Here is a 48,243-nt window from a genome sequence, read left to right as displayed (position 1 = left end):
GAGCGCGAAGCCGCCCGACGCATCAACGCCGAACGACTTCTCACTGCGTAGCCGTCCAGTTACCCGACAGTCTCTTACTCGGGCTCACAGCTGGTGGCCCAGGTTCCCTGGACTCTGTTCGTCACGGGCTGTCCGGCGCCGGTGACCGTGACGGCGCAGTCGATCGGTCTATCACCGTCGCGGACCACCTGGCCTCCACCATGACCCTGCTCTGGCCGTAGCTCGGCGGTGGGTAGCCCGGCTGCGGATGGCCGACCGTGGGGTGCTCCGGCGGCGGGGGTGGTGGCCAGGGGCCCGTCGCGGCCGGGTCGGCTGGTGGCGTCGGAGACGACTCGGGCGGCGGCGCGTCGGACATGGCTGCTCCGGGCGGGAGTGGGTAAGGGGTCGACGAGCCAGGGCAGCGCGCGCCGAGCCCGCCGGAAGACTGTCGTACGCGCTGGCCGTCCCGCAACCCCGGTGTGCCGGTGGCGCGGTGGGCGGGCTCGTGACACTCGTCCCGTTGCGGACCGCCAACCACCGATCGCTCAAATCCGGTGCTTGTTTAGCCGTCTTTCAAGCACCCATGATGAGCGAAACTGGGTTAGGCTGCGGGCCATGTGTGGAATCGTGGGATACGCGGGCGCGCGCCCGGCGCTGGGCATCGTGCTCGACGGGCTGCGGCGGCTGGAATACCGGGGCTACGACTCGGCGGGCGTCGCCATCGTCTGCGATGACCAACTGCTGACCGAGAAGAAGGCCGGCAAGCTCGCCAACCTGGAGAAGGTGCTCTCCGAGCGTGCCGCCGACGACCCGACCTCCTGCGCGGCCAGTCCGATCGGCATCGGTGACGGCACCACCGGCATCGGCCACACCCGGTGGGCCACCCACGGTGGGCCGACCGACCGTAACGCCCACCCGCACGTCGCCCCCGACGGCCGCGTCGCGGTGATCCACAACGGCATCATCGAGAACTTCGCCAGGCTCCGCGCCGAGCTGGAGGCCGACGGAGTCCGATTCACCAGCGACACCGACACCGAGTGCGCCGCGCACCTGCTCTCCGCCGCGCTGGCCGACCTGCGCGCCGCCGGCCAGCCGGACGGCCCGCAGCTGCTCGCCGCGGGCATGCGCGTGGTGTGCCAGCGGTTGGAGGGCGCGTTCACCCTGCTCGCGGTCGACGCCGCGGTGCCCGGCGCGGTGGTCGGGGCCCGGCGCAACTCGCCGCTGGTCGTCGGCCGGGGCGACGGCGAAAACTACCTGGCCAGCGACGTGGCCGCGTTCATCGAGCACACCCGCGAGGCGGTGGAACTGGGTCAGGACCAGATCGTCCTGATCACCGGTGACAGCATCGAGATCACCGACTTCGACGGTCAGCCCGCCAGCGGCAAGGACTTCCACATCGACTGGGACGCGTCGGCCGCCGAGAAGGGCGGTTACGACTGGTTCATGCTCAAGGAAATCGAGGAGCAGCCCCAGGCCATCGCCGACACCCTGCTCGGCCGGCTCACCGAGAGCGGCGAGATCGCCCTGGACGAGGTCCGCCTCAGCGACCAGGATCTGCGCGACGTCGACAAGATCTTCATCGTCGCCTGCGGCACCGCTTACCACGCCGGGCTGGTCGCCAAGTACGCCATCGAGCACTGGACCCGGATTCCGTGCGAGGTGGAGCTGGCCAGCGAGTTCCGCTACCGCGACCCGGTGCTCGACCGGTCCACGCTCATCGTGGTGATCTCGCAGTCCGGCGAGACGATGGACACCCTGATGGCCCTGCGCCACGCCAAGGAGCAGAAGGCCCGGGTGCTGGCGATCTGCAACACCAACGGCTCGACCATCCCCCGCGAGTCCGACGCCGTGCTCTACACCCACGGCGGGCCGGAGATCGCCGTCGCCTCCACCAAGGCATTCCTCACCCAGGTCGTCGCCTGCTACCTGATCGGCCTGCACCTGGCCCAGGTACGCGGCATCAAGTTCGCCGACGAGGTCGGCGCGGTCGTGGCCCAGCTCCAAGAGATGCCGGGCAAGCTGCGCGAGCTGCTGGACCGCATCGAGCCGGTCCGCGAGCTGGCCCGGGAGCTGAAGTCGGAGCCGACGGTGCTGTTCATCGGCCGGCACGTCGGCTACCCGGTGGCGCTCGAGGGCGCGCTGAAGCTCAAGGAGCTGGCGTACATGCACGCCGAGGGCTTCGCCGCCGGTGAGCTGAAGCACGGCCCGATCGCCCTGATCGACAAGGGCACCCCGGTGATCTGTGTGGTGCCCTCCCCGGTGGGCCGGGGCATGCTGCACGACAAGGTCGTCTCCAACATCCAGGAGGTCCGGGCGCGTGGCGCGCGGACCATCGTGATCGCGGAGGAGGGCGACGAGGCCGTCGTCCGGTACGCCGACCACCTGATCTACGTGCCGCGTACGCCCACCCTGCTGGCCCCGCTCGTCACCACGGTGCCGCTACAGGTGTTCGCCGCCGAGATCGCCGCAGCCCGGGGACACGACGTGGACCAGCCCCGCAACCTGGCCAAGTCGGTCACCGTCGAGTAGACGGCACCCACGACCGGAGCCCCCGGCGCGCCGCAACCGCGGTGGCCGGGGCTCCGTCGTCCGCACCCCGTCCCGTGACCGGGGCCGTCACCGGCCCAGCACGACGCGGGCCATCCCGTCCAGCGCCGGATTGTCCGGCTCCCAGTAGCCGGCGTGTCCGCCGCGCCCACTGCGGAACACCCGGCCGCCGAACCCGGCATCCGCCGGATCGTGGCCGAACCACAGCTCGTGGCCGGTCCGATCCGGCCAGCCCAGCACCGCGGCGAGCGGAGCGGCGCCGAGCAGGGCCGGGCGGACCAGCTCGTCCACCGGCCGGGCCAGGCGGATCACGTCGTCGGGGGCGCTGCTGGCCCATACCTGCCCGGCCGGGACGCCCAGCTCGTCGGCGCGCGCCACGCCCACCCCGGGCGAGCCGACGAACATCAGCGCGTCGGCCGCCAAACCGTGCTCCCGGGCGGCCATGCCCACCACCAGCGACCCATAGCTGTGCCCGAGCACCGTCTGCCGGGCTGGCGGGCCCTCGTGGGTGGCGCGCAGCCCCTCCTGGAAACGGTGCAGCGCCGGGCCGGCGTCCCGGGCCTGGCCGGCCGACGCGGCCTCGGTCAGGAAGTCCGGTGCGTCGTAGTCCAGCCACAGCACGGCCGCGCTGCGCTCACCCGGCACGAGCGCCGCGCAGCGCTCCAGGACCCGGGCCGCCCGACCCAGCTCGCCAGGGGCGTCGTTCAGCCCGGCGGTCATTCCCGGCACGTACGTCAGCACCCGCTCGGCGCGGTCGGGGTCGTCGAGCGCCACCACCACCCGCCCCTCACCGGTCGGATCCAGCCCCAGCAGGTACGCCCGCGGCGCCCCGCCGGCCAGTCGCTCGGTGAGCGCGTCCAGGCCGGCCAACCGCGCCGCCACCGCACGCAGCCGCACCGAATCGAGCGGCCCCGGCGGCACCCGGACCAGCAACCGCCGCCGCTCGGCCAGCAACTCCTCGCGCCGCGCGCCGAGCAGCAGGCGGTTGGCCTGGTCGCGGGCCGCCACCGGCACCCCGTCCAGACCACCGACCAGCGTGGCCTCGTGCCCGACCAGCCACCGCCGCTGGGCCGGAGTCAACCCGGACCACCAGGCGCGCACCACCGCTGGCGACGCACCGGCAGCCGGCCGGCCGGGTGGTGGCGGGGACGCCCAGCCGGTGCCGGCGGCGCGGGTCAGCTCGGCCAACCGGTCGGCGGTCGCCCGGTCCGCCGCGTCGGCCCGATCGAGCGCCGCGCGCAGAGCCGCCCCCACTCCCGCCACCGCGCTTCCGGCCGCAGCTCCCGCCCCCACGCCGGCGGCCGCCGCCCCTGCCGTCCCCGCCCCGGTCGTCGGTGACTCGCCGGGCCGGACGGCGGGTGCGGGTTTCGCCGGAGCGGCCCGCACACCACCGGCTCGGTCCACCACCAGGCCGGCCGCCTCGGCCCGGGTGACCGCCTCGGCGAGCTGGGCCTTCGCCACGCTGAGCTGCCGGGCCAGCTCGGCCAGCGCCTGGTCGGCCTCGATCAGCGCCGGCGCTACCGAGGTCAGTTCGTCGCGGAGACCGGCTAGCCGGGCGTCGGCCGCCGTGGCCGCCGCGCCGGACCAGCCACCCCGCAGCCGCCCGGCGGCCCCGGACAGCTCACCGGCGTACCGGTCGACCGGCACGGCCAACCCGGCCCAGGCCGCGCCGGCCGCCCGCCAAGCCGCCGGATCGGCGGCCCAGAGCTGCCGGTAGCCGACCCCGCTCACCGGGGCACGGTGGTGAAGCGATCGGCGGCCCGGTCGTCCACCGTCTCGTACGCCTCGGCCGCCGCACGGACCCCGCCGGCGGTCGCCGCCACGTCCGCGCCCAGCCGGCAGAACCAGGCGTGCCCGGCGGCCTCCAGCCCGGCCAGCGCCGCGGCCGACCGCCAGCCCGGCGCCGGCACCAGCAGCCCCGAGACCCGCGCCAGACCCCACGCCAACCGGTACGCCTCGTCGTCGAGCGCGCCGGCCACAGCGCGCAACTCCTGCGGCCGGACGGCGAACGGCTCCTCGGTCATGACCCCACCCCCGTGCTGGATCGGCATCGACGCGCTGAACGCTAGGCGGAGCCGGGTGGCCCCGGAGTGCCCTGTGGACGCACCGGCTGCGGTCGTACCCCGGTGTGTCCACAGGCGTTGCCCACGGCGGGCCCGACGGCTAATCTGCCGCCCTGACCGCCGGTAGGCTGATCTGGTGATCGTCGCTGTCGGCCTCGACGTCGTCCTGGTGGACCGGTTCACCCGGTCCTTGACGCGGACGCCGCTGCTCGCCGACCGGCTCTTCACCGCGGCGGAGCGGACCACCCGCTCCGGCGGTCCGCGCTCGCCGGAGTCGCTCGCCGCCCGCTTCGCCGCCAAGGAGGCCGTCGCCAAGGCGCTCGGCGCTCCGGTCGGCCTGCGGTGGCACGACTGCGAGATCGTGCCCGACGAGGGCGGGCGGCCCTGGCTGAGCGTCTCGGGGACCGTCGCGGCGGTGGCCGTCGAGCGTGGGATCAACCACTGGCACCTCTCGCTGTCACACGACGGCGGGATCGCGTCGGCGATGGTGGTCGCGGAACGGTGACCTCGGCCGGGTGGGACGTGCTGGCCAACCCGCGGAACGGATGGGACACGGTGACATGAGACCGGTGTGGCGGGTGGCCGACGTACGGGCGGCCGAGGCGGGGCTGATGGGCGCGCTGCCGGAGGGCACGCTGATGCAGCGGGCCGCCGCCGGGCTGGCCCGACGGGCCGCGCTGCTGCTCGCCGAGCGCGGCGGCGTGTACGGCGGTCGGGTGCTGCTGCTCGTCGGCTCCGGCGACAACGGCGGCGACGCGCTCTACGCCGGCGAGCGGCTGGCCCGCCGGGGCGTCGAGGTGTCCGCCCTGCTGCTCACCCCGGGACGGGCGCACGCCGCGGGGCTGGCCGCGTTGCGGGCCGCTGGTGGCCGGTTGGTCGACCGCCCCGCCGGTCCCGTCGACCTGGTCCTCGACGGCATCGTCGGTATCGGCGGCGCGGGTGGGTTGCGGGCGAACGCGGACGAGGTCGCCCAGCGCCTGGACGACCTGCGCGGGCGCGACAGCCAGCGGGCCACCGTCCTGGCCGTGGACGTGCCGAGCGGGGTGGCGGTGGACACCGGGCACGTGCCACTGTCCGCGTCCGGCCGGCCCACCGCGGTCCGCGCCGACGTGACGGTCGCCTTCGGCGCGCTCAAGCCCGCCCTGGTGGTCGGCCCGGCCGCCGCCCTGGCCGGACAGGTGGAGCTGGTCGACATCGGGCTGCGGCCCTGGCTGCGGGGCACCCCCGCGCTGCGGGTCACCGAGTGGTCCGACCTGGTGGGGTGGTGGCCGGAGCTGGGTGCCGCGTCGGAGAAGTACACCCGGGGTGTGGTGGGGGTGGCGACCGGTTCGGCGACCTACCCGGGCGCGGCGGTGCTCTCCGTCGGCGGGGCGCTCGCCGGGCCGACCGGGCTGGTCCGGTACGCCGGTGGGGCTCGTGCCGAGGTGCTGCGCCAGCACCCCTCGGTGATCGCCACGCCCCGGGCGGCCGACGCCGGCCGGGTGCAGGCGTGGGTGTGCGGCTCGGGGTTGGGCACCGGCGACGACGCGGCGGCCGAGTTGCGGGCCGTCCTGGCGACCTCGGTGCCGGTGGTGCTCGACGCGGACGCGCTGACCCTGCTGGTGGACGGCTCACTCGCCGACCGGCTGCGCGGCCGGGACGCCCCGATCGTCGTCACGCCGCACGACCGGGAGTTCACCCGGCTGTGCGGGGAGGAGCCCGGCGCCGACCGGGTCGGGTCCGCGCTGCGACTGGCCGCCTGGATGAACGCGGTCGTGCTGCTCAAGGGGGACCGCACGGTGATCGGCACGCCGGACGGCCGGGCATACGTCAACCCGACCGGCACCCCGGCGCTGGCCACCGGCGGCACCGGCGACGTGCTGGCCGGGCTGCTCGGCTCGCTGCTGGCGGCCGGGGTGCCCGCGGACCAGGCGGCCGCCGGGGCCGCGTACCTGCACGGGCTGGCCGGTCGGGAGGCTGCCCGCGGCGGCCCGGTGACTGCGCCCGACGTGGTGACCGCGCTGCGCCCGGTCATCGCCAGGCTGGGCTGATCGTCCCGTCCCGATCCGGTTGGTGCGCCGGGCCGAGCGTCACCGCCCACGGTGATCAGGCTGGAAAGTAGGCTGGGCGCATGTGGCAGGCCGAGGTACGTGTCGATCTTGACGCCATCCGCGAGAACGTGAGCCGACTGCGTGCCGGCACGACCGCCGAGCTGATGGCGGTGGTGAAGGCCGACGGGTACGGCCACGGCATGCTCCCGGCCGCCCGCGCGGCGCTGGACGCGGGGGCCGACTGGCTCGGCGTCTGCACCCTCGACGAGGCGCTCACGCTGCGCCGGAACGGGATCACCGCGCCGGTGCTGGCGTGGCTGCTCGCGCCCGGGCTGCCGCTGCACGAGGGGGTCGGCGCGGGGGTGGACCTCGCCGCCGCCAGCCTCTCACAGCTCGACGAGATGGTCGCGGCGAGTCAACGCGCCGGACGCCCCGCCCGGCTGCACCTGAAGATCGACACTGGGCTGTCCCGGGGCGGCGCCACCGTCGCCGACTGGCCGGCCCTGCTCGACGCCGCCGCGAAGGCCCAGGCCGACGGTCTGATCGAGGTGGTCGGCGTGTGGAGCCACTTCGTGTACGCCGACATGCCCGGCCACCCGACCACCGATCGACAGCTCGCCGTCTTCCACGAGGGGCTGGCCATGGTCGAACGGGCCGGGTTGCGTCCCCGCTGGCGGCACCTGGCCAACTCGGCCGCCACCCTGACCCGCCCCGACACGCACTTCGACCTGGTCCGCCCCGGGCTGGCCATCTACGGACTGTCCCCGGTGGCCGGCGAGACGTACGGGCTGCGGCCGGCGATGACCGCCCGGGCCCGGGTGATGCTCACCAAGCGGGTACCCGCCGGCACCGGCGTCTCCTACGGGCACACGTACACGACGTCGGTCGATGCGAATCTCGCCGTGGTGCCGCTCGGGTACGCCGACGGTGTGCCCCGGCACGCGTCCAACACCGGCCCGGTGCAGCTCGCCGGCGCGCGGCGCACGATCTCCGGACGCGTCTGCATGGACCAGTTCGTGCTCGACTGCGGCGACGACCGGGTGGCCGACGGCGACGTGGCGACCCTGTTCGGCAGCGGCGCCGACGGCGAGCCGACGGCCGACGACTGGGCCGAGGCGGTCGGCACGATCAACTACGAGATCGTCACCCGGTTCGGTGGCACGCGGGTGCCGCGCGTCTACGACGGTGAGCGCCCCTGATGGCGTACCGCATCCCGCGCCCGCGGACCGCGGCCGGCCGCGTCGCCGGCCTGGTCGGCGCTGCGGTCGGGGTGGCGGCGGCCGGTCTGGCCGCCGGCGTCGCGACCGAACGCACCCTGGTCCGCCGGCTGAAGACCGATCCGACCGACCGGTACGCGCAGGAGACGTTCGGCGAGCAGCGGTACGACGAGGCGTTCCGACTGGAACTGCCGGACGGCACCGATATCCACGTCGAGGTGGTCGAGCCGACACGCCCGGTGCCGGGGCGCCCGACGGTGGTGCTGGTGCACGGCTTCTGCCTGGACATGGGCACCTTCCACTTCCAGCGCAAGCTGCTCGCCGCACGCGGCGACTACCGGATCGTGGCGTACGACCAGCCCGGTCACGGCCGGTCCGGCCGGTTGGAGACCGGCGAGTACGATCTGGCCGTGCTCGGCCGGACCCTGCGTCAGGTGATCGACCGGGTCGCCCCGGAGGGGCCACTGGTGCTGGTCGGCCACTCGATGGGCGGCATGACCATCATGGCGTTCGCCGAGCTGTTCCCGGAGTTGTTCGGGGACCGGGTGGTGGGCACCGTGCTGATGGCCACGTCGGGCGGGCTCGTCGCGGAGACCAAGCTCGTGGCCCCGGCGCTGCTGGGCCGGGTTGGTGGCCCGGTGCTGTACATGGTCAGCAACGCCACGCGGTACGGCGGCCCGGTGATCGACAAGGCCCGCAAGTCGACGTCGAACGTGGCCTGGCTGCTGACCCGCAAGTACGGCTTCGGCACCCGCAAGCCCAGCCCTCGGCTCGTGTCCTACGTGGAGACCATGAACTCCCGGACCTCGGCCGACACGGTGACCCGCTACCTGCGGACCCTCGCCACGCACTCGCGCTTCCCGGCGCTGGCGGCGTTGGCGAACGCGCCGGTGCTGGTGGTCGTCGGCGACAAGGACATGATCACGCCGGTGACCCACTCCGAGGAGATCGTCCGGCGGCTGCCGCACGCCGAGTTCGTCAAGATCAAAGATAGTGGTCACGTGGTGATGTTGGAGCACGCCGACGAGGTCAATGCCGCGCTGGAGCGGTTCCTCGAATCACTGGAGAGCATGGAGGACCGGTGAGTTTCGTCGTCAAACTGCCGACCGTCGAGGACACTCGGGAGTTCGGCCGCCGGCTGGCCGGGCTGCTGCGGGCCGGCGACCTGGTGCTGTTGACGGGCCCGCTGGGCGCCGGCAAGACCGCGCTCACCCAGGGCGTCGGCGCCGGGCTCCACGTTCTCGGGGACGTCACCTCGCCGACGTTCGTGATCGCCCGCGTGCACCGGCCCGATCCGGCCCGGGGCGGCCGGGTGGCCCTGGTACACGCCGACGCGTACCGACTGGGCGCCGCGAGCGACCCGCGCGCCGAGATCGACGACCTGGACCTGGACGCCTCGGTGGAAGAGTCGGTGACCGTGGTGGAGTGGGGCGAGGGCCTGGTGGAGCAGTTGGTCGACGCGCACCTGCGGGTCCGCATCGACCGGCGCGATGACGACACCCGGGTCGTCGAGCTGGATCCGGTCGGCGGCGACTGGGCCCGGCGGCTGACTGAGCTGGATCCGGTCGGCGGCGACTGGGCCCGGCGGCTGACCGAGCTGGGTTAGGTCGGCGCGGCGCTGTCGGACCTGGTGCCTAGAGTGCGGGGGACCGACCCGCGCTGGAAGAGGTTTCTGATGCCCGACGATGCCCCCGCCCTGGATCTGCTGGCGCTGCTGCCGGAGCAGTGGCGTGCCGTGCTCACCCCGCACCTCGATCCGGCCCGCACGGCCGCGCTGGCTGAGTTCGTCGCCCGGGAGTACGCGACGCAGACCGTCTTCCCGCCGCTGGAGGATCTCTTCTCGGCGTACCGGCTCTGTCCGCCGGAGGCCACCCGGGTGCTGATCCTCGGTCAGGATCCCTACCATCGGGCCGGGCAGGCGCACGGGTTGAGCTTCAGCGTCCGCGAGGGTGTGTCGGTGCCTCCGTCGCTGCGCAACGTCTTCAAGGAGTTGGGCGAGGACGCGGGCGTGCCCAAGCCGCGCAGCGGCAACCTCGACGGCTGGGCCACGCAGGGCGTGCTGCTGCTCAACGCGGTGCTGACCGTGCGTCAGGCCACCCCCGGCTCGCACGCCAACTCGGGCTGGGAGGAGTTCACCGATGCCACCATCCGGGCGCTCGACGCTCTGCCGGACCGGGTGGTCTTCCTGCTCTGGGGCGGTTACGCCCGCAAGAAGGCGGGCCTGGTCACCAACCCGCGGCATGTCGTCCTGGAGGCCGGCCACCCGAGCCCGATGAACCCGCGCGGCTTCCTCGGCAGCCGCCCGTTCAGCGCGGCCAACAAGGCCCTCGCTGACGCCGGCCGGCCCACCATCGACTGGGAGCGCACCGCCGGCTGATCCCGGCCGCCCGCGTCGTCGGGGTCAGCCCTCGGCGGCGTGGTGCCGGGCCCGGTAGCGGCGCAGCAGGTCGGCGGCCCGTGGCTCGGTCAGCTCCAACTCGACCAGCGGCACCACCCGGTAGTCCCGCCCGCCGTGGCGCACCTCGATCGTCTCGGGCAGCTCGTCGCACATGGTCGCCCTGATCTCGCCGTACCGGGTCGACCAGCGGTGCTCGCCCGGCTCCTCCGGCTCCAACCACACCCCGCCGAACTCGCCCCACCGGGCATTCCACCGCTGGCCGTAGTTCGCCTCCAGCCAGGCGGTGAACCGCTTGGAGTCCTGCCAACGCAGGGCGATCTCGACGGCGTCGACCGGCACCGGCGCGCCCTGCAACAGCGCCGCCGTGCTGCCGGTCAGCACCTGCGGAAAGTCGGTGAGTCGGTCCAGCGTGTCAGCCAGTCCCAGCTCGTCGATGCGCTCGCCGATCGGCCGGGCGGCCAGTTCGTCGATGCGGGCGTCGAGGTGCGCATCCAGCGGCTCGACCCCGACCACCAACTGCACGTCCATCGCGGCGAACAGCCGCTCCAGCACCGGGATGCCCGGCGCACGCTCGCCGCGTTCGATCCTGGCCACAGCCGCCTGGCTGACCTCGGCGAGCCCGGCGAGCTGACGCTGGCTCAGCTCGCGCTGCTGGCGTTGTTGCCGCAACACGGTGCCGAGGAGGGTGACGAGGCGAGTCGATGGCATCCCGGCATGCTGGCCCAGATCGGGACGTTCGCGATAGCTCTGCGGCGGATTGACGACTCGCCGCCATTCGAGACGCGATCAGCTCGGTCGGGGACCCGTCGCTGAACGGCGGCGGTAGTGCTGCTGACGCTGATGCCTGTGAGTCATCTAGATGACTCACAGGCATCACGCTCATCAGGGTGGCGCCGTCGCCGTCGCCGATATCAATTCGCGGCCGTGCTGCTGCGGCCGTGCGCTCCGGCCGTGTTGGTTGGGCCGTGTTGGTCGGGCCGTGCGCTCCGGCCGTGTTGGTTGGGCCGTGTTGGTCGGGCCGTGTTGGTTGGGCCGTGCGCTCCGGCCGTGTTGCTCGATTCGGGCGAGCCCGAAGCTGCGGTCCGCCGGCAAATCGGGGCGGGGCGGGGCGGAGCGGGGCGAGGCGAGGCGTGGTGGGCGGGGGCGAGGCCTGGTGCGGGGCGGGGGCGGGGCGTGACGTGGGGGCGGTGGTGGGGCCGCTAGGCTGGCTAACCGTGCTCGTACTCGTGGTGGACAGCTCGACCCCCGCGGTGACCGCAGCGCTGGTGGAGGTCTCGGCGGACGGCGTCACGTCCCGGGCCCACCGGTGCACGGTCGATGCCCGCGCGCACGGTGAACTGCTCGCGCCGCAGGTCGACGCGGTCCTCGCCGACGCCGGCGCGCGCCCGCGTGACCTGGGCGCGATCGTCGCCGGGCTCGGCCCAGGACCGTTCACCGGGCTGCGGGTCGGCCTGGTCACTGCCGCCACGATGGGGCAGGTGCTCGGCGTCCCGACGTACGGCGTCTGTTCGCTCGATGGGATCGGCCACCCGGCGGCCGCCGGCGAGCCGGTGCTGGCCGCCAGCGACGCCCGCCGCAAGGAGCTGTACTGGGCCGTCTACGACGGCGCCGGTCAGCGGATCGTCGGGCCGGAGGTGTCGACGCCGGCGGTGGCCGCCGCCCGGGCCCGGGAGTTGGGCGCGACGGTCGCGGTCGGCGACGGAGCACACCGGTACGCCGAAGCTCTGGACCTGCCGGTCCGGGTCGAGCCGCGTTACCCGGAGGCCACCGTGCTGGCGCTGCTCGCCGCCGAACGAATCCGGGCGGGCGCGCCCGGCGAACGACTCATCCCGCTCTACCTGCGCCGTCCCGACGCCGTGGCGGCCACCGGCCGTAAACCGGTCCTCCCGTGACGCCGGTACGGTTGGAACGGTTCCGCTGGTGGCACGTCGAGGAGGCGATGCCGATCGAGGCGGACCTGTTCGGCGCCGGGCAGTGGTCGCCCGCCATGTTCTGGAACGAGCTGGCCAACGGGCACCACTATCGGATCGCGGCCGACACCGACGGGACGGTGCTCGGTTACGCGGGGCTCGCCGGCGCCCCGCCGGACGAGATGTGGGTGCAGGTCATCGCCGTCCGGCGGGACGTCCAGCGGAGCGGCATCGGTCGCCTCCTGTTGGAGGAGCTGCTCGCCGAGGCGGACCGTCGGGGCGCCCGCAGCACCCTGCTGGAGGTGGCCGTGGACAACGCCGCCGCCCAGCGGCTCTACGCGACGTACGGGTTCGAGCCGATCGGGGTGCGTCGCGGCTACTACCAACCGAGCAACACCGACGCGCTGGTCATGCGGCGCGACGCCGAGCCGACCGGGGACGGACCACACGACCATGGCTGACGAACCGCTGATCCTGGGCATCGAGACCTCGTGCGACGAGACCGGCGTCGGCATCGTACGCGGACACACCCTGCTGGCCGACGCGCTCGCGTCCAGCGTCGAGGAGCACGCCCGATTCGGGGGCGTGGTGCCCGAGGTGGCCAGCCGGGCCCACCTGGAGGCCATCGTGCCGACCATGCAGCGGGCGCTGACCGACGCCGGAGTCACCCTGGCCGACATCGACGCCATCGCGGTCACCTCCGGGCCCGGTCTGGCCGGCGCGCTGCTCGTCGGGGTCGCGGCCGCGAAGGGGTACGCGCTCGCCGCCGAGAAGCCGGTGTACGGCGTCAACCACCTCGCCGCGCACGTGGCGGTGGACACCCTGGAACACGGTCCGCTCCCGGAGCCCGCCATCGCGCTGCTGGTCTCCGGCGGGCACTCGTCCCTGCTGCGGGTCGACGACCTGGCCCGGGGTGTCACTCCGCTCGGCGCCACCATCGACGACGCGGCCGGCGAGGCGTTCGACAAGGTCGCCCGCCTGCTCGGGTTGCCGTTCCCCGGTGGCCCGCCGATCGACCGCGAGGCCCGTGCGGGTGACGCCGCCTCGATCGCCTTCCCGCGGGGCCTGACCGCCGCGAAGGACCTCGCCGCCCACCGGTACGACTTCTCGTTCTCCGGGTTGAAGACGGCGGTGGCCCGTTGGGTCGAGGCACGGCAGCGTGCCGGCGAGCCGGTGCCGGTCGCCGACGTGGCCGCGTCCTTCCAGGAGGCGGTCTGTGACGTGCTGACCAACAAGGCGATCGCCGCCTGCCGGGCCCAGGGGATCGAGACGCTGGTGATCGGCGGGGGAGTGGCGGCGAACTCCCGGCTGCGGGCGCTGGCCGAGGAGCGGGCCGAGAAGTACGGCATCCGGGTGCGGGTGCCGCGGCCGAAGCTGTGCACCGACAATGGGGCGATGGTGGCTGCGCTCGGATCGCACCTGGTCGCCGCCGGGGTCGCGCCGAGCCGGCTGGACCTGCCGGCCGACTCGGCGCTTCCGTTGACCACGGTCAGCGTGTGACGGGGACGCCGGAGATGATCGTGCGGATGTGGGAGGCGCGCGCCGAGGCGTACGGCGTCGCCGACCTGATCACCTGGGTGTGCGACACCGCCCTGCCCGAGCTGGAGCACGACCCGCTGCACGTGTCCAGCGAGGTCTTCTCGTCCACCGACCACCGTGTCGTGGTCATCTCCAAGTGGCGCAGCAACCCGCGTCCGCTGCCCGATCCGCCGGCCCTGCTGGTGGCCCGCGCCCCACACTCCTGGGACTTCACCCAGGTCGACCGCTGACGGGGGCCACCTCGACTGTTGGTCAGCTGCGGCGCAGCATCCGGTAGGTGGCGATCCCGCCGGTGCCGAGCGCGGCGAGGAAGACCAGCCAGACGACGGTGCTGCTCACTCCGACCTGCGGTCCCGCGTTCGCCCCGGCAGCGGCCAGTAGGCCGTCCTTGCCGGGGGCGGGCAGCGCGGCCGGCGGCAGTTCGGGCCACCGGACCAGGCCGGTGGACTCCAGCATCTGCATGTGGTGCATGACGAAGCCGTTGGCGTCCTCGCAGAGCTTGCGGACCGTCGCGTCGCGGGTGCTGGCCCGCACCGCGCCGATCACCGGGAAGATCTTGCCGTGGGCCACCCGGAGCCGGGTCACGAAGATCTGGTCGAACCGGGCACCGGAGGCCTTCTGCATCTCCGACAGCCAGCCCTTCTGCTCGGCCGTCGGCTCGGACGGAATTGTCGCGCCGAGTTTGTTGGCCGCCTCGACGACGAGCTCGTCGAGCTTCTGGTGCTCGCCGGCGATGTTGGCGCCGATCTCCCGTACCTTCGCCGACTGTCCCTTCTCGGCGGCCATCTGACCGGCCGGCATCTCCCACAACCCGGCCAACCGCACTCCGTTGAGGAGCGTCATGTCGGCGGCGTTGAGCTGCTGCCCCCCGGAGGGGGCGGCGATGGCCACGCCGGGCAGGACACCGACCCCCGCGACGATCGCGATGAGCAACATCGCCGCGCGGTGCATCCGGTTGCCCGGCCGGCGACGGGCCAATCTGAGCGGTGCCATGTCTGCGGTGCCTCCTCGGTCCGGACCGAACGCGTCTGGACCGGGCAGCCGCACCCTGCCGGCAGCCCGTCCGCCCACTGGTACGGACTGATCGTCTGATCAGTTCACCGGGGCGGGCCGTCGAAATGCGGGCCGGGCGTGTGGAGGGGCTGCACGTGCGACGCGGATCAGCGGGTGACGGCGAGGAAGCCGCCGAGCAGCAGCAGGGTGAGCGCGGCGACGGCGAAGAGGACCAGCAGCTCCCGGCGACCGTGCCCGATCGGGTCACCGCCTCCGGCCGCCGCGGCTGCGGGGTCGGGCAGTGCCGGCAGGTCCCGCGTCAGGGCGGCGAGGTCGCCGAGGGTACGGGAGGTCCACACCGCGCCGACCCGCTCGGAGAACTCGTCCAGGGTGAGGCGACCCGCCGTGGTGTGTCGGTGCAGCTCGGCGACCACCCGGTGGCGGTCGTCGTCGGAGGCGCGCAGCTGGACGTCCACACCGGACAGGGTACGCGGCTCAGCCCACGTCGAGGGGGTCGGCGAGGAGCCGTTCGAAGGCCAGTTCGGCGGCGCCGATCAGGGGCGCGTCCGCACCGAGTTGCGGGGTGCGCAGCCGGACGTGTTCCAGGCAGGCGCCGAGGGCGTTGGAGTTGAGCCGGCTGCGGATCTGGGCAGCGGCCGCGAGGTAGAGGTCGCGCATGGTGCCGCCGAAGATGACCATCTCGGGGTTGAAGACGTTGACCAGGTTGGCCACCCCGAAGCCGAGCCAGTCGCCGGCCTGGCGTACCGCCGTCTGGGCGTGGGCGTCCCCCCGATCGGCGGCGTCGAAGACGGCCAGCAGGGCGTCGCGTCCCCGCGCGTCGGACCGTCCGGCGGCGCGCAGCAGACCGTGCTCGCCGATCTCGGTCTCCCAGCAACCCCGGGCGCCACACTCGCAGGGCCTGCCGTCGCGGACCACCTTCATGTGGCCGACCTCGCCGCCGTACCCGCCGTGTCCGGTGAGCCGGCGCCCGCCGGCGATGATCCCCGCGCCGACACCGACGTCGCCGTACAGGTAGATGACGTTGTCACAGTCGGCCGCGACGCCCCTGGTGTGCTCGGCGAACGCCGCCACGTCCGCCACGTTGCCGACCGTGACCGGTACGTCGAGGCCCATCTCGGCGACGAGCGCCGCGCCGATCGGCTCGTCCACCCAGCCGGTGGTGGGGCCGAGCCGGACCAGGCCGTCCTCCCGACGGACCATGCCGCAGACGGCGACGCCGGTGCCGACGCAGATCGCGTCGCCGGGCACCGCCTGCTGCATCTCCTTGACCGCGCCGGCCAGCAGCGGCGCGGCCTCCGCGGCGACCAGACCGCGAGGCCGGTCCAGCTCCCGGCGGTCCAGCACCGCGCCGCCCAGGCCGACCCGGGCGGCGCGCAGCCGGTCCACCTCGACGGAGTACGCGTACGCGTACACCCGGGCCGACTCGGGCCGGACGACAATGGACGGTCGTCCGGCCCGGCCGGTCTCCTTCGGCGTTCCCTCGCTGACCAGCCCGACGCCGGCCAGGTCGGCGGTGAGCGCGCCGATGGTGCTCCGGTTCAGTCCCAGCGCGGTGGTGAGCTCGGCCCGGGTGGTCGCCCCGTGGACGTGCACGTGCCGCAGCAGGGCCCCGAGGTTCTGCCTCCGGACCTCCTCCTGGCTGGGTGCCGGGCGCATGCTGGTGCTACCTTCCGCGCGGTCAGCGGGTGCCGGTGGCTGCCGCGCGACGGCGGGAGAGCGCGTCGACGCTGGCGGCGAGGAGCAGCACGACGCCGGTGACCACGTACTTGACTCCCGCGCTGTACCCCATCAGGCCCATCCCGTTTTCGATGACCGCGACCACCGCGCCGCCGAGCACGGCGTCGAGGACGCGGCCCTTGCCGCCGAAGAGGCTCGTGCCGCCGATGACGGCCGCGCCGACCGCGTAGAGCAGTACGTTACTGCCCCCCGTGTTCGGGTCGACCGAGTTGGCCCGGCTGGCCGCCACGATGCCTCCGACGGCTGCCATCGACGAGCAGATCATGAAGACCGAGATCTGGATGCGGTCGACGCCGATGCCGGCCCGGCGGGCCGCCTCCCGGTTGCCGCCCACGGCGTAGATGTGCCGGCCGTAGCTGGTGCGTTGCAGCACGAAGGTCCAGACGACCAGCAGCACCGCGATGATCGGCACCACGATCGGCACGCCCTTGAGCGAGCTGATCAGGACGTTGCGGCTGCGCTCGAGGTTGAGGACGTACACGGCCGTGCCGAGGATGATGGCGAGCCCGGCGATCCGGAGCGCCACCACCGCGATCGGGTCGGTGATGAGGCCGCGGGCCACCCGGTTGCGGTGCCGCAGCAGTTGCACCGCCGCGTAGCCGACGACCGCGAGGATGGCGAACGTCCAGCCCAGGGCGGGGGTGAGGTTGCGGTTGGCGATGGCGACCAGCACGTTGTCGCGGACGGAGACGTTGGTGCCATCCTTGACGAGCAGTAGCACGATGCCCTGGAAGGCGAGGAAGCCGGCGAGGGTGACCACGAAGGACGGAATGCCGATCTTCGCGACGAGCAGACCGATGGTGGTGCCGATGACCAGACCGGTGGCGATCGCCGCGAGCACGGCGACCCACCAGGGGTAGCCGAGCACGGTGACCACGTTGGCCAGCACCGCCGCGCAGACGCCGCTGGCGAAGCCGGCGGAGAGGTCGATCTCGCCGAGCAGCAGCACGAAGACCAGACCCATCGCGATGAGCGTGACCGCGGCGCCCTGGGTGAAGAGGTTGGCGAAGTTGCCGGCCGACAGGAACGACGACGGCCGCATGACCGCGAACACGGTGCAGAGCACGATCAGGCCGAGTACGGCCGGCAGCGCGCCGACGTCGCCACCGCGTACCCGACTCAGGTAGTTGCGGGCGTGCCTCCCGACGGTCGGCGGCGGTGTGACGGCCGCCGGGCCGTCCTTGCGCACGGCGGTGGTGGTCATCGGGCGCCTCCTGAAATCGAGTCGGCCGGTTGCGGGCCGTCGCCGTTGCCGCCCGGGTCGGTGGCGCGGCCGAGCCCGCCCGAGCGCCCGGCGGTGATCAGCTCGACCACCTGGGCGTGAGTGATGTCGGTGGTCTTCACCTGGGCGACCATCTGGCCGAGGTACAGCGCGGCGATCCGGTCAGAGACGGCGAAGACGTCGTTCATGTTGTGCGAGATGAGCACCACGGCCAGGCCGTTGTCGGCGAGGCGGCGGACGAGTTCGAGCACCTGGGCGGTCTGCGCAACGCCGAGCGCCGCGGTCGGCTCGTCCAGGATGACCAGTTTACTGTTCCAGAGCACCGCCTTGGCGATGGCCACGGTCTGGCGCTGACCGCCGGAGAGGCTGGACACGTGCTGGCGCAGCGAGGTGACCGTTCGGATGGAGAGCCCGGCCAGTGTCTCGGCGGCGAGCTGTTCCATGGTCGGCTCGTCCAGGACGAGGCCGCTGCGCTTCTCCCGGCCGAGGAACATGTTCTGCACGATGTCCAGGTTGTCGCAGAGCGCCAGGTCCTGGTAGACGACCTCGATGCCGAGCGCGGCGGCGTCGCGGGGGCTGCCGATGTGCACCGGCTCGCCATTGAACAGGAACTCGCCGGCGTCGGTGGGGTGGATGCCGCTGATGCACTTCACCAGGGTCGACTTGCCGGCGCCGTTGTCGCCGACCAGCGCGGTCACTTCGCCCGGGTGGACGGTCAGGGCGACGTCGCGGAGCACCTGGACGGGACCGAAGCTCTTGTCGATCCCGCGGAGCTCCAGCAGGGGGGTCGCGGACACGGGGGTCTCCTTCTTAAGGGAGGGTCGGGGCCCGTCCGGCGGGCGCCGCCCGGCACGGGAGGGGTGCTCCCGTGCCGGGCGGCGGTGGTCGTCCCGGCGGGTACTGCGGCGTCGGTCAGCTGATGCCGGCGTCGGCGCAGGCCTTGGCGTACGCCGCGGTGCAGACCTCTTCCTTGGTCACGTAGCCGTCGGCGATGACGTCCTTGATGGTGTCCTTGTAGATGGCCTTCGGGGTGAGCAGCACCGAGGGGACGTCGCGGTTGCCCTCGGGGTCCTTCACCGTCTGGCCGGTGTCCTTCTTCTCGCCCTTGGCGAGCGCGATGGCGAGGTCGGAGGCGGCCTTCGCCTCTTCGCGGACGGCCTTGTAGACGGTCATGCACTGGTCACCGGCGAGGATGTTCTGCAGGCCCTCGGTGCTGGCGTCCTGGCCGGTCACCGGCACCTTGCCGTTGAGCTTGTTCTTCTTGAGGATCGAGATGGCGGCGTTGCCGAGGCCGTCGTTGGCGGCCAGCACGCCGTCGATCTTGCCGCTGGCCTTGGTGAGCTGCTGCTCGAAGATCGTCGCGGCCTGCGCGTTGTCCCACGCCGGCACCGAGTCCTCGGGGCCCTTGGTGTATTCCTTGGAGTCGAACTTCGGCTTGAGCACCGAGTCGTAGCCGGCCTTGAACAGGGTGGCGTTGTTGTCGGTGGGGGAGCCGTTCAGGTACGCCACGACGGGGTTCTTGGCGTTCTTCTCAGTCAGGCACTTGGACAGACCCTCGCCCTGGAGCTTGCCGACGGTCTCGTTGTCGAAGCTGACGTAGTACTGGGCGGAGCCGCCCAGGGTGAGCCGGTCGTAGTCGATGGTGGCGACGCCCTGCGACTTGGCCTTGTCGAGCACGGCCTTGCCGGTGCCGGAGTCCAGGTTGACGATCATCAGGGCGGTGACGCCGCTGGTGATCATCTGGTCGGCGATGGTCTGGAAGGCGGTCTTGTCGTTCTGGGCGTTCTGGATGTCGTACTTGACGCCGGCGGCCTTGAAGGCCTCCTCCAGGAACCGACGGTCCGCGGTCTCCCAGCGGGCCGAGGATTTGCTGTCCGGGAGGATCACGCCGATCTTCGGGGTCTTGGCGGAGCCGCCGGCGTCGGAGCCGGAGTCGTCGTCGCCGCACGCGGTCAAACCGCCGGTCGCGAGCAGGCCCACGGCGGCGATGGTGAGGATCCCCTTACGCATGTGCAGGGTCCTTTCGGAGGTGGGGGAGGTGTTGTTTTGTTGTGTCCGGCAACGTATTTCGCGTCACACCAGCACCACAAGACCGCGCAGGTCCCAAGTTTGTTGGAGGCGATAACAATTCAGCAACGCGACTGTTACTCCCCGGCCATCGCGCCGGGCGGTCGATGTAACGAAATGCGTCAGTGGCTCTGCAGCGGCGCGGTGCGGGCCTCGGTCGACGCCACCAGGTCCGCTGCCGCCAGTTCGAGTTGCAGGCCGCGCCGGCCCGTCGAGACGTAGCTGGTCGGCAGATCCAGCGCCGAGTCGGCGCCGTAGTTCGGGGCGTCCGGCGAGACCCGGTACGGGTGGGTGCGATGCGCGATCCCACGCTTGACCAGTAGCGCCGTCGCCGGCGTGCCCTGTCCCGCCACGTCGACGGCGCTAGTCGACCGGTCGGCCGATCAGCACGGTCGGGGCTCCGGCGACGCGGGTGAGCACCAGGCTCGCCGCCTGGTCGCCGGCCAACCGCAGATCCCGCCGTAGCTGCTCCGGGGTGAGTGCCGAGCCTCGTTTGAGGATCTCCACCCGGCCCACCCGGCGCTCGCGCAGCAACGCCCGCAGTCGCTTGAGCGAGAACGGCAGCACGTCGGTGATCTCGAGGCAGCGCGCGTACGGGGTGCGCGTCGGATGGTCGGCGTAGAGGTACGCGATGCTCGGATCGCCCAGGGTGGCGTCCAGTTCGGTGGCCAGCTCGGCGACGAGGTGCGCGCGGACCACCGCCGCGTCCGGGTCGTACAGGTAGCGGCGCGGCGACCCGACCGGTGCGTCGTCGGCGCCCGACCCGGTGAGCTGACGGCGGTCGTTCTCGACGCCCCGCTGGCGGTAGAGGGTGGCGCGGCGAGGCACCTCGGCGAGTTCGCCGCACCAGAGCGCGGCCTCGACCAGGTCGCCGTCCACGGAGACCCACTCCGCCTCCGCTCCCGCCGGGATGAGCGCGTGCTCCAGGCCCGGCGCGACCTTCACCACCGTGCGCGGCACCCGCTCGGCCAGCCCCGTCACGAAGTCCCACGGCGGCGAGTAGGCGCGCGGATCGAAAATCCGTCGACCGGTGCCGGTGGCGCGTCGGGCCGGGTCGCAGAAGACGCCATCCACCCGGGACACGTCGAACGCGGTCGCGTCGCCGCACTCGACCGTGAACAGGTCGGCCAGCCCGGCAGCGGCGGCGTTGGCAGCGGCCATTTCCGCGGTCACCGGGTCGGCCTCCACCCCGTACACCCGGATTCCGGCGCGGGCTGCGGCCAGGGCGTCGGCGCCGAGGCCGCACCCGAGGTCGGCCAGGGTCCGCACTCCGGCCGCGTGCAGCCGGGCGGCGCGACGGTCGGCGACCACCCGGCGCGTGGCCTGTTCCAGGCCGGGGCGGGTGAGGAACATCCCGGCGGCGGCCGGGCCGAATTTGCCCACCGCCCGGTGGCGCAGCTCGGCCTGGGTGAGTGCCGCCGCCGCCAGCGTGGGCGGCACCCCGGTCGCGCGCAGCGCCGACGCCGCGGTCAGTGGGTCGCCGCCGGCCAGTTCGGCCGCCGCCGCGAGGGCGGCCGACCCCTCGGGGGTACGCAGTGCCGAAAGCTGATCGAGATCCACCTGCTCATTCTCCCGGCCCAGGTGAAAATACCGCTGGCGGGGCGCGACGCGCTGGCACTCTCCTTGACGGAGTGCTAGCCACGGAATAACCTGCGATTAGCACTCTCACCCTGAGGGTGCCAGCTCCCGGGTCTCGTGACCCGGGCGCGCACGCCAGGCGGACCGGCACCCGCGACGACGGCCCCGCCCGGTGGCATGAGGCAGATTGACGCTGGTCAGCCCCGCTGGCCGGCAACGAAACCAGTACCCCAGGAGGGTATGCCCGTGACTACCGCGACCAAGGTTGCGATCAAGCCGCTCGAGGACCGCATCGTGGTCCAGGCGAACGAGGCTGAGACCACCACGGCGTCGGGCATCGTGATCCCCGACACCGCCAAGGAGAAGCCGCAGGAGGGCACCGTCCTCGCTGTCGGTCCGGGGCGCGTCGACGACAACGGCAACCGGGTTCCGGTTGACGTGCAGGTCGGCGACACCGTCCTCTACTCGAAGTACGGCGGCACCGAGGTCAAGTACGCCGGCGAGGAGTACCTGGTGCTCTCCGCCCGCGACGTCCTCGCGGTCATCGAGAAGTAAGCAACCGATCAGTGTCGCTGCCCCGGTCCGGCTCGCCGGGCCGGGGCAGTGGCGCTTCGAAGGGACATTCATGGCGAAGATCCTCAGCTTCTCGGACGACGCCCGACACCTGCTGGAGCACGGTGTCAACGCCCTCGCGGACGCGGTCAAGGTCACCCTCGGCCCGCGCGGGCGCAACGTCGTCCTGGACAAGAAATTCGGTGCGCCGACGATCACCAACGATGGCGTGACCATCGCCAAGGAGATCGAGCTCACCAACCCCTACGAGAACCTCGGCGCGCAGCTGGTCAAGGAGGTGGCGACCAAGACCAACGACGTCGCCGGCGACGGGACCACCACCGCGACCGTGCTGGCGCAGGCGATGGTCCGTGAGGGCCTGCGCAACGTGACCGCCGGGGCCAACCCGGCCGGCCTCAAGCGGGGCATCGACGCGGCGGCCGCCAAGGTCTCCGAGGCGCTGCTCGGCCGGGCCGTCGAGGTCACCGGCAAGGAGTCGATCGCGAACGTGGCGACGATCTCCGCGCAGGACGCCACCATCGGCGAGCTGATCGCCGAGGCGATGGAGCGGGTCGGCCGCGACGGTGTCATCACCGTCGAGGAGGGCTCGATGCTCACCACCGAGCTGGACGTGACCGAGGGTCTCCAGTTCGACAAGGGCTTCATCTCGCCGAACTTCGTCACCGACCTGGAGGGTCAGGAGTCCGTCCTGGAGGACGCGTACATCCTGGTCACCACCCAGAAGATCTCGGCGATCGAGGAGCTGCTGCCGCTGTTGGAGAAGGTCCTGCAGAACAGCAAGCCTCTGCTGATCATCGCCGAGGACGTGGACGGGCAGGCGCTCTCCACCCTGGTGGTCAACTCGCTGCGCAAGACCATCAAGGTCTGCGCGGTCAAGGCCCCGGGCTTCGGCGACCGGCGCAAGGCCATGCTCCAGGACATCGCGATCTCTACGGGCGCCGAGCTGGTCGCCCCGGAGCTGGGCTACAAGCTCGACCAGGTCGGCCTGGAGGTGCTCGGCACCGCCCGGCGCGTCGTGGTCGACAAGGAGAACACCACGATCGTCGACGGCGGCGGCCAGAAGACCGAGGTCGACGACCGGGTGGCCCAGATCCGCAAGGAGATCGAGGCCTCCGACTCCGACTGGGACCGGGAGAAGCTGGCCGAGCGGCTGGCCAAGCTCTCCGGCGGCATCGCCGTGATCAAGGTGGGTGCGGCGACCGAGGTCGAGATGAAGGAGCGCAAGCACCGCATCGAGGACGCCATCGCGGCGACCAAGGCCGCGGTCGAGGAGGGCACCGTGCCCGGCGGCGGCGCCGCCCTGGTGCAGATCCTCCCCGTGCTCGACGACGATCTGGGCTTCACCGGCGAGGAGAAGGTCGGCGTCTCGATCGTGCGCAAGGCGCTGGTCGAGCCGCTGCGCTGGATCGCGCAGAACGCCGGCCACGACGGCTACGTCGTGACCCAGAAGGTCGCCGGTATGCAGTGGGGCAACGGCCTCGACGCCGCCACCGGCGAGTACGGCGACCTGGTCAAGTCCGGCATCATCGACCCGGTCAAGGTGACCCGCAACGCCGTCACCAACGCCGCGTCGATCGCCGGCCTGCTGCTCACCACGGAGAGCCTCGTGGTGGAGAAGCCGGAGCAGCCCGAGCCGGCCGCCGCCGGTGGTGGGCACGGCCACGGCCACGGCCACGGCCACCAGCACGGCCCGGGCTTCTGACCCGGTAGCGACACCCGTCCCGGGGCACACCGTCGTACGGCGGTGTGCCCCGGTTCGTCTGCGCGATCATTACCAACCACTGACGTCGTTGGCGACCTGCCCTGATGATCGCGCACACTGGGCCGATGAGCACCACGTCACGGCGGTACGCCGCGCTGGCCGGAGTCACCGCCGCCACCGTCGCGATCGGCATCGCGGAGCCGGTGGCGGTGCTGACCGGCCCCCGGTCGGCGCCACTGGTCGCGGTCGGCGGGGTGGTCGTCGACGCCGTCCCCGAGCCGCTCAAGCAGTTCGCCATCGACGTCTTCGGCACCGCCGACAAGGTCGCCCTGCTGACCGGAACGGCCCTGCTGCTGGGCGCGTTCGCCGCGCTGCTCGGAATGTTGGCGGTCCGCCGGCTGGCCCTGGGCATGGCCGGTATCGCCGCCTTCGGCGTCGTCGGCGTGGCCGCCGCGCTGTCCCGTTCCGGCGCGGACGTCTTCGACGCGCTGCCGTCACTGATCGGCGGCGGGCTCGGCGCCCTGGTGCTCTGGCTGTTCATCGCCGGCCCGTTCGAGCTGGAACCCTGGCCCTGGACCCCACCCAGCACCCCCCACCCGGCCGTTGCGGACGGCCCTGTCGAGCGGCCGGTGACACCGGCCGCGCCCGTCGAGGGCGTCGATCCGGAGTCGCGCCGACGGTTCCTGACCGGCACGGGTGTGCTGCTCGGGACGGCGGCCGTGGCCGGTCTCGGCGGGCGCTGGCTGTCCGGACGGCGGGGCGTCTCGGCGGCCCGGGACGCGATCCGGCTGCCCGCGCCGGCCGCCCCCGCGCCGGCCGTGCCGGCGGGCGCGGATCTGTCACTGGCCCAGCTCGCGCCGTACGTCACCCCGAGTTCCGGGTTCTACCGGATCGACACGGCACTGGTCGTGCCGCAGGTGAACCCGGACACCTGGCGGCTGCGCATCCACGGCCGGGTGGGTACCGAGCGCACCTACAGCTACGCCGACCTGCTGGCCCGGCCGTTGGTCGAGCGGTACGTCACGCTGGCCTGCGTCTCCAACGAGGTCGGTGGGGACCTGATCGGCAATGCGCGCTGGCTCGGCGTACCGCTGCGGGAACTGCTGGACGAGGCCCAGCCGGACGAGGACGCCGACCAGGTCGTCGGCCGGTCGGTCGACGGTTGGACCTGTGGCACACCCACCGCGGCGCTCCGCGACGGGCGGGACGCGCTGCTGGCGATCGGCATGAACGGCGAACCGCTGCCGGTCGAGCACGGGTTCCCGGTGCGGATGGTGGTGCCCGGTCTCTACGGATACGTGTCGGCCTGCAAGTGGGTGACCGAGCTGGAGCTGACACGCTTCGCGGACTTCGACGCGTACTGGGTGCCGCGCGGGTGGTCCGCCCAGGGGCCGATCAAGACCCAGTCGAGGATCGACGCGCCACGGCGGCGCAACCGGCTGACCGCCGGCCCGGTGACGGTGGCCGGCGTGGCCTGGGCGCAGCACCGGGGGATCAGCCGGGTCGAGGTACGCGTCGACGACGGCCCCTGGCAGGAGGCCGAGCTGGCCCCGACGGTGTCCGTGGACACCTGGGTCCAGTGGTCCTGGCGCTGGGATGCCACGCCGGGCGAGCACCGGCTCCAGGTCCGGGCAACGGACGCGACAGGCGAGACACAGACCGACCACACCCAGGGCGTCGCCCCGGACGGCGCGACAGGCTGGCACACCGTCCCGGTAAACGTCCGCTAACCCGCTAACCCGCGCCCCGGCCCTCACCCCGGCCCTCACCCCCGGTGATCATGAGGTTGTTGCCCCGGCCAGCGGCGTGTCGTGGCGATAACTTCATGATCACCGGGGTCAACCCGGGATGGCGGACGCGGGAACCGCGCTCCCGCCCAGCGGGAGCGCGGTTCGCGGTGTCGGGGTGTGTGTCGGGTCAGGCCACGTTGCGCTGGGCCGGGACCGTCGACTTGTGCGGGCGGCCCAGGCGGGCCTCCAGGCGGGCCACGTCGACGCGAATCTGCCGGCGGTCCGCCAGGTCCTCCCAGCCGACAGCGAGCAGGCGCAGTCGCTCCGACTCGCTGAAGCCGCCCCACACGCCGTATGGCTCGCGGACGGACAGGGCATGCGCGGCGCACTCGGCGCGGACCGGGCAGGCGCGGCAGACCGCCTTGGCGGAGGACTCCCGCCGCAGCCGCGAGGATCCACGCTCCCCGTCCGGGTGGAAGAACTGCGCGCTGTCCCGGCCTCGGCAGGCACCGAGCCGCTGCCAGTCCCAGAGGTCGACGATGGGTCCGGGCAGTCTACGTACGTTCGACATCAGCACCCCTCCTCCCGCGCGGCACCGCGAGAATGCTTGTGGCCGGCTTCCGGGCGGCGGGCCGCGCAGGCGCACCGTTCCCGGCCTGGACCCCCCGGTACCCAGGTCACCGCCGGCTCACACGTCTGTGATCGAAAACGCCCGGCGAGTTGTGGCTTTTGCCCCATCTGTCGGAAAAGTTCAGATGATTGCCGGGAACCTCCTCCCCAGCCGACGCCGTCATGGTCTGCTCGTGTGCGGAGAGGAGACCATCACAGTGCGTACCGTTCTTGTGTGCGTTCGGACACCGCTTGCGGCCCAGCACCTCACTTCTGCTGCCGCACGGCTGGGCTTGTCCGCGATCGTTCGTACCGCCGTCTCCGATCCTGAGGTGATGTTGCGACTCGCCGAGCGGCCGGCCGACGTCGTCCTCGCCGACACGGCCCTCACCCGGCCGGACAGCGCGGGTTTCGTCCGCCGGGTGCTGGCCCGCGCGCCGCAGGCCGCGGTCCTGCTGCTCGGCGCCGAGGAGTCCGAGGCGGCGGCCGCCACCATCAGCGCCGGCGCCCGGGGATTGATCCAGAACGCCGACCATGACCTGACCAGTGCCGTGGCCAAGGCCCTGCTCCTGCTGACCGCGCCCGGCCGGGCCTCCCGGCAGCGGGTCACCGACCCGGCCCGGGACGCGGCGGCGGTCGGTGGTTCGGGCCGCTCCGCGCCGTCGGTACGCGGCTCCGCCGAGCCCGGCTGGACCGCCGCGACCGGCGACGGACCGGCCGGGGTGGCGTCGGTGCCCGTGCAGCGGGGCGACGACGAGGTCGAGTCCCCGACCGACGGCTCCGCCACCGGGCCGTCCGACGCGGCCCGGCCCGGCCCGGGGGGCGTCCGTGGGGGCCGGGCGTCGATCGGGCTCACCGAACGGGAACTACAGGTGCTGCTCGGCATGGCCGAGGGCAAGAGCAATGCCGAGATCGGTCGGGAGCTGTTCGTGTCGGAGGACACCGTCAAGACACACGCGCGACGGCTGTTCCGCAAGCTCGGCGCGCGGGACCGCGCCCACGCCGTCGCCGCCGGTTTCCGAGCCGGGCTGGTCTCCTGACGCCGCGCCGCAACCCGCCGCGCCTTGATCGTGCTCGAACCAACCTGGAAGTGACCTGGAAGTAGTGGCCTGCCTGTCCGGTGAGGCCACTACCTCCTTGTTCCAGCACGATCCTGAGCGGTCCGGAAGTGCCGCCGAGGGTGGAGGGTGGCCTCGGCGTGGCCCGGGAAGGGAGCGCGCCGGGGCGGGCGAGACCTCACTCGGTGGTGGCGGTGCCCGGCTCGTCCTCGGTGCCCTCGGTCAGGGTGTCGTGCACCCCGTCGGCGTATCCACGGGCGTAGTCCCAGGTCACGTAGTGGTCCGGGTCCGGGTCGTACGCCGGCTCGTGCACGCGCGGCCGCCCCGAGTTGAGCAGGTGCCGCAGGTTGCCCCGGAGCAGGTCCCAGTCGAAGTAGTGCGGTTCCCGGCAGTCCTCGCATTCGATGACCAGCCCGCGCACGCCGATGGGCGCCAGCAGGGCCTGGTAGATCTCCAGATCGGCGAGATCCTCCAGCACGTCCTGCCGCTCGACGTCGGTCAGCGGATCCGGCGTGGCGTCGTCGCCCGGATCGTCCAGCCCCGCGGTCGGGTCGGCTGGGTCGCCGTTGAACGGGTCGATGGGCTCCTCGTGCACCCCCTCACCGTAGACCCAACGCGGCGCGGACGTCCGCCCCCCGGCACCGCGCCAAGGCGGCCGCCGCCGATCCAGGTCGCGCAGGTCACTGGGTACGATGGGACGACGTGCCGGCGCCGTGGCGTGTTCCGGTGCCCGCCCGCGCCACCTCGCTGAAGCCCATCCGAGCAGCTCAGGGGAGCAATCGTGGAAAATTCGCCCAGCACCGATCTTCCGGCCGGCGTTGAGCACGCCGACCTGGGCGGCCACCTGCCCGAGCTGCCCGCCGGCTCGGCCCGGGTCGTTCCGCTCGGGCTCACCTTCGATGACGTGCTGCTCCAGCCGGGCGAGTCGGACGTCGTGCCCAGTCGGGTCAACACCCGGACGAAGCTCACCCGCAACGTCGAGCTGACCGTCCCGCTGCTGTCCAGCGCCATGGACACGGTCACCGAGGCGCGGATGGCGATCGCCATGGCCCGCCAGGGCGGCATCGGCGTGCTGCACCGCAACCTCTCCCTGGAGGACCAGGCCCTCCAGGTCGACCTGGTCAAGCGCTCCGAGTCCGGCATGATCACCAACCCGGTGACCGCCAGCCCGGACGACACGCTGCGCGAGGTCGACGAGCTGTGCGGGCGGTACCGCATCTCGGGCGTCCCGGTGGTGGACGGCAACGGCCAGTTGGTCGGCATCGTCACCAACCGCGACATGCGCTTCGTCACCGAGCCGGACACCCCGGTCCGCGAGATCATGACTCGGACGCCGCTGGTCACCGCCCAGGTCGGGGTGAGCAAGGACGAGGCGCTCTCGCTGCTGCGCCGCCACAAGGTCGAGAAGCTGCCGATCGTGGACGACGCCGGCCGCCTGCGCGGGCTGATCACCGTGAAGGACTTCACCAAGAGCGAGCAGTACCCGAACGCCACCAAGGACGACGCGGGCCGGCTGCGGGTGGCCGCCGCCATCGGTGTCGGCGAGGACGCGTACAAGCGGGCCCGCACGCTCGTCGACGCCGGCGTCGACGTGCTGATCGTGGACACGGCGCACGGGCACCAGCGGGCCGTGCTCGACATGGTCCGCCGGCTCAAGAAGGACGTCACGATCGACATCGTGGGTGGCAACGTGGCCACGTACGCCGGCGCGAGGGCGCTCGTCGAGGCCGGCGCCGACGGGGTCAAGGTGGGTGTGGGCCCGGGCGCGATCTGCACGACCCGGATCGTCGCCGGCGTCGGCGTCCCCCAGATCACCGCGATCATGGAGGCGGCCCGTGCCGCCCGCCCGGCCGGCGTGCCGGTGATCGGCGACGGTGGCATCCAGTATTCCGGTGACATCGCCAAGGCCCTGGTCGCCGGCGCCGACACCGTGATGCTCGGCAGCCTGCTGGCCGGCTGCGAGGAGAGCCCCGGCGAGCTGATCTTCATTAACGGAAAGCAGTACAAGGCGTACCGCGGGATGGGCTCGCTCGGCGCGATGCAGTCGCGGGGGCAGGCCAAGTCGTACTCGAAGGACCGGTACTTCCAGCAGGACGTGCTCGCCGAGGACAAGCTGGTCCCCGAGGGCGTCGAGGGTCAGGTGCCCTACCGGGGCCCGCTGTCCGCGGTCGCCCACCAGCTCATCGGCGGGCTGCGGGCCGCCATGGGGTACGTCGGCGCGGAGAGCATCCCCGAGCTGCACCGGCGTGGCCAGCTGATCCGGATCACCGCGGCCGGGCTCAAGGAGAGCCACCCGCACGACATCCAGATGACCGTCGAGGCGCCCAACTACCACTCCCGCTGACCATCCCCCAACAATCTGGAGTCCCCCATGCGTGACGTGGTCGAGATCGGGCTGGGCAAGACCGCGCAGCGCGGCTACCACCTGGACGACATCGCCATCGTGCCGAGCCGCCGGACCCGGGACGTCGACGACGTCTCGACCGCGTGGCAGCTCGACGCGTACCCGTTCGGCATCCCCTGTGTCGGGCACCCCTCGGACGCCACGATGAGCCCGTCCTCGGCGGTCCGGCTCGGGCAGCTCGGCGGTCTCGGTGTGCTGAACGTCGAAGGGCTGTGGACCCGTTACGAGAACCCGACGAAGGTGCTCGACGAGTTGGCCGGCCTCGACGAGGAAGCCCGCGCCACCAAGCGGCTCCAGGAGGTGTACGCGGAGCCGATCCGCCCGGATCTGATCGCCGAGCGGGTCCGCGAGCTGCGCGCCGGTGGCGGCACGGTGGCCGTGCGGGTCTCCCCGCAGCACACCCTCGCGCTGGCGCCGGTGATCCTGGACGCCGGGGTGGACATCCTGGTCATCCAGGGCACCATCGTCTCGGCCGAGCACGTCTCGACGACCGACGAGCCGTTGAACCTCAAGGAGTTCATCGCCGACCTCGACCTGCCGGTGATCGTCGGCGGCTGCACGGACTACAAGACGGCGCTGCACCTGATGCGTACCGGCGCGGCCGGCGTGATCGTGGGCATCGGCGGCGACGAGTGGTCGACGACCGAGTCGGTGCTGGGCATCCGGGTGCCGATGGCCACCGCCATCGCGGACGCCGCGGCGGCCCGCCGGGACTACCTCGACGAGACCGGTGGCCGGTACGTGCACCTGATCGCCGACGGTGACATCCAGACCTCTGGTGACATCGCCAAGGCCCTCGGCTGCGGCGCGGACGCGGTGATGCTCGGCGAGCCGTTGTCGCTGTGCGACGAGGCGCCCGCCGGTGGCGCCTGGTGGCACTCGGCGGCCAGCCACCCGTCGCTGCCCCGGGGCACCTTCGAGGTGTCCGGTGAGCCGCTCGGCTCGATGGAGCAGCTGCTCTTCGGCCCGGCCGACGAGGCCGACGGTCAGCTCAACCTGTTCGGTGGGTTGCGTCGGGCGATGGCCAAGTGCGGTTACCGCGACCTCAAGGAGTTCCAGAAGGTCGGCCTGGTCCTCGACCGCTGACGAGTTGACGCTGGAAGGCCGGCCCCGCGATCCTGCGGCGCCGGCCTTCGTCGCCTGCCGCGAGGGGGTCGCTCCCCGATACGGCCATCGGACGACGTACCGCTGGCTACGCTCGTTCCTGACCCGGGGATGGCGTAGAAGGAGTCGTGCATGGTCCGGAGCGGACGGGGACCGTACCGCCGTCGACTGACCGCCGCCCTCACGGCGCTGGGCTGCGCAGTCGCGCTGACCGGGACCGGCTGCACGGGCGACGACAGCGACGGTTTCCGACCCGGTGCGGCGGACGCCGGTGACCCGTACGTGCCGGGCCGCGGCAACGGCGGCTACGACGTCACGCACTACGGGTTGGACGTCCGCTACGACCCGACGACCGACCGGCTCACCGGTCGGGCCACCATCACGGCGACGGCCACCCAGGACCTGTCCCGGTTCAACCTGGACCTGGTCGGCCTGAACGTCGGCGCGGTGACCGTCGCCGACAGGCGCGCCGAGCACCGCCGGGACGACGGCGAACTGGTGGTGACCCCGCGCGACGGGCTTGCGCGCGGACGGTCGTTCACCGTGCGGGTCGACTACGCGGGCGTGCCCACCCCCGTCACCGACGGCGAGCTGGGCAGCGGCGGTTTCCTGCACACCGCCGACGGGGCCATCGCTCTCGGTCAACCCGACTCGGCGGCCACCTGGTTCCCGGTCAACGATCACCCGTCCGACAAGGCCAGTTACGACATCGCGGTGACCGTCCCGGACGGAGTGGCCGCGTTGAGTAACGGGGTGCCCGGTCCGCAGACCAGCGCCGACGGGTGGACGACCTGGCGCTGGTCGGAGCGCACCCCGATGGCCAGCTACCTGAGCACCCTCGTGATCGGGAACTACCGGGTGGTCACCGGCGTGCACGGCGGACGCCCCATGGTCACCGCGGTCGCGGCGAGCCTGCCGGCGACCGGTGGCGCGGCCGGCTCGGTGGGCCGCACCGGCGAGATCGTCGACTTCCTGGCCAGCCGCTTCGGCCCGTACCCGTTCGACTCGTACGGCGGGATCGTCGTCGCCGACGAGCGGATCGGCTACGCGTTGGAGACGCAGTCCAGGCCGGTCTACGGGCCGGCCTTCTTCTCGGGCGACCACCCCAACCCGTCGGTGGTGGCGCACGAGCTGGCTCACCAGTGGTTCGGTGACAGCGTGTCCCTGTACCGGTGGAGCGACATCTGGCTCAACGAGGGCTTCGCCAGTTACGCCGAGTGGCTGTGGGAGGAGCACGACGGCGGCCGGACCGCGCAGCGCAACTTCGAGCTGCAGTACGCGTCGACGGACTGGTCACAACCGTCGGTCGAGCCGGGACGGGAGCGGATGTTCGGCACCGCCGTCTACAAGCGAGGCGCGCTCGCCGTGCACGCGCTGCGCCGGACCGTCGGCGACGACACCTTCTTCCGCATCCTGCGCACGTGGACGTCCGAGCGGGGGGCCGGAAACGCCACCACCTCGGACTTCGTGGCGCTGGCCGAACGGGTGGCCGACCGGCCGCTCCGACCCCTGCTCGACGCGTGGCTGGTCGGCGGCGCGGCACCGACCCTGCCGTGACGACCCGGTGATCGTCGGTCGATAGGCTGCCGCCTGCGATCGGGCGGGAGCGCCGGTCGCGCGGGGGTGGCGAGGCCATCCACGCCGGCTTACGGGGAGGTTCGTGATGCGGGGTACGCGGCACAGGCTGCGCGTGGGCGCAGGTCTGTTGGTGACCGGGGCGCTCGTGCTGTCCGGATGCGACTCGTCCACACCGGAGGCGGCGGCGCCGTCGCCGAGCGCGTCCCCGACGCCGTCGCGGTCCTTCACCGCCGGGGCGGCCGGGGCCGGCGACGCGTACTTCCCGAGCTACGGCAACGGCGGGTACGACGTCGGGCAGTACACCGTGAAGGTGCGCTACGACCCGGCGAAGAACCAGTTGACGGGTACGACCACCGTCCAGGCCACGGCGACGGCGGACCTGTCGACGTTCAACCTCGACCTGGCCGGCCTCACCGTCAAGACGGTCACCGTGGACACCACCCCGGCCACCTACACCCGGGACAAGAACGAGCTGGTGATCAAGCCGGCGGCCGGACTCATCACGGGCAACGGTTTCGTGGTGGAGATCGCGTACGAGGGGGTGCCGAAGCCGCTGAAGAACGAGCTGCTCGGCGAGGGCGGATTCCTGCACACCGCCGACGGCGCGATCGCCTTGGGCCAGCCCGAGTCGGCGAGCACCTGGTTCCCGGTCAACGACCACCCGTCGGACAAGGCCACGTACGACTTCGAGATCACCGTCCCGCAGGGGGTGACCGCGGTCAGCAACGGCGTGCCGGGCGGCAACAGCACCATGGACGGCTGGACCACCTGGAAGTGGTCGGAGAAGTCGCCGATGGCCAGCTACCTGAGCAATGTGGTGATCGGCAAGTTCCGGATCACCACCGGTCAGCACAAGGGCAAGCCGGTCTACAGCGCGGTCACCACCAAGGTGGCCAAGGGCGCGTCCGACGCGTCGATCGCGCAGACCGTCAAGGTGGCCGACTACCTGGAGACCGTGTTCGGGCCGTACCCGTTCGACGCGTACGGCGGCGTGGTGGTCTCGGACAGCCGGATCGCGTACGCGCTGGAGACGCAGAGCCGCCCGGTCTACTCGGCCGGCTTCTTCCGGCGGGGTGAGAACACCGGGGTGGTCGCCCACGAGCTGGCCCACCAGTGGTTCGGCGACAGCGTGGCGTTGGCCAAGTGGGAGGACATCTGGCTCAACGAGGGCTTCGCGACGTACGCCGAGTGGCTCTGGGCGGAGCACACCAAGGAGTACACCGCCAAGCAGGCGTTCGACATCCGGTACCAGCAGGTGCCCGCCAAGGTGTGGAAGACCCCGCCCGGCAAGCCGGGTGTGAAGGACCTGTTCGGCGAGTCGGTCTACCAGCGTGGCGGGATGACCCTGCACGCGCTGCGGGTGGCCGTCGGCGACGAGGCGTTCTTCGAGATCGTCAAGACCTGGGCGGCGGAGAAGCGCAACGGCACCGCCACCACGGCCGAGTTCGTGGCCCTCGCCGAGCGCATCTCCGGCAAGCAGCTCGACGCCCTCTTCGACGCGTGGCTGTACGGCACCAAGAAGCCCACCCAACCCAAGAAGCTTTGAGCCCGGGTCAGTTCTTGACGACCAGGCTGGGGTGGGCCTTCAGGTACGCCTCCGCGCGGCCGGCGCGGAGTTCGGTGATGAAGGCCCGCCCCTCGCCGGTGAGCTGTTCGCCCCGGTAGGTGCTGCCCGTGCCGACGCCCGAGCCGGGCAGGCCGACCAGGGTGAACTGGTTCTCCGGCACCCCGCTGAGGGCGTATGCGAGGTCGACGATCCGGTCGCCGCCCACGTACACCAGGGTGTTGCCGAGGGCGGCGACCACCTGGTCGACGCGCTCGGGCTGCCGGGCCAGGCCCTCGTTGAGGATCTTGCGGGTCAGGGCCTTGACGAGCTGCTGCTGGTGACGCTGGCGGGCGTAGTCGCCGCCGGTGATGTAACGCTGCCGGGCGTAGTCCAGCGCCTGCCAGCCGTTCAGGTGCTGCTCGCCCTTCTCGTAGACCTGTTGCGGGCCGGTGTAGCCGCCGGGCGCGCTGTCCCGGTACTTGCCGTCCGGCTTGCGGTGCAGGGACGCGACCCGCTGGTCGACGTAGATGTCCACCCCGCCGAGGGCGTTCACCAGCTTGTCGAACCCGCCGAAGGTGAGCACGGCGCCCGCGTCGATCCGCAGCCCGGTGTACCCGCTCACCGTGCTGCGCAGCAGCTCGTACCCCTGGGCGGTGCTCGGCTGCTTGGGTTTGCCCGGCACCCGGCTGCCGAAGCTCATCGAGTGGGTGAGCTTGGTCTTGCCGCCCTTGTAACCGGCCTTCGGGAACGCCGGGATGTCCACCAGCAGGTCGCGGGGGAGGGAGAAGAGGTACGCCCGACCCAGCCCCTTCGGCACGTGCAGCACCAGCACCGCGTCGGAGTGCGGCTCCCAGCCCGGCACGCTGACCCGGGTGTCCACGCCGACCAGCAGCAGTGTCAACGGACCCTTGATGTTCGCGCCCGGCGGCGGGCCGCTCGGGCTGGGGGTGGCCGTGGCGGCCGAGGACGGGCTCGGCGAGCCGGCCAGCGGCGTGCCGGCGGACTTGTCGTCGCCGCTCAGCCGCGTGATCACGGTCGCTCCACCCACGATCAACGCGACGACGGCGAGTGCCGCCAACCCGAGCAGCAGCCAGCGTCGGCGCGGCTCCATCGACCCCAGAATCATCGTGTGTTTCCTTCCACCCGTATCCGGAACAACGCTCCGACGGGTGCTCCGGGTTGCGGCCGGGAGGCGCCGGGTCGGTCGGCCGGTGCATGATCGCGCGAAAACGGGCGCTGGCGCGAGCGCTACTGGCGGGTAATGATGCGTCCATGCGGTACGACGTGGTCGTCATCGGGTCCGGCTTCGGTGGTGGTGTCACCGCGCTGCGGCTGGCGGAGAAGGGCTACTCGGTCGGTGTCGTCGAGGCCGGCCGCCGTTTCGCCGACGACGAGTTCCCGCAGACGTCGTGGCGCCTGAGCCGGTTCCTCTGGGCGCCGAAGTTGGGTTGCTACGGCATCCAGCGGCTCACCCTGCTCCGCGCGACCGCCGGCCGTTCCGGCGGCGTGCTGGTGCTCTCCGGGGCCGGCGTGGGCGGCGGGTCGCTGGTCTACGCGAACACCCTCTACGAGCCGCTGGACGCCTTCTACACCGATCCGCAGTGGCGCGACGTCACCGACTGGCGTGACGAGTTGGCCCGCCACTACGACCAGGCGAAACGGATGCTCGGCGTCACCACGTACCCGATCCACACGGGCGCGGACCGCGCCATGCGGGCGGTGGCCGACCGGATGGGGGTGGGTCACACCTTCCACGCCACCCCGGTCGGCGTGCACATCGGCCGTCCGGGCCAACGCGTCGCCGACCCCTACTTCGGTGGTGCCGGCCCGGAGCGCACCGGCTGCCTGCACTGCGGCTCGTGCATGACCGGCTGCCGGCACGGGGCCAAGAACACACTGGCCAAGAATTACCTCTGGCTCGCCGAGCGGCTGGGCGCCACCGTGCACCCGCTGACCACGGTGACGGCCGTCCGTCCGGCCACCGGCGGCGGGTACGAGGTGCACACCGAGCGCACCGGCGCGTGGTTGCGCCGACGGCGGCAGGTGATCCATGCCGACCAGGTGGTCTTCGCGGCCGGAGCGCTCGGCACCCAGCGGCTGCTGCACGAGATGAAGGCCACCGGTGCGCTGCCGCGCCTGTCGGATCGGTTGGGCGCGCTGACCCGGACCAACTCGGAGGCGATCCTCGGCGCGTCGATGCCCCGGCAACGGGCCCGGCAGCAGCGGACCGACTTCACCGAGGGAGTGGCGATCACCAGCTCGTTCCATCCCGATCCGCAGACCCACATCGAGCCGGTCCGCTACGGCCGCGGCTCCAATGCGATGGGCCTGCTCCAGTCGTTGCTGGTCGATGGGGGTCCGCACCGGGTCCGGCGGTGGTTGGGCAGCATCGTCCGGCAGCCGGGGCTGGCCGCCCGGATGCTGTCGGTGCGGGGCTGGTCGGAGCGGACGGTGATCGCCCTGGTGATGCAGTCGGTGGACAACTCGCTGACCACCCGCTGGCGGCGCGGCCTGTGGGGTCGCCGGTTGGTCGCGGGGCCGGGCCACGGCACCCCGAGCCCGACGTGGATCCCGGCCGGCAACACCGCCACCCGACTGCTCGCCGAGGAGATCGGCGGTACGCCCGGTGGCTCGCTCACCGAGCCGTTCGACATCCCGGTCACCGCGCACATCCTGGGCGGGGCGGTGATCGGCGCCACCCCGGCCGACGGGGTGGTCGACCCCTGGCACCGGGTGTACGGCCATCCGGGGCTGCACGTGGTCGACGGCGCGGCCGTGTCGGCCAACCTGGGCGTGAACCCGTCGTTGACGATCACCGCGCAGGCGGAACGGGCGATGTCCTTCTGGCCCAACAGGGGTGCTCAGGACCCCCGCCCACCCCTGGGCACTCCATACCGCCGGTTAGCCCCCGTACCCCCGAACGAGCCGGCGGTCCCCGCGGATGCCCCGGCCGCGCTACGCCCCTGACAGGGGCCGGCGGAGGATGTGGTTGACGCCGACGTCGGCGGGCGTACCGGTGGAGGTCAGAGCGCGCCGCGCCGAGTGCGTGGGGCGCGGCTCGGGGCGGCGGTGACTGTCGGTAGGCTTTGTACACATGAGCCTGCCTCGCCCTGTCCTCGTGGTGGACTTCGGAGCCCAGTACGCCCAGCTCATCGCGCGCCGGGTCCGCGAGGCGAAGGTCTACTCCGAGATCGTGCCGCACTCGATGCCGGTCGCCGAGATGTTGGCGAAGAACCCGGCCGCGATCATCCTCTCCGGCGGTCCGGCCAGCGTGTACGCGCCGGACGCCCCGCAGGTCGACGCCGGTCTGTTCACGTCCGACGTGCCGGTCTTCGGCATCTGCTACGGCTTCCAGGCGATGGCCCAGGCGCTGGGCGGCACCGTCGCGCACACGGGCAGCCGGGAGTACGGCGGCACGCCGCTGCGTCCCCGCCTCACCGAGCCGGGCGTGCTGCTGCGCGACCTGCCGGCGGACCTGCCGGTCTGGATGAGCCACGGTGACTGCGTCACCGAGGCGCCCGAGGGCTTCACGGTGACCGCCGAGTCGGCGGGCGCGCCCGTGGCGGCCTTCGAGGACGTGGTCGGCCGCCGGGCCGGCGTCCAGTTCCACCCGGAGGTCGGCCACACCGCGCACGGTCAGGAGATGCTGACCCGCTTCCTGTACGACATCGCCGGCATCGAGCCGACCTGGACGCCCGAGAACATCATCGACGAGCAGGTCGCCCGGATCCGGGCGCAGGTCGGTGACAAGGAGGTCATCTGCGGCCTCTCCGGCGGGGTGGACTCGGCGGTCGCCGCAGCGCTGGTGCATCGGGCGGTCGGTGACCAGCTCACCTGCGTCTTCGTCGACCACGGTCTGCTGCGCGCGGGCGAGGCCGAGCAGGTCGAGAAGGACTACGTCGCCGCGACGGGCATCAAGTTGAAGGTGGTCGACGCCGCCGACCGGTTCCTCGGCGCGCTGGCCGGGGTGACCGACCCCGAACAGAAGCGCAAGATCATCGGCCGGGAGTTCATCCGGGTCTTCGAGGCCGCCGCCCGCGAGATCGCCTCGCACGGTGACGTGGAGTTCCTCGTCCAGGGCACCCTCTATCCGGACGTGGTCGAGTCCGGCGGCGGCACCGGCACCGCCAACATCAAGAGCCACCACAACGTCGGCGGCCTGCCGGAGGACCTGAAGTTCGCGCTCGTCGAGCCGCTGCGCACCCTGTTCAAGGACGAGGTCCGCGCGCTCGGCCTCCAGCTCGGCCTGCCCGAGGCGATGATCTGGCGGCACCCGTTCCCCGGGCCCGGTCTGGCCATCCGGATCATCGGCGCCGTCGACCGGGACCGCCTCGACCTGCTGCGCCAGGCCGACCTGATCGCCCGTGAGGAGCTGACGGCCGCCGGCCTGGACCGGGGCGTCTGGCAGTTCCCGGTGGTGCTGCTCGCCGACGTGCGCAGCGTCGGCGTGCAGGGTGACGGGCGCAGCTACGGGCATCCCGTGGTGCTGCGCCCGGTCTCCAGCGAGGACGCGATGACCGCCGACTGGTCCCGGCTGCCCTACGAGGTGGTTGCCCGGATCTCCACCCGGATCACCAACGAGGTCGCCGAGGTCAACCGCGTGGTCCTCGACGTGACCAGCAAGCCGCCGGGCACCATCGAGTGGGAGTGAGCCAGCCTCATGCGGCCGGCGGGGTCGTCGGCGGGTAGGGCGGCGTCGGGGCGTACCCCGGCTGCGGCCCACCGGGCGCGGACCCGGCGGTGGGCTGCGGCGCGACGCCCGCCGGGTGCGGCCAGGCGGGCGCGCCGGTGGGCTCCTCGGGCATCAGGAACCACATGATCGGGTACGCGAGCAGCGCGAGCCCGCCGGTGAGCAGCCCGGTGACGGCGAAGGCCACGCGGACCAGGGTGGGGTCGACGTCGAAGTAGCGGCCGAGGCCACTGGCGACCCCTGCCACCATGCGGTCGGTGGTGGGTCGCCGGAGCTGCTTGTACGGGGCCTGGGGAGCGGCGGTAGGTGTCATGTCTCCACGGTCCGCGCCGGGGCCCGCCCTGCCCTCGGTGACCGCCCGGATGCCTACCCTGATCGATCCCTGAGCGGGAAGCCAGAAGTCAGGAATCCGACTCTTTTCCGTTCCGGTAACGCGGCCCGGGGAGAATTTGGACCCGTGACCACCATGCTGGAGCCGCTTCGCAGGATCGCGGCATACGCAGTTTGTGCTGATTCAGACGGCCGAGTGTTGCTGGTCCGCGCATCGGAGCGCTCCGGCACACCCGGCACCTGGTCCCTGCCCGGCGGGGCGGTCGACCACGGCGAGGACCCCAACCACACGGTGGTCCGCGAGACCGCTGCCGAGACGGGCCTCTCGGTCGCCGTCTCGGGCCTGGCCGACGTGCTCGCCGACATGCGGGCCCTGCCCGAGCGCGGCATCACCATCCACACCGACCGGCTGATCTACCGGGTGGCGGTGCGCGGCGGCACCCTCGCCGACCGGACCGGCGAGCGCCCCACCGACCTCGCCCGGTGGTACACGCTGGACGAGGCACGCCAGTTGTCACTGCGCTCGTTCACCGCCCGTGCCCTCGGTCTGCCCGCCTCCTCGGCCGACGTGGTGCCCGACGAGGCTCCCGAGTTCCCCTCCTTCTACGCGGTCCCCGGCCCGGACGGGCTGCACCGTGCGCAGCGCTTCGCCGCGTACGCCGTGTGCACCGATCCGGCCGGCCGGGTGCTGCTCACGAGGATCTCCGACGGCTACCCCGGCGCCGGCTGCTGGCACCTGCCCGGCGGCGGCACCGACTACGGCGAGCAGCCCGGCGCGGCGCTCATCCGGGAACTGGTCGAGGAGACCGGCCAGGCGGGCCGCCTCGTCGAGCTGCTGGGTGTGGCGAGCCACCGTGACGCAGCCTCGCTGGGCCCGGAGGGTTACCCGATCGACTGGCACGGCGTACGCGCCTTCTACCGGGTGGTGGTCGACCAGCCCAACCCGCTGACCATCGCCGACGTCGGCGGCTCCACCTGCGAGGCCCGCTGGTTCGCCCGCGAGGAGCTGGGCGCCCTCCCCACGGACCACCTGACCGAGGTGACAGCAGAAGCAGTCCAAGCAGCCCAACTAACCTAACCCCCGCACACCCACCTCCGGCGCTCCCCACCCGGCGTTCCCCCTGCGTCGCGGTGATCATGAAGTTATTGTCAGGACACGCCGAGATGGACGGCGATCTTCATGATCGCCGGGCTGGATCGGGGCCGGGTCCGGGGTGGGTTGGGGTGCGGGGGAGTGGGCGTGGGGGTTTTGGTGCGGCGGGTTGCGGTTTATGGGGCTTTGGAGCATCTGGGGCGGTTCTTGGTTGTTCGGGTGGGTGGCGGGCGGGTCTGGTCGCTGCCCGGAGGGCCCGTCGCGCATGCTGAGCACCCTGAGCGGGCCGTGGTGCGCACGATCGCCGAGCAGACCGGGCTGACCGTGTCGGTGGCCCGGTTGCGTTCCGTCGTCGCGGACGTGGACGCCAGCGCGAGTGACGGCATATCGGTACACACCGACAGGTTGCTCTTCGAGACGACCGTGCTCGGCGATGTGCCGGAGGTCACCGACGGTGGCACGGTCGAGGCCCGCTGGGTCAGCCCCGAGGCCGCGACCGGGCTGCCGTTGACGCCGTTCAGCGCCGAACTGCTCGGCCTGCCGGTCGTCCCGCTCCGGGCCGACGCGTACCCGTCCGCCGAGCCCCTTCCGACGTCGCATCCGGACCGGCGGCTGCGCTTCGGGGCGTACGGGCTGGTCACCGACCCGGCGGGGCGGATCCTGCTGACCCAGATCGCCGAGGGCTACCCCGGGGCCGGCAAGTGGCACCTGCCCGGCGGCGGCACCGACCACGGCGAGCAGCCGACCGCCGGGCTGCTCCGGGAACTGGTGGAGGAGGGCGGTCAGGTGGGCCGCGTGGTGAAGCTGCTCGGCGTGGACAACCTGCACAACCCGGCCGCGCTCGGCCCGGAGGGTCGTCCGCTGGACTGGCACGGCGTCCGGGTGATCTATCGAGTGCTGGTGGACGTACCCACCGACGCGTTGGTGACGGAGTCCGCTGGCGGCTCGACCGCGCGGGCGGGCTGGTTCACCGCCGCCGAGGCCGCTGACCTGCCGCTGACCGGCATCGCTGCCTCGGCAATCGGACAGCTGGGCTCATAGCACTCAGCCCAGCGAGCCGAGTTGGCTACCCTCCGGTAGAGTCGGAGGCGGGAATGGTGGAGGAAACGGGCGATGAAGCCCGGGATGGGAATAACAAGGCGGTTCGCGCGGGTTGCACCAGATAAGTACCGCCGGCAGCTATCGCCAAGCCACATTCCTCTATGCGATGGTGTACTCCGCAAAACGGTCTGCCGGGCCACGCAAGGTCCGGCACGAGACAGCCGGACACCCGCCCAACGGCGGTAAGCCGATCCGGTGATGGAGGAAACGTGCCGAGAGCCCCATGGCGCCGGCGTCGTACGACTGACAGTCCGCGCCCCGCAGGGCGTCGCTGGGCGGGCCGGTTGCGCCGCAGCAGCACGTTCGCCCGCCAGGTGCTGCTGGTCCGGGTGGGTCGCCGTGATGGTGACCCACAGGCCACCAACCTGACACTGCCCGAGCACCGGTACGCCGACCGCCAGCGCCGTCGCTACGGTCTGGACCGGCTCAGCCGGCCTGCCGGCGTCACGCGCGCCGAGATCAAGGCGGTCATGCCGGTCAGCCCGGCACTGCCGCCGATGGCGCACACCGACGAGGCCGTCGCCGGATCGATCCCCCTGCTCCCCGGTGAGCGCACGATGGCCCGCCGGATGAAGTTCGCCCTGGTCAACGCCTGCACCCTGGCCAGCCTGATGCTCGGCATGCTGGCGATCTTCCTGGCCATGCAGGGTCAGGTGCGCATCGCCGCCCTCTGCCTGATCGCCTGCGTCGTCTTCGACGGCCTCGACGGTGCGCTGGCGCGTCGGCTCGGCGTCGCCAGCCCGTTCGGCGCCCAGATGGACTCGCTGGCCGACATGTGCTCGTTCGGCCTCGCCGCACCCGTGGTGGTCTACGCCTCGCTCGCCGGCTCCGTGTCGACGGCCGCAGCTGCGGTGGCGTGTGCGCTGGTGGCGGCGTGCGCGGCGATCCGGCTGGCCCGCTTCAACGTCTCGCCGAAGGACGGCCGCTTCTTCTGCGGCGTCCCCACCACCATGGCCGCCGCCGTGCTCGCCGTGACCGTGGCCATCGGTCTGCCGGTGCCCGGCCTCGTGCTGGTGGCCGGCGTGGCACTGCTCGCCTTCGCGATGGTGTCCAGCTTCCCGTACGCCAAGCTGGCGCGTCTGGTGAAGCTGCCGCCGTGGCTCTGGCTCGCCCCGGTGCTCGGCGCTCTCGTCGACATCCGGCTCACCTTCGCCCTGATCGTGGTCGGCTACCTGGTGAGCGGGCCGGTGCTCTGGCTGCGCCAGCGTCGTACCGCCTGATCCGACACGCGAAACGGGGCGCCGCAGACAGCGGCGCCCCGTTTTCGCATCTCGGTTTCAGTGCCAGCGGGCGATGACCGTGGAGCCGCCGACCACCTTGTCGCCCGGCCCCACCAGTGGTTCCGCTGCGTCGGCCGGCAGGTAGACGTCGGTCCGCGAGCCGAACCGGATGAGCCCGAAACGCTCGCCCTTGGCCAGCAGCGCGCCGATCGGCGCGCGCTGCACGATGCGGCGGGCGATCAGGCCGGTCCGCTGCGCGACCACCACCGTGCCGCGGCTGGTGTCCAGAACGGTGTACGCGGCGACGTTGTGCTCGGCGTCCGGCTTCATCGCGTTGACGAAGCCACCGTCGGCGACGAAGTAGTCCACCACCTTGCCGGCGACCGGAGCACGGTTGACGTGCACGTCCAGCACCGAGAGGAAGACCGCGACGCGCAGCCACTCGCCGTCGCCGAAACGCTCGTCGTGCAGCCGCTGCACCGACAGGACCTTCCCGTCCGCGCTGGCCACCACGGCGTTCGGGTCCTCCGGTACGTCCCGCTGGGGATCACGGAAGAACACGGCGACCGGGCCGGCCGCCAGCGCCGGCAGCAGCCACAGCTTGGACGACGGACGCGCGACCCGGGCCAGCGCCGCCAGACCCAGCGTGATGCCGGCCGCGGCCACTCCGTTGGAGTCGATGTGCATTCCCCTGGTCAGGGGCACGCTCGACGGCCGGTACGCCGGGGCCAGCCGGTCGGCCGTCGCCGGGCTGGCCGGCGTGAACCGCAGCCGGTAGACCCGTACCGGCGGCGAGTTGCGCAGCACCAGGTCACCGCCGACGCCGTACAGGGCGTCCTGGCGGGCCAGCTCGCCGGCCGCGCCGGTGGTCCGGCCCGGCGTCGCGGTGGTGGCGACGCTCAGCACCGCGCCGTCGACCAGGTACTTCGACAGGCTCTGAATGCCGCTACGGGCCTCCTCGGCGGTGCCGGTGAACGCCTCGCCGGCGATGACCACCGCCGCGGCCTCGGCGTCGGCGAGCGCGTCGACCACGCGTACCCGGTCGGTGACCCACCGGCCCTGGGCGGTGACGTGCTCGCGGAGCGCGGCGGCGTCGGAGGACTCGGCGGGCGTCACGGTGAGCCGGTCGCCGGGGAGCAACGCCTCGATCGCCGCGGCCAGCACCGCGGACTCCGGGCTCGCGCCGACCAGCAGGGCGACCTTCGGGTCGTTCATCCGGGCCAGCTCGGAGACGAGCGTACGGGCGGCGCGCTCGCCGATGCGGACCGGACCGGACCGGCCGGTGGTACGCACGGCGGGGGACTGCGTCATGACGGGCGGGCTCCTGACGGGGTAGAGACGGGAATCGTGGCGGGGGCGCCATGGCGGGACGGGCCGGCCGGCGGAGGCGAGATCTCCACCAGCCAGCATATGCGCCTGCCCGCGCCGGCCGCACCGCCGAGCCCTCGCCGAGGAGCGCGCGGGCCGACAGTCGGCTCAGGAACTCCCGCGCCGACCCGTCCGCTCGTCGTCGGCCGCGGGATCGTCGCCGCTGGCCGGATCGTCGCCGCTGGCCGGATCGGTCGCCCGAATCTCGCCGGCCGGAGTGATCGGGTGGTCGACCTGGGTCGGCTCGGCGGGCTGGGCCGGGGCCGGCGGGGTCTCCGGCTCTGCCGGGGCGTGGGCCAGCCAGGCGGGATGGACCACGCCGGCCGTGGGCGTCTCCGGTGTCCGCAGCTCGGCCGTGGGCGTTTCCGTCGTGCGCAGCTCGGCCGTGGGCGTCGCGTCTGGCGTGGCCGGCGCGAACGTGGCCGGCGCGAACGTGGCCGGTTCGAACGTGGCCGGCGCGAACGTGGCCGGTTCGAACATGGCGGTCTGCGGCGTGCCGCGCTCGGCCGCGACGGGCTCGGGCGTGACGGGCTCGGGCGTGACCGGGACGGCGTCGGAGGCCGTCGCACCCGGCTCGGCGATCCCGTTCGGCTCCGGGCGGCCCGGGCGGCCCGGGCGGCCCGGGCGGCCCGAGCGGCCCGAGCGCAGCGCCCCGACCAGACCGAACACTCCGATCAGGATCAGCGCCCCGGCCAGGAACCAGCCGACCGGCGGCAGCGCGAGCCCGAGCAGTTGGGCGAGCAGCCACCAGGCCGACAGGGCCAGGAACACCAGCCCGAAGGCGAACGAGAGCAGGTCCGTGCGGTGAGCCTTCACCGGGTCACCTCCAGGTTGCCGGCATTGACGTGGATGTACAGGCGCAGCTTCCCGCCGCCGGGACCGTCCGCGCCCAGGTCGGTGGACTCCCGCAGCCGGCCGTCGATGCCACCGGAGCGGTTGCCGAAGACAGTGGCGTCGCCGGCGTTGACGTCGGCCACCGTGGTGACGTCCACGTTGGGCGGTACGACCACCGTTGCCTGACCGAAGTTGATCGCCACGGTCACCTGGGTGTCCCGCTTCGTGAAGTCGATGCCCCGCAGGTCGAGGACGGCGTCACCGAAGCTGTTCTCGTACCGGTCGGCAAGGTCGCGGTAGTCGGTGGGCGCCCAGGTGACCGCGCCGTCCACGCCCCGGATCCGGTCGTAGGACTCGGCGACCGTCGCCGTGCCCAGCGCGGCGGCCGTCACCAGGCCCAGCGCGATCAACCAGCGTGCCCGGCCGAACCAGGTGCCGACCAGCAGCCCCAGCCCGATGGTGGCCAACGCGGCCGCGAAGTACGCCGAGGCGCCGACGTCGAAGACGTCCAGCAGGTCGAGCAGGGCGACCACACCGAGCGCCAGGAAGATCAGCGAGAAGGTCACCGCGCCGAGCGGCGAACGCTCCCGGGGCCGCTTCGGCGGCTTCGGTGGTTTCGGCGGGGGGTACGCGGCCGGCGCCGGCGTGGCGTACGGGCCGTGTGGCGCGAACGGAGGGCGGTACCCGCCCGGTGTCGCCGCCCCCGGGTGGGTGGACGGGCCGGCGGCGGGTACGGCGGTCACCGGTGCCGACGGCCAGCCGCTGGTAGGCGTACCGACGGTGGGCGTGCTGCTGCCTGGCCAGCCCTGCTCGGGCGCCGGCCAGCCGGTGCCCTGCGATCCGGTCGTGACGCTGGCCGGCTGTGCGGACAGCGGGCCTGCCCCGGACACCACCGCCGCCTGGAACACCGGCTCGGCGCCGACGGGCGGTTGCGCCGCGGTGGCCGGCTGGTCGCCCTGGACGGACGCGTACGCGCTCTCCGGCGCGCCGGCGTACGACGGCGCGCCACCCGCCAGTGGCCCGGTCGCCAGCGGACCGCCGGGCGGCGCCGCGCTATACGTCGGGGCGGGCCAGGCGACCGGCGGAACCGGCCCGGGTGGCGTGCCCGCCGGGGAGGGCGGCACCGGCCCACCCGGAGGCTGTGGCCCACGGTTGTCCCGGTTGAGCAGCAACGCGCCGCCGATCAGGATGGCCGCGCCGAGCAGCACCGCGCGGAAGGCGTCGGTGACGATGTAGCCGAAGCTCGCGGCCACGAGGAGGCCCAGGATGATCACGGTCATCGGGGACATGCTGGAACGGCCCCGCCCCAGCATGGACTCCACCGGGGACGCCGTGTCGCCCTCGTTCGGGATGATCAGCCAGGCGGCGACGTACACCAGGATGCCGATGCCGCCGAAGAACCCGAGCACCGCGAGGAGCACCCGCCACAGCACCGGATCGGTGTTGGTGGCCCGTCCGATCGCCGCGCAGACCCCGGCCAGGTAACGGCCGTCGCGGGGTCGGACCAACCCGTACCGCGAGGTGAAGCCGGTGCCGCCCAGCGGGCCCACGGACGGCCCGGGCGTGCCGGGCCCCGGAGGCGTACCCCCGCCGGGTCCGTAGCCCGTGCCGGGCGCGTAGCCGGCGCCGGGCGCGTAGCCCGCGCTCGGCGGCTCGTACGCGCCGGACGTGGCGCCCGGCGTCGGTCCGGCGGGCGGGCCGAAGGTGGTGGGCTCGGTCCAGCCGGCGGGCGTCGCGGTCGGTGCGGGCGGTGCTGAACCACCCGGCTGTGCCGACCCGGGGCGGGGCGGCGGGGCAGCTTCCTCGGTCATGCCTCGATCCTGCTGCCCACCTCGCCCGAACGACCTCAGGACCCGACCCTGACGCCACCCTGAGATCCGGGCGGCCGGAATGTCGGGGGCGTCCCCGTGGTCGTCGGACGCCGCAGCGTGTGACGATCGGACCCACCGCCTCGCGCCCAGCCCACCACCGTGACCAGGGAGCCTGCGATCAGCACCGTGACCCCACCTCCGCGCCTCTACCGGGCCCCCGAGCATCGGATGGCCGCTGGCGTCGCCGCCGGCATCGCCGATCACCTCGGCATCTCGGTGCTGCGTGTGCGAGTCGCGTTCATGGTGCTGCTCGGGCTGAGTGGGCTCGGGCTGCTGCTGTACGCGGCGTTCTGGGCGGTGGTGCCGCTGCGGCCCGGCGACACCGCCGTGCCGCCCCGGCGGGACGTGGCCCAGCTCCTGCCGTTCGTCGGGATCGGGCTCGGTGTCCTGCTGATCCAGGTGATGGTCTTCGACTCGGTCGGCGCGGCGGGCACCGCCGGCTGGCTGGTGGCCATCATCGCGGTCGGCGCGGGCGTGATCTGGCACCAGTCGGCGCCCGAGCGGCGGCGGCGCTGGGGCGAGGCGATGCCGGTCCCGTGGCTCGGGGCGGTCGTCGAGGAGAGCGACCGGCGGGCCTTCGTGCTCCGGTTCATCGGCGGCGGGGTGCTGGTCGCGGTCGGCATCATCGGTGTCGCGGCGGTCTACTCGCCGGCACAGAACTTCGACGCGGTGATCAACGGGGTGATCTTCGCGCTGGTCGGGTTGGCCGGGGTCGGCGTGGTCGCGGCGCCGGTGCTCTGGCGGACGTACAACCAGCTCCGCGCGGAGCGCGAGGGCCGTATCCGGGAGCAGGAGCGGGCCGAACTGGCCGCGATGGTGCACGACCAGGTGCTGCACACGCTGGCGCTCATCCAGCGCAACGCTGGCGACGTCAAGACGGTGCAGCGGTTGGCGCGGGGGCAGGAGCGCTCGCTGCGCAACTGGCTCTACAAGCCCACGGCCTCGCCGAACGAACGCTTCGCCGCGGCCCTGGAGCAGGCCGCCGCCGAGGTCGAGGACACCTTCGCGATCACCGTGGAGGCGGTGGTGGTGGGGGACCGCGAGACCGACGAGAAGGTCGGCGCGCTGGTCGCCGCCGCGCGGGAGGCGCTGGTGAACGCGGCACGGCACGCCGGTGTGCAGACCGTGTCGCTCTACGCCGAGGTGGAGCCCGATCAGGTCAGCGTGTTCGTCCGGGACCGGGGGAAGGGCTTCGATCCGGATACGGTGGAGGACCACCGGCACGGCGTACGCGGTTCGATCATCGGACGGATGAAGCGGCACGGCGGACGGGCCGAGATCCGGTCCGGCCCGGGGGAGGGGGCCGAGGTCCGGTTGATCCTGCCGATCTCCCGGGACTCGTCCGCGGCGGAGAGGAACAAATGACCATGGCCGAGCAGCCGACGGAACACCCGGACCAGGCGGCCAGCCGCCCCGAACGCCTGCGGGTCTTCCTCGTGGACGACCACGCGATGTTCCGGGCCGGTGTACGTGCCGAGCTGGGCGCCCACGTCGAGGTGGTGGGCGAGGCGAGCACGGTGGCCGAGGCGGTCGCCCGGATCGCCGTCACCGGGCCCGACGTGGTGCTGCTCGACGTCCACATGCCCGACGGCGGTGGCCGCGCGGTGCTGGAGGCGATGCGGCGCAGCCATCCGCAGGTCAAGTTCCTGGCCCTGAGCGTCTCCGACGCGGCCGAGGACGTGATCGGGCTGATCCGGGCCGGCGCCCGGGGGTACGTCACCAAGACCATCTCTCCGGACGAGTTGGCCGCGGCGATCCGCCGGGTCGCCGACGGTGACGCCGTGTTCAGCCCTCGGCTGGCCGGGTTCGTGCTGGACGCGTTCGCGGCCCGGCCGGACGCGCCGGTTGCCGACCCGGAGCTGGACCAGCTCACCAACCGTGAGCGGGAGGTGCTGCGCCTGCTCGCCCGCGGGTACGCCTACAAGGAGATCGCCAAGGAGCTGTTCATCTCCATCAAGACGGTGGAGACGCACGTGTCGAACGTGCTGCGCAAGCTCCAGATGTCCAACCGGTACGAGCTCTCCCGCTGGGCGGCGGACCGCCGGCTCGTGTGATTATTGACCCGTAACCCAAATGGTTTGTGATCGTTTGGGGTGTATGGGCGTTACGGTGCGGGACGCGCGTCGGCTTT

43 protein-coding genes and 1 pseudogene are annotated in these 48,243 nt (G+C 72.7%); 26 read left to right on the top strand and 18 right to left on the bottom strand.

Annotated features, from left to right (window positions below):
• Positions 1-594: 594 nt before the first annotated feature.
• On the top strand, positions 595-2,508 hold the full coding sequence (gene glmS / locus ACLQ24_RS13575; RefSeq protein WP_425891687.1) for a glutamine--fructose-6-phosphate transaminase (isomerizing): 1,914 nt from the start codon (positions 595-597) through the stop codon (positions 2,506-2,508).
• An 87-nt stretch (positions 2,509-2,595) separates the two neighbouring features.
• On the opposite strand, the gene ACLQ24_RS13570 is transcribed toward glmS, so the two are convergent.
• On the bottom strand, positions 2,596-4,257 hold the full coding sequence (locus ACLQ24_RS13570; protein WP_425891685.1) for an alpha/beta hydrolase: 1,662 nt from the start codon (positions 4,255-4,257) through the stop codon (positions 2,596-2,598).
• Positions 4,254-4,550 (bottom strand): hypothetical protein, encoded by a 297-nt coding sequence (locus ACLQ24_RS13565; RefSeq protein ID WP_425891683.1) that lies wholly within the window; start codon positions 4,548-4,550, stop codon positions 4,254-4,256. Before ACLQ24_RS13565 ends, ACLQ24_RS13570 begins: the two co-directional genes overlap by 4 nt.
• Positions 4,551-4,725: 175 nt before the next feature.
• Here ACLQ24_RS13565 and ACLQ24_RS13560 point away from each other — a divergent pair, with 175 nt between their 5' ends.
• The 6 genes from ACLQ24_RS13560 (at position 4,726) to ung (ending at position 10,213) form a co-directional block, all read left to right on the top strand.
• On the top strand, positions 4,726-5,094 hold the full coding sequence (locus ACLQ24_RS13560; RefSeq protein WP_425891681.1) for a holo-ACP synthase: 369 nt from the start codon (positions 4,726-4,728) through the stop codon (positions 5,092-5,094).
• 55 nt (positions 5,095-5,149) lie between these two features.
• Positions 5,150-6,619 (top strand): NAD(P)H-hydrate dehydratase, encoded by a 1,470-nt coding sequence (locus ACLQ24_RS13555; RefSeq protein WP_425891679.1) that lies wholly within the window; start codon positions 5,150-5,152, stop codon positions 6,617-6,619.
• An 80-nt stretch (positions 6,620-6,699) separates the two neighbouring features.
• Positions 6,700-7,818, top strand: a complete 1,119-nt coding sequence (gene alr, locus ACLQ24_RS13550) for an alanine racemase (protein WP_425891677.1) — start codon at positions 6,700-6,702, stop codon at positions 7,816-7,818.
• Positions 7,818-8,921 carry an alpha/beta fold hydrolase gene (locus ACLQ24_RS13545; protein ID WP_425891675.1) on the top strand — a complete coding sequence of 368 codons (1,104 nt, stop codon included), beginning with the start codon at positions 7,818-7,820 and terminating at the stop codon, positions 8,919-8,921. Before alr ends, ACLQ24_RS13545 begins: the two co-directional genes overlap by 1 nt.
• On the top strand, positions 8,918-9,442 hold the full coding sequence (gene tsaE / locus ACLQ24_RS13540; protein ID WP_425891673.1) for a tRNA (adenosine(37)-N6)-threonylcarbamoyltransferase complex ATPase subunit type 1 TsaE: 525 nt from the start codon (positions 8,918-8,920) through the stop codon (positions 9,440-9,442). The genes ACLQ24_RS13545 and tsaE overlap by 4 nt, the downstream gene beginning before the upstream one ends.
• 69 nt (positions 9,443-9,511) lie before the next feature.
• Positions 9,512-10,213: a uracil-DNA glycosylase gene (ung, locus tag ACLQ24_RS13535; protein ID WP_425891671.1), complete on the top strand. Its 702-nt coding sequence runs from the start codon at positions 9,512-9,514 to the stop codon at positions 10,211-10,213.
• Between the two features lie 24 nt (positions 10,214-10,237).
• On the opposite strand, the gene ACLQ24_RS13530 is transcribed toward ung, so the two are convergent.
• Positions 10,238-10,942 carry a helix-turn-helix domain-containing protein gene (locus tag ACLQ24_RS13530; RefSeq protein WP_425891669.1) on the bottom strand — a complete coding sequence of 235 codons (705 nt, stop codon included), beginning with the start codon at positions 10,940-10,942 and terminating at the stop codon, positions 10,238-10,240.
• Between the two features lie 506 nt (positions 10,943-11,448).
• Between ACLQ24_RS13530 and tsaB the strand changes: the two genes are divergently transcribed.
• Genes tsaB through ACLQ24_RS13510 form a run of 4 tightly spaced genes read left to right on the top strand, consistent with a single transcriptional unit; the run spans position 11,449 to position 13,913 of the window.
• A complete protein-coding gene (gene tsaB / locus ACLQ24_RS13525) occupies positions 11,449-12,126 on the top strand; it encodes a tRNA (adenosine(37)-N6)-threonylcarbamoyltransferase complex dimerization subunit type 1 TsaB (RefSeq protein WP_425891668.1) in 678 nt (225 codons plus the stop codon).
• Positions 12,123-12,605: a ribosomal protein S18-alanine N-acetyltransferase gene (gene rimI / locus ACLQ24_RS13520; RefSeq protein WP_425891667.1), complete on the top strand. Its 483-nt coding sequence runs from the start codon at positions 12,123-12,125 to the stop codon at positions 12,603-12,605. The genes tsaB and rimI overlap by 4 nt, the downstream gene beginning before the upstream one ends.
• On the top strand, positions 12,598-13,644 hold the full coding sequence (gene tsaD, locus ACLQ24_RS13515) for a tRNA (adenosine(37)-N6)-threonylcarbamoyltransferase complex transferase subunit TsaD (protein ID WP_425891665.1): 1,047 nt from the start codon (positions 12,598-12,600) through the stop codon (positions 13,642-13,644). The genes rimI and tsaD overlap by 8 nt, the downstream gene beginning before the upstream one ends.
• Before the next feature lie 14 nt (positions 13,645-13,658).
• On the top strand, positions 13,659-13,913 hold the full coding sequence (locus ACLQ24_RS13510; RefSeq protein WP_053660576.1) for a hypothetical protein: 255 nt from the start codon (positions 13,659-13,661) through the stop codon (positions 13,911-13,913).
• A gap of 22 nt (positions 13,914-13,935) precedes the next feature.
• Here ACLQ24_RS13510 and ACLQ24_RS13505 read toward each other — a convergent pair whose 3' ends face one another.
• The 8 genes from ACLQ24_RS13505 to ACLQ24_RS13470 form a co-directional block, all read right to left on the bottom strand.
• Positions 13,936-14,676 (bottom strand): DUF4142 domain-containing protein, encoded by a 741-nt coding sequence (locus ACLQ24_RS13505; RefSeq protein WP_425891663.1) that lies wholly within the window; start codon positions 14,674-14,676, stop codon positions 13,936-13,938.
• A 167-nt stretch (positions 14,677-14,843) separates the two neighbouring features.
• Complete coding sequence (locus ACLQ24_RS13500; RefSeq protein WP_425891662.1) at positions 14,844-15,152, bottom strand: DUF1707 SHOCT-like domain-containing protein; 309 nt, start codon at positions 15,150-15,152, stop codon at positions 14,844-14,846.
• A 19-nt stretch (positions 15,153-15,171) separates the two neighbouring features.
• Positions 15,172-16,353 carry an ROK family protein gene (locus ACLQ24_RS13495; protein WP_425891660.1) on the bottom strand — a complete coding sequence of 394 codons (1,182 nt, stop codon included), beginning with the start codon at positions 16,351-16,353 and terminating at the stop codon, positions 15,172-15,174.
• Between the two features lie 22 nt (positions 16,354-16,375).
• Entirely contained in the window at positions 16,376-17,638 is a 1,263-nt protein-coding gene (locus ACLQ24_RS13490) for a sugar ABC transporter permease (RefSeq protein ID WP_425891658.1), read from the bottom strand.
• On the bottom strand, positions 17,635-18,453 hold the full coding sequence (locus ACLQ24_RS13485) for an ATP-binding cassette domain-containing protein (protein ID WP_425891656.1): 819 nt from the start codon (positions 18,451-18,453) through the stop codon (positions 17,635-17,637). The genes ACLQ24_RS13490 and ACLQ24_RS13485 overlap by 4 nt, the downstream gene beginning before the upstream one ends.
• A 115-nt stretch (positions 18,454-18,568) precedes the next feature.
• Complete coding sequence (locus ACLQ24_RS13480) at positions 18,569-19,666, bottom strand: sugar ABC transporter substrate-binding protein (protein ID WP_425891655.1); 1,098 nt, start codon at positions 19,664-19,666, stop codon at positions 18,569-18,571.
• 179 nt (positions 19,667-19,845) lie between these two features.
• Entirely contained in the window at positions 19,846-20,076 is a 231-nt protein-coding gene (locus tag ACLQ24_RS13475) for a hypothetical protein (protein WP_425891654.1), read from the bottom strand.
• Between the two features lie 10 nt (positions 20,077-20,086).
• Positions 20,087-21,283, bottom strand: a complete 1,197-nt coding sequence (locus ACLQ24_RS13470) for a THUMP-like domain-containing protein (protein WP_425891653.1) — start codon at positions 21,281-21,283, stop codon at positions 20,087-20,089.
• Positions 21,284-21,541: 258 nt separating this feature from the next.
• On the opposite strand from ACLQ24_RS13470, the gene groES reads away from it, so the two are divergent.
• The 3 genes from groES (at position 21,542) to ACLQ24_RS13455 (ending at position 25,306) form a co-directional block, all read left to right on the top strand.
• Positions 21,542-21,856 (top strand): co-chaperone GroES, encoded by a 315-nt coding sequence (gene groES, locus ACLQ24_RS13465; RefSeq protein WP_030330046.1) that lies wholly within the window; start codon positions 21,542-21,544, stop codon positions 21,854-21,856.
• A gap of 70 nt (positions 21,857-21,926) precedes the next feature.
• The gene (groL, locus tag ACLQ24_RS13460) at positions 21,927-23,576 is read left to right on the top strand and encodes a chaperonin GroEL (protein WP_425891651.1); all 1,650 of its coding nucleotides are present in this window, start codon (positions 21,927-21,929) and stop codon (positions 23,574-23,576) included.
• Positions 23,577-23,701: 125 nt separating this feature from the next.
• Entirely contained in the window at positions 23,702-25,306 is a 1,605-nt protein-coding gene (locus tag ACLQ24_RS13455; protein ID WP_425891649.1) for a molybdopterin-dependent oxidoreductase, read from the top strand.
• A 187-nt stretch (positions 25,307-25,493) separates the two neighbouring features.
• Here the strand turns inward: ACLQ24_RS13455 and ACLQ24_RS13450 are convergent, their stop codons facing one another.
• On the bottom strand, positions 25,494-25,877 hold the full coding sequence (locus ACLQ24_RS13450) for a WhiB family transcriptional regulator (protein WP_425891648.1): 384 nt from the start codon (positions 25,875-25,877) through the stop codon (positions 25,494-25,496).
• A 256-nt stretch (positions 25,878-26,133) separates the two neighbouring features.
• On the opposite strand from ACLQ24_RS13450, the gene ACLQ24_RS13445 reads away from it, so the two are divergent.
• Positions 26,134-26,955 (top strand): response regulator transcription factor, encoded by an 822-nt coding sequence (locus ACLQ24_RS13445; protein ID WP_425891646.1) that lies wholly within the window; start codon positions 26,134-26,136, stop codon positions 26,953-26,955.
• A 196-nt stretch (positions 26,956-27,151) separates the two neighbouring features.
• On the opposite strand, the gene ACLQ24_RS13440 is transcribed toward ACLQ24_RS13445, so the two are convergent.
• Positions 27,152-27,568, bottom strand: coding sequence for a DUF5319 domain-containing protein (locus ACLQ24_RS13440; RefSeq protein ID WP_425891644.1), 417 nt, complete (start codon positions 27,566-27,568; stop codon positions 27,152-27,154).
• Between the two features lie 186 nt (positions 27,569-27,754).
• Here ACLQ24_RS13440 and guaB point away from each other — a divergent pair, with 186 nt between their 5' ends.
• The 4 genes from guaB (at position 27,755) to ACLQ24_RS13420 (ending at position 33,605) form a co-directional block, all read left to right on the top strand.
• Positions 27,755-29,317, top strand: coding sequence for an IMP dehydrogenase (guaB, locus tag ACLQ24_RS13435; RefSeq protein WP_425891641.1), 1,563 nt, complete (start codon positions 27,755-27,757; stop codon positions 29,315-29,317).
• Between the two features lie 27 nt (positions 29,318-29,344).
• Positions 29,345-30,463: a GuaB3 family IMP dehydrogenase-related protein gene (locus ACLQ24_RS13430; protein ID WP_425891639.1), complete on the top strand. Its 1,119-nt coding sequence runs from the start codon at positions 29,345-29,347 to the stop codon at positions 30,461-30,463.
• Between the two features lie 150 nt (positions 30,464-30,613).
• A complete protein-coding gene (locus tag ACLQ24_RS13425; protein ID WP_425891637.1) occupies positions 30,614-32,038 on the top strand; it encodes a M1 family metallopeptidase in 1,425 nt (474 codons plus the stop codon).
• Positions 32,039-32,144: 106 nt separating this feature from the next.
• Positions 32,145-33,605: a M1 family metallopeptidase gene (locus ACLQ24_RS13420; protein ID WP_425891636.1), complete on the top strand. Its 1,461-nt coding sequence runs from the start codon at positions 32,145-32,147 to the stop codon at positions 33,603-33,605.
• Between the two features lie 7 nt (positions 33,606-33,612).
• On the opposite strand, the gene ACLQ24_RS13415 is transcribed toward ACLQ24_RS13420, so the two are convergent.
• Positions 33,613-34,731, bottom strand: coding sequence for an LCP family protein (locus ACLQ24_RS13415; RefSeq protein WP_425891634.1), 1,119 nt, complete (start codon positions 34,729-34,731; stop codon positions 33,613-33,615).
• 146 nt (positions 34,732-34,877) lie between these two features.
• Here ACLQ24_RS13415 and ACLQ24_RS13410 point away from each other — a divergent pair, with 146 nt between their 5' ends.
• Together ACLQ24_RS13410 and guaA are read left to right on the top strand one after the other, a co-directional pair.
• Positions 34,878-36,572: an FAD-dependent oxidoreductase gene (locus tag ACLQ24_RS13410; protein ID WP_425891632.1), complete on the top strand. Its 1,695-nt coding sequence runs from the start codon at positions 34,878-34,880 to the stop codon at positions 36,570-36,572.
• A gap of 127 nt (positions 36,573-36,699) precedes the next feature.
• Positions 36,700-38,256, top strand: coding sequence for a glutamine-hydrolyzing GMP synthase (guaA, locus tag ACLQ24_RS13405; RefSeq protein ID WP_425891630.1), 1,557 nt, complete (start codon positions 36,700-36,702; stop codon positions 38,254-38,256).
• Between the two features lie 7 nt (positions 38,257-38,263).
• On the opposite strand, the gene ACLQ24_RS13400 is transcribed toward guaA, so the two are convergent.
• Complete coding sequence (locus tag ACLQ24_RS13400) at positions 38,264-38,608, bottom strand: PspC domain-containing protein (protein ID WP_425891628.1); 345 nt, start codon at positions 38,606-38,608, stop codon at positions 38,264-38,266.
• Between the two features lie 144 nt (positions 38,609-38,752).
• Between ACLQ24_RS13400 and ACLQ24_RS13395 the strand changes: the two genes are divergently transcribed.
• From ACLQ24_RS13395 to ACLQ24_RS13385, 3 genes are all read left to right on the top strand, one after another.
• Positions 38,753-39,703, top strand: a complete 951-nt coding sequence (locus ACLQ24_RS13395; RefSeq protein WP_425891626.1) for an NUDIX hydrolase — start codon at positions 38,753-38,755, stop codon at positions 39,701-39,703.
• Between the two features lie 102 nt (positions 39,704-39,805).
• The gene (locus tag ACLQ24_RS13390; protein WP_425891624.1) at positions 39,806-40,759 is read left to right on the top strand and encodes an NUDIX hydrolase; all 954 of its coding nucleotides are present in this window, start codon (positions 39,806-39,808) and stop codon (positions 40,757-40,759) included.
• A 344-nt stretch (positions 40,760-41,103) separates the two neighbouring features.
• Positions 41,104-42,039, top strand: coding sequence for a CDP-alcohol phosphatidyltransferase family protein (locus ACLQ24_RS13385; RefSeq protein ID WP_425891623.1), 936 nt, complete (start codon positions 41,104-41,106; stop codon positions 42,037-42,039).
• Between the two features lie 57 nt (positions 42,040-42,096).
• On the opposite strand, the gene ACLQ24_RS13380 is transcribed toward ACLQ24_RS13385, so the two are convergent.
• The 3 genes and pseudogenes from ACLQ24_RS13380 to ACLQ24_RS13370 form a co-directional block, all read right to left on the bottom strand.
• Positions 42,097-43,350, bottom strand: a complete 1,254-nt coding sequence (locus tag ACLQ24_RS13380) for a phosphatidylserine decarboxylase (RefSeq protein WP_425891622.1) — start codon at positions 43,348-43,350, stop codon at positions 42,097-42,099.
• A 600-nt stretch (positions 43,351-43,950) separates the two neighbouring features.
• Positions 43,951-44,223: pseudogene (locus tag ACLQ24_RS13375) on the bottom strand (hypothetical protein); the annotation flags it as partial.
• Entirely contained in the window at positions 44,220-46,052 is a 1,833-nt protein-coding gene (locus tag ACLQ24_RS13370; protein WP_425891620.1) for a PspC domain-containing protein, read from the bottom strand. The pseudogene ACLQ24_RS13375 and the gene ACLQ24_RS13370, both read right to left, overlap by 4 nt.
• 159 nt (positions 46,053-46,211) lie before the next feature.
• Between ACLQ24_RS13370 and ACLQ24_RS13365 the strand changes: the two genes are divergently transcribed.
• Positions 46,212-47,477, top strand: a complete 1,266-nt coding sequence (locus ACLQ24_RS13365; RefSeq protein ID WP_425891618.1) for a PspC domain-containing protein — start codon at positions 46,212-46,214, stop codon at positions 47,475-47,477.
• A gap of 2 nt (positions 47,478-47,479) precedes the next feature.
• Positions 47,480-48,166, top strand: coding sequence for a response regulator (locus ACLQ24_RS13360; RefSeq protein WP_425891689.1), 687 nt, complete (start codon positions 47,480-47,482; stop codon positions 48,164-48,166).
• Positions 48,167-48,243: the final 77 nt, after the last annotated feature.

The sequence above is a fragment of the Micromonospora sp. DT4 genome (assembly GCF_049841675.1).
In the GTDB taxonomy this organism is placed as follows: domain Bacteria; phylum Actinomycetota; class Actinomycetes; order Mycobacteriales; family Micromonosporaceae; genus Micromonospora.
Note: the sequence above shows the minus strand (reverse complement) of the source record. Positions and strands in the feature narration are given on the sequence as shown.

What these genes read in the sequence shown, in the direction of transcription:
- groL (WP_425891651.1), top strand. Translation starts at nt 21,927, where the DNA reads ATGGCGAAGATCCTCAGCTTCTCGGACGACGCCCGACACCTGCTGGAG.
- ACLQ24_RS13495 (WP_425891660.1), bottom strand. Translation starts at nt 16,353, where the DNA reads ATGCGCCCGGCACCCAGCCAGGAGGAGGTCCGGAGGCAGAACCTCGGG.
- ACLQ24_RS13480 (WP_425891655.1), bottom strand. Translation starts at nt 19,666, where the DNA reads ATGCGTAAGGGGATCCTCACCATCGCCGCCGTGGGCCTGCTCGCGACC.
- ACLQ24_RS13425 (WP_425891637.1), top strand. Translation starts at nt 30,614, where the DNA reads ATGGTCCGGAGCGGACGGGGACCGTACCGCCGTCGACTGACCGCCGCC.
- ACLQ24_RS13545 (WP_425891675.1), top strand. Translation starts at nt 7,818, where the DNA reads ATGGCGTACCGCATCCCGCGCCCGCGGACCGCGGCCGGCCGCGTCGCC.
- glmS (WP_425891687.1), top strand. Translation starts at nt 595, where the DNA reads ATGTGTGGAATCGTGGGATACGCGGGCGCGCGCCCGGCGCTGGGCATC.
- ACLQ24_RS13555 (WP_425891679.1), top strand. Translation starts at nt 5,150, where the DNA reads ATGAGACCGGTGTGGCGGGTGGCCGACGTACGGGCGGCCGAGGCGGGG.
- ACLQ24_RS13390 (WP_425891624.1), top strand. Translation starts at nt 39,806, where the DNA reads ATGATCGCCGGGCTGGATCGGGGCCGGGTCCGGGGTGGGTTGGGGTGC.
- ACLQ24_RS13530 (WP_425891669.1), bottom strand. Translation starts at nt 10,942, where the DNA reads ATGCCATCGACTCGCCTCGTCACCCTCCTCGGCACCGTGTTGCGGCAA.
- ACLQ24_RS13455 (WP_425891649.1), top strand. Translation starts at nt 23,702, where the DNA reads ATGAGCACCACGTCACGGCGGTACGCCGCGCTGGCCGGAGTCACCGCC.
- ACLQ24_RS13370 (WP_425891620.1), bottom strand. Translation starts at nt 46,052, where the DNA reads ATGACCGAGGAAGCTGCCCCGCCGCCCCGCCCCGGGTCGGCACAGCCG.
- ACLQ24_RS13380 (WP_425891622.1), bottom strand. Translation starts at nt 43,350, where the DNA reads ATGACGCAGTCCCCCGCCGTGCGTACCACCGGCCGGTCCGGTCCGGTC.
- ACLQ24_RS13400 (WP_425891628.1), bottom strand. Translation starts at nt 38,608, where the DNA reads ATGACACCTACCGCCGCTCCCCAGGCCCCGTACAAGCAGCTCCGGCGA.
- guaA (WP_425891630.1), top strand. Translation starts at nt 36,700, where the DNA reads ATGAGCCTGCCTCGCCCTGTCCTCGTGGTGGACTTCGGAGCCCAGTAC.
- ACLQ24_RS13410 (WP_425891632.1), top strand. Translation starts at nt 34,878, where the DNA reads ATGCGGTACGACGTGGTCGTCATCGGGTCCGGCTTCGGTGGTGGTGTC.
- ACLQ24_RS13420 (WP_425891636.1), top strand. Translation starts at nt 32,145, where the DNA reads ATGCGGGGTACGCGGCACAGGCTGCGCGTGGGCGCAGGTCTGTTGGTG.
- groES (WP_030330046.1), top strand. Translation starts at nt 21,542, where the DNA reads ATGCCCGTGACTACCGCGACCAAGGTTGCGATCAAGCCGCTCGAGGAC.
- ACLQ24_RS13505 (WP_425891663.1), bottom strand. Translation starts at nt 14,676, where the DNA reads ATGGCACCGCTCAGATTGGCCCGTCGCCGGCCGGGCAACCGGATGCAC.
- ACLQ24_RS13430 (WP_425891639.1), top strand. Translation starts at nt 29,345, where the DNA reads ATGCGTGACGTGGTCGAGATCGGGCTGGGCAAGACCGCGCAGCGCGGC.
- tsaD (WP_425891665.1), top strand. Translation starts at nt 12,598, where the DNA reads ATGGCTGACGAACCGCTGATCCTGGGCATCGAGACCTCGTGCGACGAG.
- ACLQ24_RS13565 (WP_425891683.1), bottom strand. Translation starts at nt 4,550, where the DNA reads ATGACCGAGGAGCCGTTCGCCGTCCGGCCGCAGGAGTTGCGCGCTGTG.
- ACLQ24_RS13490 (WP_425891658.1), bottom strand. Translation starts at nt 17,638, where the DNA reads ATGACCACCACCGCCGTGCGCAAGGACGGCCCGGCGGCCGTCACACCG.
- alr (WP_425891677.1), top strand. Translation starts at nt 6,700, where the DNA reads ATGTGGCAGGCCGAGGTACGTGTCGATCTTGACGCCATCCGCGAGAAC.
- ACLQ24_RS13450 (WP_425891648.1), bottom strand. Translation starts at nt 25,877, where the DNA reads ATGTCGAACGTACGTAGACTGCCCGGACCCATCGTCGACCTCTGGGAC.
- ung (WP_425891671.1), top strand. Translation starts at nt 9,512, where the DNA reads ATGCCCGACGATGCCCCCGCCCTGGATCTGCTGGCGCTGCTGCCGGAG.
- ACLQ24_RS13360 (WP_425891689.1), top strand. Translation starts at nt 47,480, where the DNA reads ATGGCCGAGCAGCCGACGGAACACCCGGACCAGGCGGCCAGCCGCCCC.
- ACLQ24_RS13415 (WP_425891634.1), bottom strand. Translation starts at nt 34,731, where the DNA reads ATGATTCTGGGGTCGATGGAGCCGCGCCGACGCTGGCTGCTGCTCGGG.
- ACLQ24_RS13510 (WP_053660576.1), top strand. Translation starts at nt 13,659, where the DNA reads ATGATCGTGCGGATGTGGGAGGCGCGCGCCGAGGCGTACGGCGTCGCC.